We start from the raw sequence: 57,671 nt of genomic DNA, 5'->3' as shown, positions 1-57,671 counted from the left end.
CACAATGGTGCTTCGGAGAAGTAATGCGATGTGACCATTTACCGTCATCCGTCAATAAAACTAAGCCGGTTGTATCCACATCTAAACGTCCTGCGGTATGCAGTTTAGTCATCAGCGGATAATCAAAAAATTGAAAGACGGTCGGATATTCACCGTCATCATGCGAACACACATACCCTTGCGGCTTATACAGCATAAAGTATTGACCTTCATCAACCCATTCTAAACGTTCGCCTTCGTAACAAATTTCATCCGTTTCACTAATTTTTACCGAGCCGCTTTTTTCTATCTTTCCGTTTACGGCGACTAAACCGCTTTTTAATGCTTTTGCTGCTTGAGAACGAGTCAATCCCGTATTTTCCGCAATAAATTTATCTAAACGCATACTTTTCTCTTGAATATATAAAGGAGAGATTTAACTTTCATTGAAATTAAATTAATGGAAAGCGGTCAAAAACGCTTAATTTTTTGCAAATTCTTGTCTAATTTTGACCGCTTATAGAGTGAATATTATAGCATAATTTGTTGCACAAACGGGCTATCCAAATCGACGATAGGCAAGTTCGAACCTTTCCAAGCACGTAACAACTGATATTGCATCAGATCTAGCGTATCTAAACCCGGGGTCGTTTTAGGCGTATATTGTTGTGCCAAGCGAGCCAGTTGAGTTAAGCCTAAACTTGATTCAATACTGGAACTGATAACTGCAATAAGTCCTTGTCGGTGAGCTTGCTCAATTAAACGAATACACTTTTGTAATGATCCGACCAAGGTCGGTTTAATCACAATAGCGGTCACATGCGGTTCGTTTTTTACGACAAAACTCGACTCTCGTACCGTTTCGTCCCAAGCAATCGCAATACCTGAGGCTTGAGCAAATTGACGGGAAAGTTCCGGAGTTTTGCACGGTTCTTCGATAAACTGAATACGGCTTTTGTTTTCCTTTGCAATTTTCTCGGCAAATTTAACCGCTTTCTCAAGCGTCCAGCCTCGATTCGCATCTAAGCGCAATTGTAAATCGGGTAAAGCTTCAAGCAACATATTGGCAATTAAACCGTCACGATTCGCCTCATACAACCCGACTTTCATTTTGCCGATTTTATCTCCTTCCAGTGCATTCAGTTCCGCATATAGCTCGTCCGGATCACCATAGCAAAGCACTGCCGCACGATAATTTCCTTGCTCACCCAATTCTCCATTTAATTCCGCTAATGCGCAACTTAACCCGAATGCGACCGATGGAACATAGTCGTCCAGTGCTTCATTTTGTCCGTTAATCCATTTTTTTACCCAGTTTCTAAGCTGATTTCCCGCCTCATCCAAGGTTTCAAGGCTAAATTCGGGAAGCGGTGCAATCTCACCAAATCCAATCTTGTCCCCGATTTGTAACTTTACGATAAACCCTTCTCGCTGTTTTAAGCGTCTGTTACGTAAAATAACGCCGGTTTCTACCGGAATATGATAACGATAAAGTTGAGCTATGCGCATTTTATTTTCTCTTAATAAAAATTTGTTTAAATTCTACCGCTTATTACGGATAAATTCAGGCAAAACTTGGTAATAACTAGAAAAAAAGCCCTGTTTCCGCTACAATTTACATAATTTCGTAACAAATTCAGAGAGATTATTCATGTCAAACCAAAAACGAAAAATGCTGGTTACCTGCGCCCTCCCCTATGCGAACGGTGCAATCCATTTAGGTCATATGCTTGAACATATTCAAGCGGATATTTGGGTACGCTTCCAGCGTATGCGTGGTAACGAGATTCACTTTGTGTGTGCGGACGATGCGCACGGCACGCCGATTATGCTTAATGCGGCAAAACAAGGTATTACGCCGGAACAATTAATTGAAAAAGCCAAAGCGGATCACGTTGCGGATTTCAAAGGCTTTAATATCAGTTTCGATAACTATCATTCGACGCACAGTGAAGAAAACCGTGAAATTACCACGGAAATGTATAAAAAATTACGCGCTAACGGTTTTATCAAAAGTCGTGTGATTTCTCAGTTATTCGACCCGGAAAAACAAATGTTTCTTCCGGATCGTTTTGTCAAAGGTACTTGCCCGAAATGTAAAGCGGAAGATCAATACGGTGATAACTGTGAAGTGTGCGCTTCAACTTATAGCCCGATGGATTTAATTAATCCTCGCTCCGCCGTATCCGGTGCCACACCAATCGTAAAAGAATCCGAACACTTTTTCTTTGATTTACCAAGCTTTGAAGGGATGTTAAAAGAATGGACACGTTCAGGCTCATTACAATCGGAAATCGCCAATAAAATGCAAGAATGGTTTGAAAGCGGTTTACAGCAATGGGATATCAGCCGTGATGCACCTTACTTCGGTTTTCCGATTCCGGATGCGGAAAATAAATTCTTCTACGTATGGCTTGATGCGCCTATCGGCTATATGGCGTCATTCAAAAATTTATGTGATCGCACCGGTTTAAACTTTGACGAATTCTGGAAAAAAGATTCGGAAACCGAGCTTTATCACTTTATCGGTAAAGACATCGTTTACTTCCATAGCCTTTTCTGGCCGGCGATGTTAGACGGCTGTGAATTACGTAAACCGACCAATGTATTTGCACACGGTTACGTGACGGTGGACGGTGTGAAAATGTCAAAATCACGCGGTACTTTCATTCAAGCAAGCACCTATTTAAAACATATCGATCCGGAATGTTTACGTTATTACTATGCGGCGAAACTGAACGAGCGTATTGAAGATTTGGATTTAAGTCTTGAAGATTTCGTACAACGTGTAAACAGCGATATCGTTAATAAATTAGTGAACCTTGCTTCACGTAATGCAAGTTTTATTGCCAAACGTTTTGAAGGTAAACTGGCTGATAAATTAGAAGATGAAGCACTCTTTGCAGAATTTATTGCACAATCGGAACAGATCGCGACACATTATGAAAATCGTGAGTTTAACAAAGCGATTCGTTTAATTATGGATCTTTGCGATAAAGCGAATAAATATGTCGATGATAAAGCCCCTTGGGTAATTGCAAAACAAGAAGGTCGTGAAGCGGAATTACAAACGGTTTGCTCAATGGGTATTGAATTATTCCGTGTGTTAATGAGTTACTTAAAACCGGTGTTACCGCAGTTAGCGGAACGTGCGGAAGCTTTCTTACAAGCGGAATTAACCTGGGACAATATTCACCAACCATTATTAGGCAAAAATGTCGCACCGTTTAAATCATTGTTCTCTCGTCTTGAGAAAAAACAAATTGATGCGGTGATTGAAGAAACCAAAGCACTGTTTGCAGAGCAAAATAAATCGGAAGATAAAAAAGGAAAACAAAAAGTGGAAAATAGCGAAAATACGGCGGTTGAGCCTATCGCAGCGGAAATCACAATTGATGATTTCGCCAAATTAGATTTACGTGTGGCAAAAGTGATTAGTTGTGAAGCCGTACCGGAATCTAACAAATTATTGAAATTCCAATTGGATTTAGGCGATCACCAACGCCAAGTGTTATCAGGAATTAAAGCGGCTTATAACAATCCGGAAGAATTAATCGGTCGTTTTGTGATTATGGTCGCAAACCTTGCACCACGTAAAATGAAATTCGGCGTATCGGAAGGGATGATCTTATCGGCAGGCACAGGCGGTGCGGACTTATTCCTACTTTCAGCTGATGAAGGTATCCGCCCGGGTATGCAAGTAAAATAATCGCTATAGCAAAAAGGCGGTAAAAATAACCGCTTTTTTGCGAATAAGGAGAAAAAATGATTCAACAAACATTGTGTTTAATTAAACCCGACGCAACCCGACGCAATCTTATCGGTAAAATTCTTAGTTATCTGGAAGAAGCCGGTTTAACCGTCAAAGCACTAAAAAAAGTCCAACTTAACCGAGAACAAGCGGAAGGCTTCTACGCCGAACACCAAGGTAAAGAATTTTTTGATTCGTTGGTGGAATTTATGATTTCCGCACCGATTGTGGCGGTGGTACTTGAAGGCGAAAATGCGATTGCGCACTACCGTGAATTAATGGGTGCAACCAATCCGGAACAACGTAAAGCCGGTACAATTCGTGCGCTGTATGCAATTAACGGGCGTGAGAATTCGGTACATGGTTCGGACTCCGAGCAATCGGCAAAACGTGAAATCGCTTATTTCTTCACGCCGAATGAAATTCTCTAAACGATAGCCAAAAAGAAAGCCGTTTGTCTTACACAAACGGCTTTTTTATCGCTAATACAAGCGGTCCGTTTCTTGCAAAATCTTACGAAAAACAGACCGCTTAAATTTCTGCTATTTACGAGAACCTAACAGTTTATTCGAACTTTCAAGAATGCTTTTGAGATCGGCATTATCTTTAAGCTGTAATTCGTCCATCGGTTCAATATGCCAAATATCACGAGCGTAATCCAGCACCGAACGATCCGATGAGAAATAACCCATATTCGCAATATTGATAATTGCCGAACGCGTCCAAGCTTTCTTATTACGATAAGCCGCCGCTACTTTTTCCTGCGCTTCCACATAGCTGCGGAAATCCGCACAAGCTTGGTAATAGTCTCCCGAATTCAAAATCAAATCTTGATAGCGGTAAGGATCATCCGGTGAGAATTTACCGTTTAAGATTTGTGAAACCGCTTCGTTTAACTCCCCGTCCGTTTCATAGTAATGATACGGCGAATAGCCGTTACGACGTAATTCTTCAACCTGCTCAACAGTATTACCGAAGATAAAGATATTGTCTTTACCCACACAATCGAGAATTTCCACGTTTGCGCCGTCTAACGTGCCGATAGTTAAAGCACCGTTTAAGGCAAATTTCATATTAGACGTACCCGATGCTTCGGTACCCGCCAATGAAATTTGTTCGGAAACGTCCGCCGCCGGAATAATCATTTGCGCCAGTGATACGCCGTAGTTCGGAATAAATACCACCTTAATTAAATCGCGAATACGTTCATCATTATTGATCACATTTGCGACATCATTAATTAAACGAATCACTTTCTTCGCCGCATAATAAGCACTTGCCGCTTTACCGGCAAAGATAAACACTCGAGGCGTCCAATCCGCATTCGGATTTTTTAAGATACGGTTATATAACGTAATAATGTGTAATACGTTTAGCTGTTGGCGTTTATATTTATGAATACGTTTTACTTGTACGTCAAAAATCGCTTCAGGGTTAAGCGTAATCCCTAAGTTTTTCTCAACATACTCCGCTAATTTACGTTTGTTCTCATATTTTACCGCCGCAACTTCGGCTTGGACGTCCGCATCATCAATAAATACGTTGAATTTTTCTAATTCGCTGAGGTTTGTCAGCCAATTCGTACCGATGCGTTTATCCAAGATATTCGCTAAGCCTGGGTTGGCAATTCTTAACCAACGGCGAGGCGTTACCCCGTTTGTTACGTTAGTAAAACGATCCGGATAAATACGCGCGAAGTCGGCAAAAATGGATTCGACCATTAAATCCGAGTGAATTTTCGCTACGCCGTTTACTTTGGTTGAAGCGACTACCGCCACCCAGGCCATACGTACTCTGCGATCACCGTGTTCATCAATTAATGATACGCGTTGCACCAAATCTTCATCGCCCGGGAATTTTTCACGCACTTCATTTAAGAACCATTCGTTAATCTCAAAAATAATGCCTAAATGGCGCGGTAAAATACGCCCCAACATTTCCACCGGCCAAGTTTCTAACGCTTCGCTCATTAAGGTATGGTTGGTATAGTAGAAAATTTTACGCGTCATACTCCACGCTTGCTCCCAGCTATAACCTTTTTCATCAATCAGAATACGCATTAATTCCGGTACGGCAAGAGTCGGGTGAGTATCGTTTAAATGAATCGCCACTTTATCGGCTAAATTAACACAAGAACCGCATTCCGTTTCATGGCGACGGATAATATCCTGCACGGAAGCGGAACAGAGGAAATACTCTTGGCGTAAACGTAATTCACGTCCGTTATAAGTTGAATCGTCCGGATAAAGTACGCGAGAGACATTCTCTGAAAGATTCTGGTGGCTCATTGCAGAGAAATAATCGCCGCGGTTAAAGTCCGCTAAACCGAACCCCTTACCTGAAGCATGCGCAGACCATAAACGTAAACTATTGGTTGCGGTAGTTTCAAAACCCGGAATCAATTGATCGTGTGCTTGGGCAACAATTTCTTCGTCCGGTTGCCATACGACTTTAGAACCTTCATTCCATACTCGTCCGCCAAAACGAATCGGGAAACGTTTACTGGAACGTAAATACGGCCAAGCGAATTCATTTTCTAACCATTGATCCGGTTGTTCCACCTGTTCGCCGTTACGAATTTCTTGGCGGAACATTCCGTATTCGTAGCGAATACCGTAACCGATTGCAGGAATCTTCATGGCAGCAAGGCTATCCATATAACAAGCCGCTAAACGACCTAAACCACCGTTACCTAAACCCGGGTCACCTTCTTCATTAATAATGTCTTCCAAATTTTGGCCGAGTTCTTTTAATGCCGCATCAATTAATTCATACACCCCTTCCGCAATCATTGCATTAGAGAAAGTACGTCCCATTAAAAATTCCATTGAGAGATAATAAACACGACGACTACCGTTAGCCACTTGGCTACGGCGTGTTTGTAACCATGATTCGGTTGAGAGATCTCGCACGACACGTAACGCTGCATTAAGCCAGTTACGTTTGCTTGCCTCACGAGGTTCCACCCCTAACGCAAACACCATTTTATATAAAATAGCGTCTTTAACTTGTTGAATATTCTCCGGACTTAAAACCTTATTGCCCATTTGTCACTCCTAAATAATAAATAAAACCTGTTATACGATTTCTTGATAAATCGCTTGATATGAAGCGGCGGCTCTTGCCCACCCGAAATCTTGTGCCAATGCATTTTGACGAACGCTTGACCATAATTTATTTTTCTTCCATAAATTAACCGCTCGTCGGAAAGCTTCAAGAAAATCGTCACTGCTCGGATAATTAAACACAAATCCCGTTGCAGTACGTTGTTCAATACTTTCTTTATTACTATCCACCACCGTATCGGCTAAGCCGCCCGTACGACGCACTAAAGGAAGCGTGCCGTATTTCAAACCGTAGAGCTGGGTTAAGCCGCAAGGCTCAAAGCGACTCGGTACTAAAATAACGTCACCGCCGGCAATAATTTGATGAGAAAGTACCTCATTATAGCCAATATAAACACCGATTTGTTCCGGATAACGGCTACGCGCTTCATTTAATAAATATTCCAGATGAGGAGAACCGCTTCCTAAAACCACCAATTGAACACGTTCTTCCATTAGTTCATCAATACGATCCAGAATAAAATCCGCCCCTTTCTGCTCGGTTAAACGGGTCACCATCACCATAAGCATCGCATCTTTATCTTCCGGTAAGTGGAACATTTGTTGTAATTCCGCTTTATTCTTCGATTTACCTTGCATATAACTCGGCTTATAAGTTGCGACGATATTCGTGTCGGTTTCCGGATTCCAAACCGTGTCATCCACCCCATTTAGTACACCGTGTAATCTGCCTTGTGCCTTACGGGTTTGTAATAAACCGTGCATACCGCCACCGGCGATTTCTTCGGTAATTTCCAAGGCGTAAGTCGGACTTACCGTTGTAATTTTATCCGCAAAATATAAACCGGCTTTAAGATAAGAAATTTCACCGTAAAACTCTAAACCTTCCGCTTGGAAGAAATGCCAAGGTAAACCGAGTTCATGTAAGTGATAAGAATGGAAACGTCCCGGATAAGCGATATTATGAATAGTAAATACGCTTTTTACCGGACTATTCCAACTCTTAAGGTAAGCACAAGCTAAACCGCCCTGCCAATCATGCGCATGCAAGATATCCGCCTTACCCCACCATTGATCCAATCCTTCCGAAAGCTGCGCACCTAAATAACCTAAAAGTGCAAAACGTTTATAATTATCCGGATAATCCGCATAACCCGAATCATGATAAGGATTCCCGGAACGTTGGAATAAGTGAGGCGCATCAATTACATAAACGCCTAAGCCGTTAAAATAAGTAAAACGAATAGTGACTAAGCCGGCAAAAGTACCGATTGTCGCCACTTCACTGGTTTCACCGATTTTCTCTGCAACTTGAGGATATAATGGAATTAAAACTCGAACATCATTACCCGTTTGCTGTTGAGCGTAAGGAAGTGCGCCCATCACATCGGCCAATCCGCCTGTTTTGATCAGAGGATACATTTCCGAACAGATATGTAAAATTTTCATATAATCGCCGTTTTGTTAATTTGTAAAAAAATAAAGAAATATGACCGCTTATAAAAACGCCTAAAGGACGCACAATGTGCGTCCTCGGCTAAACAGATTAATTAAATGGTATGGTGTAATTTAATATCGGAGGTAAAACCTTGTAATTTATCCAACATACCTTGTGTTACAAGTACAATCCCGCCTTTACTCACTCGGAAATGTTTCGCATCTTCTTCCGGATTTACACCGATTTGTAAACCGTCCGGAATCACACAATGACGATCGATTACCGCTCGTTTGATTACACAATTTTTACCAATAGTTACTTGAGGTAAAATCACGGTATGTTCGATAATCGTCTCTGCATCTACATGTACACGGTTAAACAATACTGAATTACTGATCTCCGCATCGGTAACCACACAACCGCCAGCAATAAGCGAGTTATCTAAAGTACGTTGTCTTTGTTTATGGTAAAAGAATCGAGCCGGTGCAGTTTGTTGCGGACGTCCGTGAATCGGCCATGATTCATCATATAAATCCAGTTGCGGCTCTTCCGATACCAAATCCATATGCGCAGCCCAATAGCTGTCGATCGTACCGACATCACGCCAGTAAATCGCACCGGTTGCATTTCGACCTTTGCATGAACGTTCAAACGGATGCGCATATAATACGCCTTCTTCCACCGCTTTCGGAATAATATCTTTACCGAAGTCATGTGAAGTTCCAGGAACCGCTGCTTCTTGCTCTAACATTTTATAAAGATAATCCGCATCAAACACATAGATACCCATTGAAGCTAACGATGAATTAGGACGTCCTGGCATTGCCGGCGGATCAGCCGGTTTTTCCACAAATTCTTTAACTTTTAATTTGTCATTTACCGCCATTACACCGAATTCAACCGCTTGTTCACGTGGAACTTCAATACATCCTACCGTACATTTCGCGCCGCTTTCTACGTGGTCACGTAACATTTGGGTGTAATCCATTTTATAAATATGGTCGCCGGCTAAAATCACTACGTATTTAGGACGATAGTGCGTCTTCATCATCGACATATTTTGGTAAACCGCATCCGCCGTACCGCGATACCACGTATTTTCATCCAATTGCTGACGAGCCGGAAGCATATCGATATATTGATTACGTTCGTAAGGAAGGAATGACCAACCGCGTTGTAAATGGCGAAGTAGCGAATGTGCCGCATATTGTGTGATTACGCCGATTTTTAATAAGTTGGAATTAATACAATTTGAAAGAGCGAAGTCAATAATACGACGACATCCGCCAAAATATACGGCCGGTTTTGCACGTCTATCTGTTAATTCATAAAGGCGTGAGCCTCGACCACCCGCTAAAATAAGTACTAACGTATCGTTAGTAATATCGAGACCAGATTTATTTAGGTCGTTTTTTTCTTGTGCAAGCATGTGATTTCTCCGGTATTAATATGAACTTAATTTTCTTTGAAGCACGCATACTCCCATCTGTTCAAGCTGAAGAGCAACCGATTGCGTATTCGCTATCAAAGTCGCAACATTCTTACCGATACTGATATGCCATTTACCTGTCGGTAAGAAGAATTGCTGGGTGGTTTTTTTGGCATTTATTAAGATCAGCCAATGATCTTGTAGTAGAACTTGTAACGCTTTCGATTCCGTATTATGCCAATCTTCAATCTCCATCACTTTTCCTTGCGGTGAAAACCATTGAACGTCATTTTCAGTCCACCAATGGTTTTGATGAGAGAGTAAAGAAATACGTTTACGTAACGCTATCCATTTTGCTACATATTCAATTCTCGCTTCATTTGCATTTTGCCAATCAAGCCAAGTTATCTCATTGTCTTGACAATAGCCGTTGTTATTACCTTTTTGCGAATGTCCCAATTCATCTCCGGCGCGTAACATCGGCACACCGTTTGAAAGAAATAAAATCGCTAATAGGCTGCAAGCGGTCTGTTCTCGCAAAATATTTACCAATTCGTTATCGGTTTCTCCTTCAACACCATGGTTATTACTATGATTAGTGTTTTCACCGTCACGATTATTTTCACCGTTTGCTTCATTATGCTTTTTGTTATAACTCACGAGATCTTGTAGAGTAAAACCGTCGTGTGAAGCAAAATAGTTGATACTTTTTGCCGGAGAATATTGCCAATAAAGGTCATCGCTACCGGCTAAACGACGAGCAAACTCGCCTAGATTACCACTCTCGCCTAAAAAGAATTCTCGCATCGTAGTACGGTATTTATCATTCCATTCGGCAAACCGAATCGGAAATCCGCCGACTTGATAACCGTTCGGACCAATGTCCCAAGGCTCGGCGATTAATTTAATATGTTCTAATTCAGGCGTTTGCTTAATTTTTTCAAAAAACGGCGATAATTGATCAAATTCGGGAGTACGTCCTAATGTGGTTGCCAAATCGAAACGGAAACCATCGACGTGACATTCGCTAACCCAATAAACCAAGCTGTCTATCGCCCACTGACACACTTTCGGATGGCTTAAATTTAACGCATTACCGCATCCCGCCCAATTCTCATATTCTCCTTGCTCATTGAGCCAATAATAATTTTGGTTATCAATGCCTCTTTGGCATAGCGTTAAACTGTCCGTACCGCCCTCTGCGGTATGGTTATAGACCAAATCTAAAATGACTTCAAAGCCGTGTTTATGTAATGTTTTGACCAAATACTTAAATTCATTAATCGGATCTTCCTGATCCCACGCAAGCACCGGCTCAACTGCAGAATGCCCGATAACACTGTATCCCCAATAATTGGTTTTACCCATTTTCTGCAAGTGCACTTCATCAATATGATGGCTGACCGGTTGCAATTCTATTGTCGTGACGTCTAAACGCTTCAAATACGCAATAGAAGCCGGATGTGCAAGGCCTGCATAAGTTCCGCGTAACGGTTCGGGAATTTGTGGATTTAACTTACTGAAACCCTTTACATGCAACTCATAAATAATGGTTTCTTTCCACGGATAATGCGGACGCTCATCATCTTCCCAATCGAAATTATCTTGCGCAACGACTACCGATTTGGGTGCTAAATGAGCATTATCACGTTTATCGTCCCACTGAAAATACTTGAGCTCATCTTCCGTATGTGCCGAGACAGTACCGACAATACGTTTTGCATAAGGATCAAGTAATAATTTTTGCGGGTTAAATAGCGCACCTTTTTGTTTATCCGTTATTCCCGCAACACGAAAACCGTATTCAGCTCCTTCCCCTATATTTTCTACGAACAAATGCCACACATCACCGGTACGTTGCATCGCAAAACGCTGCTCTTCCGTTTGGTTAAATAGACACAGTTCGATAGCGGTCGCATTTTCTGAAAAAATTGCAAAATTCGTACCGTTTTCAACCGCTTGCGCACCTAATGGAGAAGGACTTCCCGCTGTCACTTTCATTTTTTACTACTTCTTATTTTTATGATTCTTTTTATGTGTTTTGGCTTTTGCGACTACCGCTTTTTTAGCGGGCTTCAATACCTTTTGCATCGCAACTTCCGCCATTTGTACGATGTCTTGTTCGGTTTCAATCGCTTTTTTAGGCTTAGGCTGACAAGCAATGAAAATGGTCGATAACGGTGGAATGGATAATTCAATAGAGTACGGTTTACCGTGCGATTCGACTGCTTCGCATTTAATCTCACCGTAGTTCCCTACATTACTACCTTCATAATAAGCCGCATCCGAATTTAAAAGTTCAGTATAAGTACCGTCTTGATGTACACCGATACGATAGTTATGACGTACAATCGGCGTAAAGTTACTCACGACAATCACACTCTCACCGTTTTTCGCTTTACGTTCGAAAGCAAAGATAGATTGCTTCCAATCATCCACTACTAACCATTCAAAACCGGCGGGATCGTAATCCAATTGATAAAGTGCCGGATATTTTTGGTAAGTACGATTTAAATCACGCACCCAATTCAGCACGCCTTTATGCCAACCGCCGCCTTGTTCGCCTAATAAGAACCAATCAAGGCTCTCGTTATAATTCCATTCGCGACCTTGGGCAAATTCATTGCCCATAAACAGTAATTTTTTACCCGGGTAACCCCACATATAACCGTAATAAGCTCTTAAATTCGCAAATTTCTGCCAACAATCACCTGACATTTTACCGAGAATAGAACCTTTACCATGCACTACTTCGTCATGTGAAAGCGGTAACACGAATTTTTCGCTATATTGATACATCATGCCGAAAGTCATCCAGTCATGATGATATTGACGGTAAATCGGATCGAGCGACATATAACGTAAGGTATCGTTCATCCAGCCCATATTCCATTTATAGTCGAAGCCGACGCCGTTTTCCGCCGGACTATGCGTAATACCGGCGAATGAAGTGGACTCTTCCGCAATTACAACCGCACCGTTGCCTTCTTTTTCTAACATTTGATTAGTTTTGCGTAGGAAATCGAGTGCTTCTAAATTTTCTCGTCCGCCGTATTGATTCGGAATCCACTCGCCGTCTTTACGGGAATAGTCACGGTAAATCATTGAAGAAACCGCATCGACTCGTAAACCGTCAATACCGAACCTTTCCGTCCAATACAGTGCGTTGCTGGAAAGATAATTAAATACCTCATTACGACCGTAATTAAAAATTAAGGTATTCCAATCTTGATGATAACCTTCTCTCGGATCTTGATGCTCATATAAATGAGAACCGTCAAATTCCATTAAACCGTGCGAATCGGTTGGGAAATGTCCGACGACCCAATCAAGAATCACATTGATTCCCGCTTCATGCGCTTTACGAATCAAGGTACGTAAATCTGCCGGCGAACCGAATCGGCTGGTCGGCGCATAAAGTCCTGTCGGCTGATAACCCCACGAACCGTCAAACGGATATTCGGTAATCGGTAATAACTCAATATGAGTAAAACCCATATCTTTAACATAAGGAATTAGCTCGTTGGCAATCTCTTCATAATTCAGCCAATAATTATTTTCGAGATGACGACGCCACGAACCGAGATGCACTTCATAAATTGAAATCGGTTGATCAGGATTATTTGCATGACGTAATTTAGCATCCACTTCCATTTTTTCCGGTAACCCGGTTACTACGGATGCCGTATCCGGTCTGAATTGCGATGCAAACGCATAAGGGTCCGATTTCAAGCGAATATTGCCGTTACCGTCTAAGATTTCGAATTTATATAATGCACCTTGTTCCACATTAGGTAGGAAAATATCCCAAATACCACTTTCCGAATGAAAACGCATCGGATTTAACCGTCCGTCCCAATAGTTAAAATCGCCCACTACCGACACACGGCGAGCATTCGGTGCCCAAACGGAAAAATGTACCCCGGATACCCCTTGTTGCGTTTTAAAATGCGCGCCTAATGTTTCATAAGGACGAAGATGTGTTCCTTCCGCCAATAGCCAGTTATCCATCGGCAAAAGAGAAGAATTAAAACGGTAAGGATCTTCGAGGTCGATTTCTGCCAAAGAATAGCCGACTCGTAAACGGTAATTTAATACAGTGTATTGTTCCGCTAACGTAGCGACAAACAAACCGCAATCGTCTATTTTCAAAGCTTCGGAAAGAATTTCACCGTTTTCACCGATAATTTTTACCGTTGTCGCTTCCGGTAGAAAAACACGAATCACGCTCACATCATCAACTTGATGTAAACCAAGATAAGAGAAAGGATCTTTACAATAAGCTTGAGAGAGTTGCTCAATAAAAGATAAATCTTGCTTAGAGTACGTATATGTTTTCATTCTACTGCCATCCCCGTTTTTCCAACTTCCAATGATTGTCTTCCTTACTACGAAAACGTTTGCATCATAACATTTTCTAATAACCTTGGTCGAAACATTGTTCATTTTTGTGATTTAAGTCATATTTTTATATTGATATATGAGAAGTAGATCACACTTTCTGATATTTTTTTCAGCGTGCTAGAACGATTTAGCAGAATATGAGTTACAATATCAGACAATATTTTTATTTTGAAAATTAAATCTGATAAGGAGTTACGATGCTAAATTTATCGGCAAAAAATATCTGCTTAAATAGCTCGGTAAACAATAAAGATGAAGCGATCAAACTTGTTGCCGCCGGATTGGTTGCAAACGGTCACGTTGCGGAAGGTTATGAAACCGGAATGCTTGCTCGCGAAACTCAAACCTCAACCTTTTTAGGTAACGGTATTGCGATTCCGCACGGTACATTGGATACCCGTCATTTAGTGAAAGAAACCGGTGTGCAAATTTACCAATTTCCTCAAGGGATTGAATGGGGTGAAGGTAACAAAGCCTATGTTGTTATCGGTATCGCCGCCAAATCTGACGAGCATTTAGCCCTATTACGTCAATTAACCGGCGTATTAAGCGATGAAGCTGCTGCAGAATTATTAGCGAATACTCAGGATATGGATGAGTTTATCAGTGTACTGAGCGGCAAAAAAACCTTACCGAGCTTAACCGAAACACTTATCTCATTAAATATCGACTCGCCGAGCCTTGTGACGCTTTCTGCGATTAATGCTGCAAAACTGCAAGAAAGCGGCTATGTAAATCAAGCGTTCGTCAGCGAAGTTATCTCAAGCCAACCGCTTAATTTAGGCAATGATATTTATCTTGCCGATTCAGCGAAAGGCAATCAATCAAACGGAGTGGCGGTTGCGCGTAATACCTCCGGTCAGACGGTCATTACCGTTGCCGCAACCGACAATAGTTTACAAAGCCAACTTACCTATTTGTTGAATAGTGATATTCGTAGCCGATTTGCAACCGCTTCCGCCGCACAAATCGTGGCACTTTTTAACGGTGAAAATATTGCAAATTCCGTACAGAATCCGACCGCTTCCGAACAACCGGCTTCAGGTCAAGTTATCGGTACATTTACCGTACGTAACGACAACGGCTTACACGCTCGTCCAAGTGCGGTATTAGTGCAAACGTTGAAACCGTTTGCAGCAAAAGTAACCGTTGAAAACTTAGATCGCGGTACTGCACCGGCGAATGCGAAAAGCACGATGAAAGTGGTAGCGTTAGGTGCAAGCCAAGCACACCGCTTACGTTTTGTGGCGGAAGGTGAAGACGCTCAACAAGCGATCGAAGCGTTGGCAAAAGCATTCGTAGAAGGCTTAGGCGAAAGTGTTTCATTCGTGCCTGCAATTGAAGACACTATTGAAGGTGCGGCACAACCGCAAGCGGTTGAATCTGCAAAAAATTCTGCAAATTCGACCGCTTCCGAGCCTGCGGTGGAGGGTCAAGTGGAAGGTACATTCGTGATTCAAAACGAACACGGCTTACACGCTCGCCCAAGTGCGGTGTTAGTCAATGAAGTGAAAAAATATAATGCGACTATCGTTGTACAAAACTTAGATCGTAACACTCAACTAGTCAGTGCGAAAAGCCTAATGAAAATTGTCGCGTTAGGGGTGGTCAAAGGTCACTGCTTACGTTTCGTAGCAACCGGTGATGACGCCCAAAAAGCGATTGACGGTATCGGTGCGGCGATTGCTGCGGGTTTAGGCGAGTAATTAAGGAACCAACGATGACACAACAATTACGTATTGCAACCGTCACCTTAAATCCGGCATTCGATTTAGTCGGTCGTCTCAAACGCATTGAAGTGGGCGAAGTAAATACCGTTGAAACCTTAGGTTTATACCCTGCCGGTAAAGGTATCAACGTAGCGAAAGTATTGGCGGATCTTGGTGTTAAATTAGCAGTTAGCGGTTTTTTAGGTACTGAAAATCAAGGCGATTTCGTTCAATCGTTTAAACAAAACGGTGTGGATGATCAATTCTATCGTATTGATGGTAAAACTCGTATTAACGTAAAAATTACCGAAACCGAAGCGGACGTGACAGACTTAAACTTCTTAGGGTTTGAAATTAGCGCCGAAGATTGGGCAAACTTTACCGCTCAATCACAGCAATGGGCAAAAGAGTTTGATTTGGTGGCGGTATGCGGTTCACTCCCTCGTGGTGTAACGGCACAACAATTCTCACAATGGTTGGAATCACTTCACCAACAATGCTTAAAAGTTGTATTAGACAGCAGCAATGCGGCATTAACTGAAGGTTTAAAAGCCCATCCGTGGTTAGTAAAACCGAATCGTCGTGAGTTAGAAGTTTGGGCGAATCGTCCGTTAAACAGCTTAGAAGAAGTGATTGCAACGGCACAAGAATTACGTGCCGGTGGTATTGAGAACGTGATTATTTCAATGGGCGCAGACGGTTCCGTATGGCTCAACAGCGAAGGCGTGGTTCAAGCGCAGCCGCCTCGTTGCCAAAATGTCGTGAGTACGGTCGGTGCCGGCGATTCGATGGTGGCTGGCCTAATTTATGGGCTTGCTCAAGGTTGGGACAAAGCGAAAACACTTGCCTTCGCAAGCGGTACGTCAGCATTAGCGGTATCACAAAGCAATGTCGGTATCAGCGATCGAAATGCCCTAGATGAGATTGTGGCACAGGTGAAATTAACCCGATTAAGCTAATAATTTGTCATCAAATCTCCCCCTACCCCTCTTTACTAAAGAGGGGGGAATAAATTTTCTCAAACTTATTTATAAGGATCTCAAAATGAATATTTCCTTTGTATTCCCTCAATCACTAGGTAAAGCCCGTGCTTTCCTCGTGAATGAAGTATTATCAGCGGCAGCCAAGCAACAAGGCCATCAAGTTGTAAACGCTGAACAAGCTGATTTTGTCGTGTTATTTAACGATGAAATTCCGACTATTGCTGCCGGTAAACAAGGTGCGGTGGTGAATTTAGACCAAGCCTTCGCTCAACCGGAAACGACTCTTAAACAAGCGGTCGAAAATGCAAAAACTTTTGCAAATGCCACCGTTTCTAGCGTATCAAATTCAGGTGTGAAAAACATCGTAGCGGTCACAGCTTGCCCGACTGGTGTAGCACATACCTTTATGTCTGCGGAAGCTATCGAAAACTACGCTAAAGCGCAAGGTTGGAACGTTAAAGTTGAAACGCGTGGTCAGGTTGGTGCAGGCAATCCGATTTCTGCAGAAGAAATTGCAGCGGCGGACTTAGTCTTTGTGGCGGCGGATATTGACGTGGATTTAGACAAATTCAAAGGTAAACCGATGTACCGTACCTCAACCGGTTTAGCCTTGAAGAAAACAGCACAAGAATTTGAAAAAGCGTTTGCACAAGCAACCGTTTATCAAGGTGGCACAACGGCTGCACAACAAGCTGAAGGTTCGGCAAGCGGTGAGAAAAAAGGTTTATATAAACACTTAATGACCGGCGTTTCGCATATGTTACCGTTAGTGGTTGCCGGTGGTTTATTAATTGCAATTTCATTTATGTTCGGGATTGAAGCGTTCAAAGATGAAACCATCGCAGGCGGCTTACCGAAAGCGTTAATGGATATCGGTGGTGGTGCGGCATTCCACTTAATGATCGCAGTATTTGCCGGTTATGTCGCATTTTCTATCGCAGACCGTCCGGGGTTAGCGGTCGGTTTAATCGGCGGTATGTTAGCAACGACAGCCGGTGCGGGGATTTTAGGCGGTATCGTTGCCGGTTTCCTTGCAGGTTATACCGTGAAATTCTTAAACGGCGTGATTCAATTACCGGCAAGTTTAACTTCGCTTAAACCGATTTTAATTCTACCGTTGTTAGGTTCTGCGATTGTCGGTTTAGCGATGATTTACCTCATCAACCCACCGGTAAAAGGCATCATGGATGCTTTAGTTGAATGGTTAAATTCAATGGGTCAAGCAAATGCGATTATCTTAGGTGCAATCCTTGGTGCAATGATGTGTATCGATATGGGTGGCCCGGTAAATAAAGCGGCATATACGTTCGGTGTCGGTTTAATCGCCTCGCAACAATATACGCCAATGGCAGCAGTTATGGCGGCGGGTATGGTTCCACCTATCGGTATGGCGATTGCAACTTTAATCGCACGTAATAAATTTACGACTAACCAACGTGATGCGGGTAAAGCTTCATTCGTATTAGGTTTATGCTTTATTTCTGAAGGTGCGTTACCGTTTGTTGCGGCAGATCCTGTGCGTGTCATTATCAGTTCTGTGTTAGGCGGTGCAACTGCAGGTGCGATCTCAATGGCATTTGCTATCACACTCCAAGCACCACACGGCGGTTTATTTGTGATTCCGTTCGTTTCACAACCGTTAATGTATTTAGCGGCAATCGCAATCGGCTCAGTGGTAACCGGTGTGATTTACGCAGCAATCAAACAAAAAGCATCAGAATAATTTTCTTGATGATAAAAAAACGGAGCTTTTTAGCTCCGTTTTTTTCTCCAATATATCTCGTTTTTTCTGAAAACTTTTGTAAGTTTGCTAGGAAATTAGACCGCTTGCTTATAAAATCCGCCCGTTTTTTAACCCTAAATAGGACTTTTTAATATGAAAAAAATTTTTTGGATCTTAGTGATTGCCGTAGTTGCGATCGGCGGTTTCTCTTTAACCAAATATAACGACTTAATGCGTGCGGAAGAAGACATCAACTCAGTGTGGGGAAATGTAGAATCCGCTTATCAACGCCGTGCGGACTTAATTCCTAACTTAGTAAATACGGTAAAAGGTCAAGCCAACTTTGAAAAAGAAACTTTAACATCCGTGATTGAAGCGCGAGCTAAAGCGACGGCGGTAACCATTGATCCAAATAATGCAACTGAAGAACAAATGGCAAAATTCCAAGAAGCGCAACAAGGCGTAAATTCAGCGCTTTCTCGCTTATTAGTTTCAGTTGAAAAATATCCCGAATTAAAAGCGCACGAAGGTTTCTTAAATCTTCAAGCACAGTTAGAAGGTACGGAAAACCGTATCAATGTTGAACGTAATAATTTCAACGCAGCAGTAAAAGAATACAATAAACAAGTACGTGAATTCCCGACTAAACTTGCAGCAATGATTATGGGCTTTAAAGCTAAACCGCAATTCAAAGCTGAAGCAGGCTCGGAAAAAGCACCAAGCGTAAACTTTAATTAATCTCTTACACAAAAACACGGAATGCTTAAAAATATTCCGTGTTTTTGTGAATTTAGTGATAACTCTATGAAATTATTTTCTTTTCTTTCAAATAAATTGCCTGTCGATACTCAACGAATCGAACAGGCAATTTCGCATTTAGAGCAGCAAACCTCCGCCGAATTACGTGTCGTGGTCGAACGTAAAGCCAAAGGAAAAGCCGATGCTATGGCACGAGCGAATCAGCTCTTTGATGAATTAAAAATGCGAGAAACGGCGGAACGTAACGGTGTGCTGATTTATCTCTCTTTCAAACCGCATAATTTAGCGATTGTCGGTGATCAAGCGATTCATGAAAAAGTCGGGCAAGTTTTTTGGCAATCGGTCTATGATGCGATGAAACTGCAATGCCAACAAGCGGACTATACCAAAGCACTTTGTCAAGGCATCAAACAAGTTGAAGTTCAACTTGCAACTTATTTCCCTCGTCAGCATGATGATATGAATGAGTTGTCAAATGAGGTGGTGATTAAATGATAAAAGCATTCTTTAAGCCGTTTTGGTTCATCTTATTTAGCTTTTTTGCATTAAAAGCCACTGCTGCGGATAACTACCCTGCTGCACCGAATCCTTTTTATTATGTGACCGATTACACCAAAACCTTAACCCAGCAAGAATGGCGAACCTTAGAAGATGCGCTAATTGCCAACCGTACGAAAACCAGTTCACAAATTATTGTGGTGATTGTGCCGTCCACCAACGGCGAGGATGTCGCAAGCTATTCGCATAATTTATTTAATAAATGGGGAATCGGACGTACTAAAAATAATGAAAATAACGGTATCTTATTGCTGATTGCTAAAAATGATCGGAAATTGTTTATCGCAACCGGTCGAGGCTTAGAAGGCGCATTACCTGATGCGATAGCTTCAACCATTATTCGTCATAATATTACGCCGTACTTCAAACAAAATTTATATGCGGAAGGTATCGCCAGCGGTTTATCTGCGATTATGGCGGCAATTAACGGCGAATACGCCGCTTATAACAGTTATGGTGAAGATGCGGGTAAAGAGTCATTAGACCAAATTGACGGCTTACTGTTCTTCCTTGTTGCCGGTATCGCGATTTTCTTAATCTTTCGTCCGGGCAGAAATGATCAATACATCAGCCCGAGTGCGGCGGATCAATTAGGTAGAATTATCATTAATTCATCTCGCCGTAGAGGCGGTTTCGGCGGTGGATTCGGTGGCGGTTCTTCCGGTGGATTCGGCGGTGGAAGTCGAGGTAGCGGCGATAGCTTCGGTGGCGGTTCTTCCGGCGGTGGCGGCGCAGGCGGCAGCTGGTAAACACATTTAAAATACATCATAAGCGGTTAAATCTTGGAAGAAATTTGCAAAAAACTTCAGAAATTTAACCGCTTATTTTTTTGTTTAAAATAAATGCCATTATTTATTGCGTTTTATCATTATTTTATGAAATTAATTAATTCCTTATTGCTATTTTGACTCGTTTTAGGTATATCTACCCCTAGTTAAATTTATGCAATACATAGGAAAAAATTATGAATCAGCCATACTCCGCTATGCGTAACAACATCCATATGCTTGGTGATTTTTTAGGCGAAACCATTCGAGAAGCCCAAGGCAATGAAATATTGGAATTAATTGAAAGCATCCGAGTGCTTTCAAGAGATTCTCGTGCAGGCAATGAAAAAGCACGTGAACAATTACTGGATAAACTCGCTAATATTTCTACCGAAAACGTACTGCCCGTTGCACGTGCTTTCAGTCAATTCTTAAATCTCACCAATATTGCCGAACAATATCAAACCATTTCCCGACATCATCATGATGATTCTTTAGGTAATCGCTCCTTAAGTGCTTTATTCGCTCGTTTGAAAGCGCAAAATACACCGGTTGAAAACGTGATTAACACAATTGAAAAGTTATTGATTGAGTTAGTCTTAACCGCACACCCGACCGAAGTGACTCGCCGTTCGTTGGTACATAAACACGTCGAAATCAATAAATGTTTAGGTCAGTTAGAACATGATGATTTGACCGATGCGGAACAAACCAAACTTAAACGTCGTTTAATGCAGCTGATTGCACTTGCATGGCATACCAATGAGATCCGTGCTGCTCGCCCGACTCCGGTTGATGAAGCTAAATGGGGTATGGCAATTATTGAAAACAGCTTATGGAAAGCCGTACCCGATTTTTGCCGTGAGCTGAATTTCCAATTAGAAAAACATTTCGGCCTGCAGCATGACGTTGCGCTTTCTCCGGTTCGCTTTTCTTCTTGGATGGGCGGTGACCGTGACGGTAACCCGTTTGTTACCGCTGAAATCACCCAAAAAGTATTACGAATGAATCGCTGGAAAGCGGCGGAATTATTTCTAAATGATGTTAGTGATTTAGCCGAAGAGCTTTCTATTGTACAGTGTACGCCTGAATTCCGTGCAAAATACGGTGATCATGTTGAACCTTATCGTGTTGTAGTGAAAGGGTTACGTACAAAATTACAGAAAACACAAACTTACTTTGGCGAGCTGATTGAAGGTAAAGTAACCACGATTGAGCCAAGTGAAATTATCACTTGTGACAATGATTTATGGGAGCCGCTTTATGATTGCTATAAATCATTACAGGCTTGCGGTATGCGTATTATTGCAAACGGCGGTTTATTAGACTGCTTACGCCGTATTCGTTGCTTCGGTTTAGGCTTATCTCGTTTAGATATTCGTCAAGAAAGCACCCGCCACGAAACGGCGATTGCCGAAATCACTCGCTATATCGGTTTAGGCGATTACTCACAATGGACGGAAGACGACAAACAAGCGTTCTTAGTACGTGAATTAAGCTCTCGCCGTCCTTTAGTGCCGACTAATTGGACGCCAAGCCCTGAAACGCAAGAAATTTTAGATACCTGTAAAGTGGTCGCTCAGCAGCCGGAAGGCACGATTTCCGCTTATGTCATATCGATGGCGCGCGAAGCTTCCGATGTATTGGCGGTACATTTATTATTGAAAGAAGCGGGTTGTAACTATACCTTACCGGTTGCTCCGCTGTTCGAAACATTAGACGACTTAGATCATAGTGAAAAAGTGATGACCGATTTATTTAATATCGGTTGGTATCGCGGTGTGATCAATAATTATCAAATGGTAATGATCGGCTATTCGGATTCGGCGAAAGACGCCGGAATGTTAGCGGCAAGTTGGGCGCAATATCGAGCTCAGGAAGCCTTAGTCAATTTAGCGGAAAAATACCATATCGAATTAGTGTTATTCCACGGTCGCGGCGGTACTGTCGGTCGTGGTGGTGCGCCGGCACACGCGGCATTATTATCGCAACCGCCTCGCTCATTAAAATCCGGTTTACGTGTCACCGAACAAGGTGAAATGATTCGTTTCAAACTCGGTTTGCCTGCGGTTGCGGTCGAAACGTTAAATCTCTATGCCAGTGCAATATTGGAAGCTAACCTACTGCCGCCGCCGGAACCTAAACGGACGTGGCGTGAGATTATGGATAAAGGCGCAGATATTTCCTGTGAAATTTATCGAGGTATTGTACGCGGCGAACCGGATTTCGTACCTTATTTCCGTAGTGCGACACCGGAGCAAGAATTAGGAAAATTACCGCTTGGCTCCCGTCCGGCAAAACGTAATCCGAACGGTGGGGTAGAAAGCTTACGTGCAATTCCATGGATTTTCGCTTGGATGCAAAACCGTCTTATGTTACCGGCTTGGCTCGGTGCCGGTGCAGCACTTCGCCAAATGATTGAACAAGGCGAGGAAAACACACTTAAAGAAATGTGTAATGAGTGGCCTTTCTTCTCTACTCGGATCGGTATGCTGGAAATGGTGTTCTCTAAAGCGGATTTGTGGCTTGCCGAACATTACGATCAACGTTTAGTCGCCAAAGAATTACATCATTTAGGTCAAGCATTACGTGCCCAATTGTCTGCGGATATTCAAACCGTGCTGACATTGGCACATGACGGTCAATTGATGGCGGATTTACCTTGGATTGCAGAATCTATCGCTTTACGTAACGTTTATACCGACCCGCTCAACTTATTACAAGTCGAATTATTACAACGTTTACGTAATCAAGGAGAAGTAAGAGATCCACAATTAGAACAGGCGTTAATGATCACGATTACAGGTATTGCGGCGGGTATGCGTAATACCGGTTAGCTTGTAAAATTACGCAAAAATCAGACCGCTTGTGTTAAATAAGCGGTCTGATTTCTATGAAAGTTTACTCACTCTTACGTGATTTCCCGCTTCCCATTGCTATATCCCTTCTAAAAATTATGTTAGTATTACCAATCCTTTTTTACTCTATTTAGATTTTTATGAATATCCGCCTAAATATCATTTTATTAATTATTGTAGCGGCTTTGGGCGGCTGGTACGTCAGCCAACAAAAACCGGAAAATGACGGCTTGGATCAATTAATTAAGAAAGAAGGTAATCCCGATTATACCGGGAATAAAATAACCACTTCTGTTTATGATCTAAAAGGTAAGCCGCAATATTTTGCCGAAGCGGAAGAAATAAAACGCTACGAAACGACCGAGCGAACCGAATTTATTAAACCCTTAGTGGAATTATTTGATAGTGAGACTTCCCTTAAACAATGGAAAGTCAGTGCGGATCACGCAGAAATTACAAAAGAAAAAATACTGAATTTAGACGGTAACGTCAAACTGCAAGCATTGGATATGAATGCTCGTTTACAAAAAATTGAAACGGACAAACTTAGTATTGATCTGAATACGCAAGATATTGCTACCGAGAGTGTAGTAAAATCCGTCGGATTAGGTATCAGCACGACCGGTATGGGATTGAAGGGTAATTTAAAACGGCAGGTGGCTACCATTACCAAAGATGTAAAAACCTATCTTGAACCCACTGTTATTCAGCAATCTAACGACGAAAAGAAAAATTAGCGAATTATCTCTAAAGGATACATCATGAAATTTGCAATAAAATCTATGGTTTTTATGGCTTTATTAAGTACAAGCCTCTCATCTTATGCGCTTAAAGGCGATACCGATCAACCGATCAATATTGATTCGGGTAGCCAATCGCTTGATATGAATAGTAATGTGGTAACATTTAGTGATAATGTCGTCATTACCCAAGGTTCGATTAAAGTGACCGCAGATAAAGTAACCATTATTCGCCAAGAAGGTAAAAAAGAAACGCTTGAAGCAAGCGGTTCACCGGTTACTTTCCAGCAAACGCTGGATAACGGTAAGCCGGTAAACGGAAAAGGTAATAGCGTTCACTATGATTTAAATTCCGAATTTTTAACCTTGGTCGGTAATGCGGAATTAAAACAACAAGGTAGTTTTATCAAAGCCAGTAAAATTACTTATGATGTGAAAAAACAACAACTTAAAGCTAACAGCGGAAATAAATCTCGTGTAAAAACGATACTTATTCCGAATGAATTAAACGATAACAAAAAATAGGTAATGCCAATGCCAACGCTTTATGCCGAACATTTAGCGAAAAGCTATAAAAATCGCCAAGTGGTTAAAGATGTCAGCTTAAATGTAAAAGCCGGTGAAATCGTGGGACTTCTCGGTCCTAACGGTGCCGGTAAAACGACAACCTTTTATATGGTGGTCGGCTTAGTACGTCACGATCAAGGTCAAATTCGTATTGATGATCAAGATATCAGCCTTCTACCAATGCACGATCGCGCAAAACAAGGAATCGGCTATTTACCGCAAGAAGCTTCTATTTTCCGCCGTTTAAGCGTTTATGATAATTTAATGGCGGTGCTTCAAGTACGTAAAGACTTGACTAGCCAACAGCGCAAAGCCCGAGCCGATGAATTAATCAGCGAATTTCATATTGAGCATATCCGTAATAGCCTCGGTCAATCGCTTTCCGGTGGGGAACGCCGTCGCGTTGAAATCGCTCGTGCTCTTGCCGCAAATCCGCAGTTTATTTTATTGGATGAGCCGTTTGCCGGTGTCGATCCCATTTCGGTTATCGATATTAAAAAGATTATCGTAAATTTAAAAGAACGAGGGTTGGGGGTGTTAATTACCGACCATAATGTACGTGAAACGCTCGATGTGTGTGAACGAGCTTATATCGTAGGTAGCGGGCAAATGATTGCAAGCGGAACCCCGGAAGAAGTTTTAAATAACACTGACGTAAAACGAGTTTACTTAGGCGATCAATTTAAGCTTTAATCTCCATTAAGCGGATAATTTGATCAATATCCGCTTGAGTGTGAATAATATGAAATTAACCGAATTTCTTAGCCCCGAAAATATTCGTCAAGGGGTACTGGTTTCAAGTAAAAAAAGAGTGCTTGAATTAGCCGGAAAAATCATTGCCGAATCCGCCAATAAATCGACCGCTTGTTCCGACGATGACGGACTTTGTCCGATAGAATGTTTCGGAACTCTATTTAAACGGGAAAAGCTAGGCTCAACCAGTATTAATAACGGTATCGCTTTACCACACGCGAAATTACCAGAGTCGGCAACGGTATCTATCGATAAACCGATAGCGGCTTTTATTCAATTGGAAAAACCGATTGATTATGAAGCCCTTGATAATAAGGAAGTTGATCTCGTTTATGCGATCATGATCCCAAGCAGTTGCTGTGAACAATATAAAAACGGGTTACAAGAAATAGCCCAACGTTTAAATGATAAAACATTAACGAAGCAGCTGCGTTCCGCAAATAATGCCGAAGAAATTTGGCAATTATTATCTTATGCGGATACTCAAATGCTTGAGCAATAATAATTTTTGAGGAAACCTATGGAATTAATCATTATAAGCGGGCGTTCCGGTTCCGGTAAATCCGTTGCGCTTAGAGCCTTAGAAGACGTGGGTTATTATTGTGTTGATAACCTTCCGCTTCCGTTAATTCCGGAATTAGCCGGATTTTTATCTAATTCCGGTCGTTCTGCGGTAGTTAGCCTTGATATTCGTAATATTCCCGAAAACCCGGAAAGTATCGAAGAATTATTGGATCAATTATCAAAACTGACAATTCAAACTAAAATCATCTTTTTAGATTGCGAGCGTAATACGTTAATTCGGCGCTACAGCGATACACGACGTTTACATCCTTTATCGACAAAAGATCTCTCGTTAGAAAGTGCGATTGATTTGGAAGCTACGTTACTTGAACCGCTTTATCAACAAGCCAATTATATCATCGATACCACAAATATTTCCTCACACGAATTAGCGGAAAATTTACGTGGCATTTTGCGCGGCTCTACGGATAAGGCACTAAAAATCGTCTTTGAATCTTTCGGTTTTAAATACGGTTTACCTGCCGACGCCGATTACGTATTTGACGTGCGTTTCTTGCCTAATCCTCATTGGAATCCGGAATTACGCCCAATGACAGGCTTGGAACAACCGGTTATTGACTTCCTTGAACGTCAAACCGAAGTGCATAATTTTATCTATCAAACACGCAATTATTTAGAAATGTGGTTGCCGATGTTAGAAAAAAATAACCGTAGCTATCTGACAATTGCTATCGGTTGTACCGGTGGAAAACATCGTTCCGTCTTTATTGCCGAACAATTAGCGAAATATTTCCAAAGTCGAGATAAAGACGTGCAAATTCGCCATCGTAGTCTGGAAAAACACCACAAAAAATAAGTTAATCCGTAAAGCGGTCAAATTTAGATAAATTTTTACAAATTTATCGGAAAATCTGACCGCTTCTCATTTATAAACGATATTGATATGAAATCAGCAGATATTATCATTATTGGCGGCGGTATGGTCGGGCTTGCATTCGCGGCACTACTGAAAAATACCGAGAGTCAAATTAAGATTATTGAAAAACAAGTGCCGCAAACCACGAAAACTTTTTCAAATCGAGTAAGTGCGATTAATGCAACCAGTGAAAAAATGCTTGAGCAAGTCGGTGCATTACAGCTTATTCAGACGGAACGCTTATCGCCCTACCAAAAAATGTCGGTATGGGAGCAAGATAGCTTTGCCCAAATTGAGTTTGATAATAGCGATACAAGTATTCAACAATTAGGTTTGGATAAACTTGGATATATCATTGAAAATAATCAAATTCAATCGGCATTATGGCAACAAGTCAGCCGGCAAGATAACGTAGAAATCATCCTAAGCGAACCCAATACCGTCGGAGTTAGCGAAAACGGAGCCTTCCTTACCTTAGCAAGCGGCGAAATGATTTCAGCCAAATTAGTTGTCGGAGCGGATGGAGCCAATTCTTGGCTTCGCCGACAAATGTATATTCCGCTTATAAGCAAAGATTATGAGCAAACCGCATTGGTATGTAATGTAAAAACCGCTGAACCTCATACTCATACCGCTCGCCAAAATTTTTCCGCCGATAGTATTCTGGCATTTTTACCATTAGCGGATGAACATTTATGCTCTATCGTCTGGTCTTTACCTACGGAGAAAGCAAAACAGTTACAACATTGTGAAGTACAACAATTTAATCGGGAGCTGACCATTGCTTTTGATAACCGACTAGGCTTAGTCGAATTACAAAGCGAACGAGCGACCTATCCGCTAACCGCACGTTATGCAAGAGACTTCGCTCAATCTCGTATTGCTTTAATCGGCGATGCGGCACATACGATTCACCCGCTTGCCGGTTTAGGCGTTAATTTAGGTTTTGCCGATGCAATCACTCTTGCGCAAGAAGTCCGACAACATTTAATGCTAGGTCATGATATCGGCGAATACCGTCATTTACGTCGTTTCGAACGAACACGTAAAGCGGAAGCCGTAAAACTACTTACCGCAATGGAAGGCTTAAAACAATTGTTCCAAGGGGATCATCCGGTCAAAAAATTAATCCGCGGAATTGGCTTATCCGCAACTAACCAATTACCGATTTTAAAAAAATTATTGATTGAACAGGCCATTGGCGTTTGACTTGCTTGTTTTTTAGTCAGATAATATAAACAGGTAAATTTTTACTGAACTATCCTTTTCAGCAACAGTCTATTGTCGGTACAATAGATTACACCCTATAAAGGGAATTGTTCATCTTATTTTTTAAGGAAAACGAATGAAAAAACTAGCAACAATCGGTGCAGTCGCACTTTTAGCGTTTAGCGTAACGGCATGTAACAAAGCGGATCCAGCGGCGGATTACAAAAAATTCCAAGAATGGTATCAAGTTCAGGAGCAAACTCAAGCAACCGCTCAAGCTGAATTACAAAAACAATTAACCGAAGTAATGAGCCAAGCTCAAAAAGATCCTAAAGCATTAGAAACAGTATTAAATACGTTTGCAGGTAAAGTTCAAGAAACCTTAAAAAGCTTAGATGCGGTTGATGTGAAAAGCGAAGAAATCAAAGCATTAAAAGATAAAACTAAAGCGGTTTTAGGTTTATCAAACGAAGTTATTTCCGAACAAGTAAAAGTAATGGCTGCGCCTACCGCAGAAGCTCAACAAGCTATCCAAGCTAAAGCGCAACAATTAAATCAAGCGGCACAAGAGCTTCAAAAATTACAATCTGACTTAAAAGCAAAATTTGAAAAATAATTCAGATATAGCGTTAAAATATACAAAGGTTAGAGCAGAAACGTTCTAACCTTTTTCCACATAAACAGGTAAGAAAATGACTAAATTCACAAAAATCAGTGCAACCGCATTATTCGCTTTATTTTTAACCGCTTGTGATAAACCGGCAAATAAACCGACTACAGAACAAGCAGCACCTGCCGCAACACCAACAACCCAAACGCCGGCTGAAACGGCAAAACCGGCTGAACAGGTTGTAAATACCGGTGCGGAAGATTACAAAAAATTCCAAGAATGGCAACAAGTACAAGAAAAATCTATCGGTGAGGCTATTAACAGCGAAATTGAAAAATTAGGTGAAAAATCTAAAGATCCGGCAGTGGTTCAAGATACGATGAACAAAGCGATTCTCTCTCAAATTGAAAATATTCAAAAAAGTGCGGCTACACTGGATCTTAAAGACGCACAGGTAAATGCACTTAAAGATAAAGCACTTGAAGCAATGGCATTAGGTGCAAAAATGATCAGTGAAAATGATAAACTGGCAAAAAACCCTACACCCGATGCACATAAAGCGTTCGGTGAATTACAAGCTCAATTAGATAAAATTGCGGCGGAAGGCCAAAAAATTGAAGCTGAATTAGCGACGAAATATGGTCCAGCTCCAGCTCCAGCTCCAGCTCCAGCTCCAGCTCCAGCTCCAGCTCCAGCTCCAGCTCAAAAATAATATAATTCGACGGCTAGTCTTTGCTAGCCGTTTTCTATTCTAAAAACGACATCATAATGTTTAAAATTATAAAAATTCCCCTTTCTTTTTCTTTTATTTTAGGTCTTATCGGTTGTGTAAATTTGGGAGAAAATCATTCTCCTCAAGCAGATTTCCAACGTTTTTATCATTGGGATGAAGTGTATGGCAACGACTATGTTCAAGCAACTTTACTGACAATGCACAGCTTAGAAGTTGCCCAGAATACGCCTTCAAGAATTGATGCAATGCAAAACTACTTAGAAGAAGTCGATACCATTGAAGCTTCACTAAGTTATTTGGATATTCAAAACGATGAGATTCTTCCTATCAAAAATATCGGATTAAGGGCATTACAATTAAGCCAAGAAACCTTTAGGGATATGATTAAATTAGAATCGCAACCTGATGATGCATTGGCTCAATCGGTACAAGATAAAGGAAAAATCATCTCTCAATTAGGCAATGAAATCTCCAATGAGAAATTGAAATTGATGAAGAAATATCAGCTATAAACAAAAGGACGCTAATGCGTCCTTTCACTTTATTGCCAACCCAATGCCTTATTCGCAATATTTTCTCGCAATAACTTACTATGCGAAATTGCAAATAAACCTAAATTTCTGACCGCTTGTAGCGGTAAGAAATCGCAAGAAAACAGCGAAATCAGACCGCTTGTTAATCCGATAATTTGTGCTTGATCTTGCTTTCTTGATTGTTCAAATTGATTTAATAGCGCAAATTCACCTAAATCTTTCCCTTCTGCAAAGGCTTTTGCCAACAGCTGTGCAAGGGTAAACAGATCTCGCATGCCAAGATTAAAGCCCTGCCCCGCAACCGGATGCAATAATTGCGCTGCATTGCCGACTATCGCCAAACGATGATGAATATGCGATTGTGCTTTTTGCGAAGTGAGCGGATAAACAAACCGCTTACTGACTCTCTCAAACCTCCCTAATTTCCAACCGAATTGCTGCTGTAATTGCGAAAGAAATGCTTCATCGGAAAGATCTGTCAAATCCTCTGCTTGCTTCACACACCACACTAATGACATTCGATTATCGCTTAACGGCAACAACGCTAACGGGCCTTGCGTCGTAAATCGCTCAAAAGCCTGCCCTTGATGCGGTTCACTAATTTCAACATTTGCAATTAAAGCCGATTGTTGATAATCCTTTAATATCTCAGTTTCAATACCACACTGCCGAGCGATTTGGGATTGAATCCCGTCTGCCGCTACCATTAATTGTGTGCGAATCTGTTCGCCGTTTTGTAACGTAAGCAAAACATCAGTTTGTGAACGTTCGAAATGAACAATTTGATTCGGACAAAAACAACGGATATTCGGCTGTCGCTCAATACAAGCGGTCAAATTTTTACCTAATTTGGCAAGCTCAACCACAACACCTAATTGTGCTAAATTCAGTTCACTCGCTTTTAATGTCGTTTTACCGAAATGCCCGAGATCCGACACTTGAATCTGCTGAATCGGTGTCGAAATTTGCTGAATTTGTTCGGCAAGTGCGCTGCCGACAAGCGGTCGAATTTGGGCAATTTTTTGCAAACTGCCTTGCGCTAAAGCGATACTACGAGCGTCGAAACCGCCTTGTTGCGCATAATCAGGCAACTGTTTTTCAACGATTGCAATCCGCATTTTATGCTGTGACAAGCTACTTAACGCCAATGCCAATACCGAACCGGTTACCGCTCCGCCAACAATGACCACATCAAATTGCTCTGCCATTTCCACCTCTTATTCAAACACACGTAACACATCAAGCGGATAACTTTCGCCACTCAAATAATCTGCAATAGACTGGCTGACTAACGGATTACGTTCGCACTGTCCCTCTTGCTGAATAAAATGCTTAAATTCCTCTAAACTCAGCCAAAAACCTTGAGTAATATCGCTATCCTGTGGCGCAATCAGCGCAAAATCTTCTAACTCGACCGCAAATACAAAACGTAAATAATCGGTTTGTGAACGAGGTGCGTGCCATTGATAAATTTTGATCACCCTTTGCATTTGTGCACGAATACCGGTTTCCTCAAATAACTCTCTACTCGCTCCTTCCAACAATGTTTCATTTGCTTCCAAATGCCCTGCCGGTTGGTTTAAGGTTCGTTTACCATATTCAATTTCTTCCACAAACAAAAATTTACCTTTGCAATGCACCACACAGGCTAAAGTGATATTAGGCTTATGCATATCCGCTCCTCGCTTTTCCGCTTAAATGACTTCAATTAACGGCTTCGCATCGTCCGCTTCAAGCAAACGACCAACCCTAAATAAAGGCACATTGGCTTGGTTTGCAATTTGTTGCACTTTTTCGACCGCTTGCGGACGTACTGCAATTAACAAACCGCCGGAAGTTTGCGGATCGCATAAAATCGCCTTTTGCTCATCGGTCATGGCTGAAATCAGATGGCCATAGCTGTCAAAGTTACGATTTGTCCCACCCGGTACAGCACCCTGCGCTATATAGTCTTTTACACCGTCTAACGTATGAATTTCAGCAAAATTCACTTCGGCACGCAGATTAGAGCCTTGGCAAATTTCACTTAAATGCCCTAACAAACCGAAACCGGTTACATCCGTCATTGCCGTCACATCCGCTAACTGTGAGAATTGCGCACCAATTAAATTAATTTGACACATCACGTCACGTGCAAGATTCTGATGTTCCGCTTTCAATAAACCTTTTTTCTCAGCGGTTGTTAATACGCCGATACCAAGCGGTTTAGTCAAAAACAGTTCGCAACCGACTTCTGCCGAAGCATTCTTTTTCACCTGTTCGGTGCTAACCATACCGGTTACCGCCAGCCCGAAAATCGGCTCAGGCGAATCAATCGAATGACCGCCAGCTAAGGCAATACCGGCTTGCTGACAAGCAAAACGCCCGCCTTCCACAATTTTTTGCGCCACTTCCGCCGGCAACTTGTTTACCGGAAAGCCTAAAATGGCAATCGCCATAATCGGCTTACCGCCCATCGCAAACACATCACTTAACGCATTTGCCGCCGCAATGCGCCCAAAATCAAACGGATCGTCCACAATCGGCATAAAAAAGTCCGTCGTGCTGATAATGCCAACGCCATTACCGATATCATACACAGCGGCATCATCGGCGGTCTCATTACCCACTAATAAATTCGGATCAACAAATTTTTCCAGCTGACTTTGTAAAATTGTCCCTAACACCTTAGGAGAAATTTTACAGCCTCAACCCGCACCGTGACTGTATTGCGTCAAACGAATCGGTTCTTCCGCCATTTTATACCTCATAATCTATCTCTGAATTTTGTTATTGTACGCCAACAAGCGGTCAGATTTGAGTGATTTTTTATAAAAATAATCGCAGTAATTCAAAACGACACGAAATGTCGTATTAATCATTTACGATAACGGCTGATAAATTACATTTTGTTTATATAGGTCACTGAATATGTTTCGTAAAATTTGTTCACTTTTCAAAAGTTTAACTAGAAAGTGCTACAAACTAAAATCGTTTTACAACCGTAGGGCAGTCAATCGCCCAAAATCCCCCTATTCAACGTATTAAGCATTATCACTAAAAGCCCCCGTTTCACATCAATTTCTATAAACCATAACTCACTATGGAGGAAATATGTTTGTTCCAATACAAGAACCAAATAATCTAATTATTCGCCTTATCGGTATTGGCGAATCAGGCGGTAAACTTATTCAGAAAATGATAAAAAAGCCAGCTGAAAATGTGTTTTATATTGCCATTGATCACAATGAACAGCGTTTAAGTAAAGTGATGGCACATCATAAATTACTTGTAACCTCGGCAGAACAGCAACAAAAAGCGATAGAATTACTCAAAGGTGTCGATTTCTTACTGATCTATGTTGATATTGATAATGAAGAAGACTTTAATATTGCTCAAGCATTGATTCAAACAAGTAACAACACGCTTGTAGTGATTGCTGCCCAATATTTACAAGAAAATGCTCAAATTATTGAACGTACGAAAAAACTCTATACTGATCACAGTTGCATAGTACATTTTGACTTACAGAAAGAGTGTGAAATTTATCAATTAGCTGAGCAAGAAGCGAAAAATCATCTTGAACAAAGATTAATTCAATTTTCACACCTACCGAATATAATGTCCTGTCCGGGGTTAATTAATATTGATATTCAAGATGTTTGCTCAATCCTTTCGGGAGCGGCTAACGCATTTTTCATAATCGAATCTGCGTCTGGAAAAAATAGAGTAGAATTAATTATAAATAAATTTATCGAACAGGCTAAATTTAGATATTCCAGTCAAGTTAATGCTGTCCTTCTCAATATACAATCAGGCTTAAATCTCGAACTTGACGAAATTAATCTAATTCTGGATGGAATTCATTCGATAAGCAATGAAGCCGGCACGATAATTTTCGGTACATCAATATCCGAACACGATTCAAAAACTATGACTGTTATGGGGATTTTTGCTTGTGAAACAAGCGGTTAAAAATACTAAATTTTTTGTAAAACAAAGCCCTCAAAAGAGGGATTATCTTCTACATACAATCACTGAGAAATCATCATTAAATCTTTGTCGTTTTGCATACTTTCTATAAGCGGTAATTTTTTCTTCAATATTTTCATACTGTTGCCAAATCTGTTCTCGAACCTTCTCTGGGATAAAATCAGTCAGCCCATCAGAACAAAGCAAAATAACTTCATCTTGTTGTAAATAAAAGGTATGTGAAAAAATTTGAAAATCCGTTTCTTCAAAGTCTGCAATTAAGCAAGACTCCAATCCATTATATAGACCGGAATACTCCACATCCTCTATTGCGATTCCATCTGCTTTTAATCTTGAAATTAAAGTATGATCTTGGCTTATCTGTTGCCATTTTCCATTCTCTGAGATTTTATATGCTCGACTATTACCAACATTAATTAAATTAACTAATCCATCATTATCTATTTGGCAAGCTACGAATGTAGTCGCATTACCTAAATATTTCTCTGAATAAGTTTCGCAAAATAATTTATGTTGATAACCTAACCAAGAAGCGGAAAGACTTTCGCAAGTTTTTAATTGATTCATAAAAAATCGGCTTGCTAGCTGGGAGTTTGGGCTATGAGAAACCCCATCAGCAATACCGATAATTACAGATTCTTTCTGCAACATGACCTTTTCTGCTAATTTCAAAATATTTTGGTAAACCTCAATGCCATTAAATAACGCATCTTGGTTTACTCTTTTATGTTTAGCCGATTGTTGAGTAAAATAAATATTAAACATATTTACCCAATAATTCTTTCACAAATTTTGGCACAATTTCAGTTGCTTTTCCCTGCTGGCTACTATGAAATGAGGAATGTTTTTCACTCGGTTCTAAATTCAGCTCCACCGTCACAGCACCGGCTCGATCCGCAATATTCACAAAGCCTGCTGCCGGATAAACATTACCAGAAGTACCAATCGAGATAAAGTAATCACATTCCCATAAAGCATCTTCAATACGATTCATTTGTAGTGGCATTTCCCCAAACCAAACGATATGTGGGCGTAATTTTTGAGGAGGCTGGCAGCATTGGCACAGGCTCTCATCCGTAATATCTTCTTGCCAGTCATATACCGTTCCCTTTCTTACACAACGTACTTTAAGCAGTTCTCCGTGCATATGTACAACACGTTTACTGCCCGCACGTTCGTGTAAATTATCCACATTTTGTGTGACTAATAAGAAATTATCGCCTAGCTTTTCTTCTAATTCTGCTAAAGCTAAATGTGCTGCATTAGGTTGCACATCTGCATCAAATAACCTTGCCCGGCGTGCATTATAAAAACGTTGTACTAATTCAGGATTACGCATAAATCCTTCAGGGGTTGCAACATCATCGACTTTATGATTTTCCCATAATCCGGTGCTAGCTCGGAAAGTTTCAATCCCTGATTCCGCAGAAATCCCCGCCCCAGTTAAAACCACCACTTTTGGTAAATTTTTATTCATTATTTACTCCCAAGCTTTAATTTAAAAATGTAGTACAACATTTTTATAAATCTTACTAACAATTTTTATTCAGCAAGTGCTTAACCAAACTGTCCCTAGCATAACTATCTTTTTTATATCTTGAGCTAGGATGTCTAATTCGATAACCGTCTATGGTTGAATAAATTTCATTATGTTCTGCTTGCTCGGAAAATTTAAAAAATTCTACATATTTTTTAGGTAAAAGATTCCCCGACTTATCATAAAACTCATCTTTGCCTGAAAAATCTAAATTAAACGTACGTTTTCTGGAATCTACTCCACCGTTACCTGTAGCAAAAATAATAATACGAGGTTTTAAAATTTCAATTTGAGCCTTTAATAATTCAGCTGACAGCATTTCTAATTCTAAAATAGAAATCCCCTCATTATTCTTTTTAGGATCACCTTTTTTAAAATCAAAAGCGTATAAATTCCCCCATAAAATACCTTTCTCATTAAAATTTCTCGTTAATTTACGGATAAAATGAAAAAACGTCTTTCCTTTTCCTGTTTTCTTCGGATTAGCTGTCTTATCAAAATACTCCTTACTCTTATCAACCATATATTTAACTTCCGCTAAACCATATTTTTGATAGTTTTTTTCAGAAAACCAACCTCTTGTTTCTCTTCCAATAACTAAAATACGACGATTTTCTGGCACGTTAGAGTACCCATCCGGTACAAAACCTAAATGAATATTAGACCAATTCCCTGAAGAACGGATCTTTTCCACCAAAGAAACGTGATTTTCTAAAATCGTAGCATAACGATTTTCTAACTTTTCTCTAAGAGATAAATCTTCTTCGTATTTCATAAAAATACCCTTAACTAAATACCTACCATAAAAAAATATTAAAATTATTATACTCATCGCTACGACACATTGTGTCGCAATAAATCATATTCTATTCAAGAATAATATAAATTCTAATCTCTTACAACAAGGGAATCAATTTTACTCATTTTTTGTAAATCCTCGATCTACATTGCAAAACTACTCAAATATATTTCTGCATATTCCACTAAGGTAATGATGTCAATAAAAGGAGAGAAATATGACAAACCCAATCGAAATCTATCAAGCTGAAGACGGATCAACTCAAGTTGAAGTTCGCTTTGAAAATGAAAACGTTTGGCTTTCACAAGCCCAAATGGCGAAGATTTTTGAAACCTCAACGGATAATATCAGTTTACATTTAAAGAATATTTTTAATGAGAAAGAACTAGAAGAAAATCGAACTACCAAGGATTTCTCGGTAGTTCGATTGGAGGGTAATCGTAAAGTTACCAGACAAGTCAAACACTATAATCTTGATGCCATCATTTCTGTTGGCTATCGTGTAAAATCCAAATCCGCCACTCAATTTCGTATTTGGGCGACCACTCGTTTAAAAGATTATTTAACAAAAGGTTATGCTATTAATCAAAAACGTTTGCAACAAAATGCCTATGAATTAGAGCAAGCATTAGCCTTAATTCAAAAAACGGCAAACTCTTCGGAACTAACGATTGAAAGCGGGCGAGGTTTAGTGGATATTGTTAGCCGTTATACCCATACGTTTTTATGGTTGCAACAATATGATGAAGGATTGCTAATCGAACCTAAAGTTCAAGTCGGAGGAAAATTACCGACCATTGAACAGGCTAAACAAGCATTACACGAATTAAAGCAACAATTAATGGTTCGAGGAGAAGCCTCCGAGTTATTCGGGCTTGAGAGAGATAACGGACTTTCCGCTATTTTAGGTAATCTTGAACAAACCGTATTCGGTGAGCCTGCTTATCCAAGTATTGAGGCAAAAGCAGCACATTTACTCTACTTTGTCGTCAAAAATCACCCGTTTGCTGATGGAAATAAACGAAGTGGCGCTTTCTTATTTGTCGATTTTCTACATAGAAATCAACGCTTATTTAATCAAAACAATATTCCAATTATTAACGATACTGGGCTTGCTGCACTCACATTATTAGTTGCTGAATCCGATCCAAAGCAGAAAGAAACTTTAATTAGATTAATAATGCATATGTTAAAACGTTAAAGTTAAGCGGTAAGATTTATTGTAAATCTTACCGCTTGATTTATTCTTAATTACTCTGAAATTGCTTCTCTTTTAATATCCCAAATATCCTCCCCAAATTTACGAATCCACCAAGTTAGCATTTCATTATCGGGAACAGTAGCTTGGATTCGGTAAAACGCTTCGGTTTCTTCTAAAATTTGCTGATCTTTTGAAAGCGGTGTTTCAGTTAAGTGAAAACCTGCAGAATGAGAAATAGAGAAAGTCAATTTAACCATACTGCCATCACCAAAACCGAAATTCCCCTGTTCTTGATAATGTTTAAGATTAAAATCTTTCGGATATTCAAAACTAAAAGTCGAAACTGTTGCTTTTTTAATACGATGTAAAGCAAGATGACGATAATTTTCAAACCCCTCATATTGCACAACCAAATACATTGCCCCCCCTTGTTGAACCAAAGCAAGTGGCATCACTTGTGCTTTATTTTTCTTACCGTGCTGATTCTGATATTCGACATTCAGCAATTTATTTTCAAATAATGCAGAACTGACTGCTTCAAAAATATCAGGAGAAACTTTCGCAGGAAGTAATGGCTGGCTGGTCGGTACGCTGCTGACTTTATCCAACCATTTATATTCAAGCGTTTCTTTACCAAATTGTTTTTGATAACGTGCTTCATCAAAAAACGGTTTGAGTGATTTCATTAAATTCGCCGGCAACAAATTCTTTAAATGTTCCTCCGCCAACATTAATAATAAAGATTCGTGAGCAGTTAATGTAGAAATTGCCAGTCCTTTCGCTTGTTCTTTCCAACGGTAAGCGTGCTGAATATCACGATCATCTTTTTCAATATCAAAATGTTCACACAAAATATTTAATGTTCTCTGTACGGTACGAATATCTTTATCGAAACCAAGTTCTTCTAATTGGGAATGTAATTGCTTTGCAGTAATGTAACGCCCTTTTCCCTTTGGAATACGACGTAAGATTTCCAATTGGAAAAGGGTATTATGAATATTTTGGGGACGTTTAGGCATAATTTATTCCTTTGTTTTTTTATTTATTATAGCAATGGCAAGCGGTTAAATTTGAGCAATTTTTTGCAAAAATCCCCAAAAAAATGACCGCTTGAGCTATAATTCTCGGTCAATTTTAAAAGAGGGAAAAATAATGTTTGAACTGAATCCAATTAAAACTCAATTAGCCGATTTAACCGAGCGTACTAATGTACTTCGGGGGTATCTTTGACTTTGATGCCAAAGTCGAGCGTTTAGAAGAAGTTAATGCCGAATTAGAACAGCCGGAAATTTGGAATACGCCGGAAAAAGCACAAGCGTTAGGTAAAGAACGCTCTGCGTTAGAAATGGTGGTCAATACGATCCGTACACTAGATCAAGGTGTGGAAGATGTTGAAGGCTTAATCGAATTAGCCGTAGAAGCGGAAGATGAAGATACGTTTAATGAAGCACAAGTAGAAGCCAACGAATTAGAAGAAAAATTAGCGAAACTTGAATTCCAACGTATGTTTAGCGGTCAGCACGATGCGGCGGATTGTTATGTCGATTTACAAGCCGGATCAGGCGGTACGGAAGCGCAAGACTGGACGGAAATGTTACTACGTATGTATTTACGTTGGGCGGAAAGCAAAGGCTTTAAAACCGAATTAATTGAGGTTTCAGACGGTGATGTAGCCGGTTTAAAATCGGCAACCGTTAAAATCACCGGCGAATATGCGTTCGGCTGGTTGCGTACCGAAACCGGTATTCACCGTTTGGTGCGTAAATCGCCATTTGATTCGAATAACCGCCGCCATACTTCATTTGCGGCTGCTTTCGTGTATCCGGAAATTGATGATGATATTGATATCGAAATCAATCCGGCGGATTTACGTATTGATGTGTACCGAGCGTCCGGTGCGGGAGGTCAGCACGTTAATAAAACCGAATCGGCGGTGCGTATTACCCATATTCCATCCGGTATTGTGGTGCAATGCCAGAATGGTCGTTCACAACATCAGAACAAAGATCAATGTATGAAGCAGCTTAAAGCAAAATTATACGAGATGGAAATGATGAAAAAGAATGCGGAAAAACAAGCGATGGAAGAAAGTAAATCGGATATCGGCTGGGGCAGCCAAATTCGTTCATACGTATTAGATGATTCACGCATTAAAGATTTGCGTACCGGTGTTGAAAACCGTAATACCCAAGCGGTACTTGACGGTGATTTAGACAAATTTATTGAAGCCAGCCTTAAAGCGGGGCTTTAATTGCAAGCGGTTGGATTTGTAAAAAATTTTGCAAATTTGACCGCTTATTTTTTTACTCGGGAGCTAGATTATGTTTTTCGAATCTTTGCAATTTAGTATAGGGGTAATGCTACCGACTATTCTTTTAATGTTATTGGGTATTTTTTTACGTCGTCGCAAATTTGTAGATGATGCCTTTTGTAACACCGCATCAAAAGTGATGTTTAATTTCGCTTTACCGACAATGCTATTTTTAAATGTAGTAAAAAGTCCGTTAGATTATTCAAAAGATCTTAATTTAATTTTTGCAGGCCTAAGCGGTACGTTAATTATTTATCTGATAGCGGAATGGTGGGCGGCTAAATATATCCGTGAGCGTGGTTATCGTTGTATTTTTACTCAAGGCGTTTTTCGTACGAATGCGGCAATTTTAGGGCTTGCTCTCACTATTAATGCCTATGGAGAAGCAGGACTTGCCACCGTTTCAATTTATACCGCTTCATTAGTGATTTTATTTAATGTATTGAGTGTTATTACTATTTTAAATTCGTTAAGTGATCAGAAACCGAATGCAAGCAAACTTGCTTCGGCGGTTGCGAAGAACCCGTTGATTCAAGCGATCGTACTTGGAATAGTGGTAAATTACTTACAGATTCAGATTCCTAAGCCCCTTATGCAAACGGCGCAATCACTCGCTAATATCACCTTGCCGATGGCGTTAATCTGTATTGGTGCGACTTTAGATTTCAAAGCATTAAGCCAATTCCGCCAACAAACGGAAGAAAGTGAATTAACTCGCGTGGTACTCTATGCATCATTTTCACGCTTGATATTGGCTCCGCTTTTCTTATTTATCTTAGGTAAGTGGGTATTTGTACTGAACCCGATGCAACTCGGCATTTTGTTTCTGACGGCTACGGCTCCGGTTGCCGCGGCAACTTATGCGATGGTACGAGCTTATGGTGGGAATGGAAAAGGTGCGGCAAATTTAATCGGTATAACCACTATCGGCTCAATATTTACCGCCAGCTTAGGCTTATTTATCTTACGTCAATTAGCTTGGATTTAAAGTAAAAAAGCAGCGTATAAAAACGCTGCTTTTTTCAATCTTTAAAGTTGTTCCGCTTGTTCTAAAATTTTCTGTTGTTCCAAAGCGAGTTTTTCCAAACGACGTTGCTCGCGACGCTGTTCGTCTTCCGCTTCCCAAACATCATAGGCTTGTACAATTTTAGCCACCACCGGATGACGCACAATATCATGGCTGTCAAAATAATTAAAACTGAGATCAGGCACATCTTTCAGCACTTCCATCGCGTGTTTTAAACCTGATTTTTGACTACGAGGCAAATCGACTTGGGTAATATCGCCTGTAATAACCGCCTTTGAATTAAAGCCGATACGTGTTAAGAACATTTTCATTTGTTCCGTCGTAGTATTTTGGCTTTCGTCTAAAATAATAAACGCATCGTTTAAAGTGCGCCCGCGCATATAAGCAAGCGGTGCGATTTCAATTACATTGCGTTCCATAAGTTTTTGCGCTTTCTCAAAACCTAACATTTCAAATAACGCATCATACAACGGTCTTAAATAGGGCTCGATTTTCTGCCCGAGATCGCCGGGTAAAAAACCTAATTTTTCGCCCGCTTCAACGGCAGGACGAGTAAGTAAAATACGGCGAATTTCTTGTCGTTCTAATGATTCTACCGCCGCCGCTACCGCAAGAAAGGTTTTCCCCGTTCCCGCAGGTCCGATACCGAAACTAATATCGTGACTTAGAATATTTCTTAAATAGGCTTGCTGATGCTCGCCTCGAGGTTTAATAACTCCCCGTTTCGTTTTAATTGAAATCTCGCCTTGAGAACCGGATACCCATTGATTTTGCAATAACATTCGACTTTCTTGAATCGCCAAATGAATGTCTTCCAAATCAAGTTCTTTAATTTTACCTTTAATCGGCGCGGTATCGTTATAAAGTTGTTTCAATAACTTTGCCGCATTTTGAATCAAAGTCGCCGAATAATGATTATCCTCAGCGGATTGAATCGAAAAAGAGAAACCGTTACGAGCAATGACCAGATTAAAGCTCTTTTCAATTAAAGTTAAATGCTCATCGAACGCACCGCAAAGCGATTGTAAACGAGCATTATCCTGTGGTTCTAAAGTTAAGAGAATTTCGTTCAAAACATATCCTATTTTAGTTCACCGAAATTTTCCGGAATACTTTGTAAAAGTTTTCCCCAAATTTCGCTGCTTGATTGGCGATTTTGCGCCATAACCGCTGCCGCTCTTTCATGATCTTTCTCTCGACAAGCCGTGAGCAAATCACGATAGAATTTTAACGTCAATTGGCGACAAACCGGATCTGCAAAGAAAATACTCGCAACTTGATGATACATACCTTTGAAGCTATTTAAAATCAAGGCATATACCGGTTTGTTCGCCGTAAAAGTAAACTGCCTAAATAGACTATAATCAAAAGTTGCGAATGCTTCCGCCGTATCTTGCAAGTCATCCAATTGATTAAAAAATACGGTACACGCTTCCGCATTTAATTTTACCGCTTCCGGAATATAAGATTCCGCCATACGGGTTCTCAATGACACCACGTTTGCAATAATTACCGGAAGATATGATTTATCTAATTTAATAATCGTACCGATAATATTCGGCCCGGCCGTTTCCCACACATCATTGACTCGAGTTGGCTTACCATGTTGAATATGTAACCAGCCGTCACGCGCCAGTCTCTGCAAAACCTCTCGTAATGTTGTTCTCGTTACGCCGATTTTATCCGCCAACTCACGTTCGGCAGGTAAATCCGTTCCTGCCGGAAATTTATTATTCCAAATACTTCTGACAATATATTCTTCTGCAAGTGCTGCAGGACTTTGAGCTTTTAAAATATAAGAATTGTCCATGATATAAAATCCCCTGCTCCGCAAAAGTGATCAAAAAATTAAAAAAAGAAACGATTTTTATCTAAAATCAAAAAAAAACTCATAAAAAATGAGTTAAAAGCTATTATCCTTTAATCTAAACTGGATTACAATTAACAAAACTTATTATTTTAATGGAGGTTCTTAATGGATAGCTCAAACGCTATATTTAAAAGCTTTTTAGGTAAAGCTCCCGAATGGTATAAAATCTGTATTATTGCTTTTTTAATCATTAATCCTTTGATTTACTTTTTCATTAGTCCTTTCGTTGCCGGCTGGTTACTCGTTGCCGAATTTATTTTCACATTATCTATGGCATTAAAATGCTATCCGTTACAACCGGGCGGTTTATTAGCTATCGAAGCGGTTGTTATCGGTATGACTTCCGCTCATCATGTTAAAGAAGAAATCATGGCAAACTTTGAAGTAATTTTATTATTAATGTTCATGGTTGCCGGTATCTACTTTATGAAGCAATTGCTTTTATATGTATTCACAAAATTGCTTATCGCTATCCATTCAAAGAAAATTCTTTCTCTCGCATTCTGTTTAAGTGCCGCTTTCCTATCCGCATTCTTAGATGCCTTAACCGTGATTGCCGTTATTATTAGTGTCGGTACCGGTTTCTACGGTGTGTACCATAAAGTTGCTTCAGGTAACAGCTTCGAAGACTCTACGGATATTAGTAATGATGAAAAGATCATTACGAATAAAGAGATTCTTGAGCAATTCCGTGCGTTTTTACGTAGTCTTTTAATGCACGCAGCCGTAGGTAGTGCTTTAGGCGGTGTAATGACCATGGTTGGCGAACCGCAAAACTTAATTATCGCAGGTCAAGCGGAATGGGGATTCTTGGAATTCTTATTACGTGTTCTCCCAGTCAGTTTACCGGTATTAATTTGCGGTATTCTTACTTGTCTATTGCTCGAACATTTCAAACTCTTCGGTTACGGTGCGCGCTTACCTCGCCGCGTATGGGGTGTACTTGCACGTTATAACTTGTTAAAAGAACAACGTATGACACAACAAGATCACGTAAAAATGGCAATTCAAGCGTTAGCAGGCGTTTGGTTGATTGTCGGTTTGGCACTCCATCTTGCCGATGTCGGTATTATCGGTTTAACCATCATTATTATCTGCACGGCATTCTGCGGTATTACCGACGAACATGCAATCGGTCGTTCATTCCAAGAACCGATGCCGTTTACCGCTTTAATCGTAGTGTTCTTTACCGTTGTAGCGGTTATTGTTGATTTGAAACTATTTGAACCGATTATCAGTTTCGTACTGTCTGCCGATCCTCATTCTCAATTGGCATTGTTCTATGTATTTAACGGTTTATTATCAATGATTTCCGATAACGTATTCGTCGGTACGGTATATATTAATGAAGCGAAAACCGCGCTTGAATCGGCAATCATTAGTCGCGAACAATTCGATTTAATTGCGGTGGCAATCAATACCGGTACGAACTTACCGTCTGTCGCGACACCAAACGGACAAGCGGCATTCCTATTCTTGCTTACTTCACCGTTTGCACCGCTAATTCGTCTTTCATACGGAAAAATGTTATATATGGCATTACCTTATACGATAGTGCTTTCAGGTATCGGATTCTTATCATTAGAATTTTTACTGCCGCCACTTACCGAGTTAATGACTAGCTGGGGTTGGCTAATTACTCGATAATTAAAAAATCTCCTCTGAAAAATGGGGAGATTTTTTTTACGAAAACCGCATAAAATCGGGTACAATGGCAAAATGATTCAGACTAAAGGTACCTATTATGCTCAGTTACTTTAAAGAACTCTCATTAAATCGAACTGCATGGTTACTGCTTGCTTTTATTGCTTTCGCACTTGAAGCAAGCGGTATTTATTTCCAATACGGAATGGGATTAGTTCCTTGCGTAATGTGTGTTTATGAGCGTCTTGCTATTTTGGGATTGCTTATCGCCGGGCTAATCGGTGCAATTTCACCTCGCTTTTTCCTTACCCGTTGGTTAGGATTGCTATTATGGGGCTTTAGCGTATATAAAGGACTTGCGCTCGCCATTAAACATCACGATTATCAAGCAAATCCTTCTCCTTGGAATCAATGTGAGTTTAAACCGGAATTTCCACAAACAATGCCGTTTGATCAATGGTTTCCAAGCATTTTTGCACCCGGTCCGGTCAATTGTAGTGACAAACAATGGGAAATGTTCGGACTTGGTATGCCCGAATGGCTTATTGTGGCATTTTCTATTTTTGCACTGTTCTTTGTAATCGTTTTGCTCAGTCAGTTTAAACGAGCAAAACCGCAGTACCGTAGCGTATTTAGATAATCTTTACAAGCGGTCGAATTTTTGCAAAATTTTGCGGAGATCCGACCGCTTTTTTATAACTATAATAAGGAAATACAATGTCAAAATTCTCTCAGTTAGAAACGAAGTTAGTCCATGCCGGACGTAAATCTCGTTATACCCAAGGTTCTGTGAATCCTGTCGTTCAACGAGCCTCTTCTTTAGTGTTTGACTCGGTTGCACAAAAAAAGAATGCCACTCGCAATCGCTATAAAGGCGAATTATTTTACGGCAGACGTGGTACGCTTACTCATTTTGCCCTACAAGATGCAATGTGTGAATTAGAAGGCGGAGCCGGCTGTTATCTTTATCCGTGCGGTGCAGCAGCCGTAACCAATTCCATTTTAGCTTTTGTCTCGCAAGGCGATCACATATTAATGACCGGTGCGGCTTATGAGCCAACCCAGGATTTCTGCAACGTCATCTTAAAAAATATCGGAGTAAGTACCACTTATTATGACCCGCTCATTGGTGAAGGCATTCGCGCATTAATTCAACCGAATACCAAAGTGCTATTTTTAGAATCACCAAGCTCACTGACAATGGAAGTGCCGGATATCCCAACTTTGGTTCGAATTGCTCGTGACGTCAATCCGGATATCGTGATTATGATCGATAACACTTGGGCAGGCGGCGTATTATTCCCTGCACTTGAATTCGGCATTGATATTTCGATTCAAGCCGGTACTAAATATTTGGTCGGTCACTCTGATGTGATGATTGGCACGGCGGTAGCTAATGCGCGTTGTTGGGATCAGCTGCGCGAACGTTCATATTTAATGGGACAAATGGTCGATGCGGATTCAGCTTATACCACGGCACGAGGCTTACGTACGCTCGGTATTCGTTTAAAAGAGCATCAAGAACGTTCGATTCAGGTGGCACAATGGCTGGCACAACGCCCGGAAGTAAAAGCGGTATTCCACCCTGCTTTACCAAGCTGCCCGGGACACGAATTTTTCAAACGAGATTTTAAAGGGGCAAGCGGTCTGTTTTCATTTGAACTTAACCAAAAGTTAAACGATGAACAATTAGCTAACTTTTTAGATCATTTTGAACTATTTACCATGGCATATTCTTGGGGCGGCTTTGAATCCCTCATCTTAGCTAACCAACCGGAAGAAATTGCTCGCATCCGTCCGGCAATCGAAAGAAAATTAAACGGTACATTGATTCGAATTCATGTAGGCTTAGAAGCGGTTGAAGATCTGATCGCAGATTTAGAAAAAGGCTTCGAGCGTTTAAAATAACTTCTCTTATACGATAAAAAAGTGAATTAGGATTACGCCTAATTCACTTTTTTCTCACTATCTATGCAAAGTTATGCGAAGTCGAAATTAATCTTCGCCCCACACTTCTTTCGCAATTTCTTCCACGTGACGTACTTTCGCCCATTGCTGTGCTTCGGTCATCACATTGCCTTCTTCGGTGGAAGCAAAGCCACATTGCGGACTTAAGCAAAGCTGTTCAAGCGGTACATATTTCGCCGCTTCGGCAATACGTGCTTTGATCGCATCTTTATCTTCCAATTCAGGGAATTTTGAGCTCACTAAACCTAACACTACACGACCTTTATTATTCGCAAAGTGTTTTAACGGCTCAAAACCGCCGGAACGTTCATCATCATATTCTAAGAAGTAACCGTCATAATTGGTTTGACCGAACAAACCGTCTGCGATTGGATCGTAAGCGCCTTCTAACAAATAAGAAGATTTATAGTTACCACGACAAACGTGGGTAGTAATGGTTAAATCTGCCGGTTTGTCCGCTAAAATCGCTTGAATATTCGCAACCGCTTGCGCTTTATCCACTTCAAAGGTCGGTTGTTGATAGTTGTTGCAGAGCGATCCCCAATATACATCATCAATTTGTAAGTAACGACAACCTGCGTCATAGAATGCTTTAATCGCATCTTTATAAGCCTGCTGAACATCTTTAGCAAATTCTTCACGAGTCGCATAAACACCGTGATCCCATTGCACCGGATACATTAATTGGTTCGGGCTTGGAATAGTAAATTTTGCTACCGCTCTGCCTGCAACGATTGCGTTGAATTTTTTGAAATGTTCAAGGAAAGGGTGATTTGGATTCCAAGACACTTTACCGCAACAACGAGTGTTATACGGACGTACCGCTACGCCTTTAAACGCATAAGCTTTTTCAGGCACATAACCTTCGATACCGTTTAAATTTTCTAAGAAATCGATATGCCACCAAGAACGATGGAACTCACCGTCAGTTACCACTTGAATACCGGCTTCTAACTGTGCTTCAACTAATTTTTTAACTTCTTCTTCAACAATCGCATCTCGTGCTTCGAGAGAAATCAAACCTGCTTTGTAGTCTGCATGCGCTTTTTTCCAAGCATCGGTTCTTAAATATGAACCCACCGTATCCGCATGAAAAGGTAATGTTTTATGTGCCATTTTTACTCCGTATATTCGTATTTGTTATCACTGAGATTAATTTAAGGGAAATTTCAATTTCGAACAAGCCCGCTTCAGGCTTTTTCAGATGAAAGTTATCTGTATTTATGATGAATAAAATTCATAATAATTAAACGCCGTATTGTTCACGGTATGCTTTCATTGCAGCCAAATGCGGTGCATATTGCTCGGATTTTTCGATAAATGAAAGTAAATCGTCAAAATCAACGATTGAGAAAACTTGGCAGCCGTAATCACGTTCCACTTCTTGAATCGCAGAAAGCTCGCCTTTGCCCTTTTCTTTGCGGTTTAACGCAATCAATACACCGGCTAATTCCGCTTGGTTTGCATTGATAATTTCCATTGATTCACGAATTGCCGTGCCGGCGGTAATTACGTCATCAACCAATAAAATACGCCCTTTTAAAGGTGAACCGATAAGATTACCGCCTTCTCCGTGATCTTTCGCTTCTTTACGGTTAAAACAGCAAGGTTTGTCCACATCAAATTGATTGACTAACGCAACGGCAACCGTAGTCGCAATCGGGATACCTTTATAAGCCGGCCCGAAAAGGACATCAAAATTTAGACCGCATGCTTGAATCGCTTGCGCATAAAACTCGCCGAGTTTGGCAAGATCTCTACCGGTATTGAATAAGCCCGCATTAAAAAAGTAAGGGCTTTTTCTACCCGACTTTAGGGTAAATTCACCGAATTTTAAAACATTACGGCTTAATGCAAATTCAATAAAATCGTGTTTATATTGTTCCATTTTGTTTCCTTATATAAAAAAACCACAGATAACACGGCTTTTCACGGAAACTTCCGTTTATTTGTGTTATCTGCGGCTAATCAAATTATTCCGGCGTGATCCAACTCACTGTCCAAGATGCCGTTCCTTCCGGAACCAGCACTTCCGCAAGATATGGAAGTACTTTTTTCATCTGGCTTTCCAATTGCCAAGGCGGGTTAATCACAATCATACCGCTTGCGGTCATACCTCGTTGATCCGAATCCGGACGTACCGCAAATTCAATTTTTAGAATCTTACGGATTCCGGTATCCACTAAACCGCGCACAATACGTTTAGTATGCTGACGTAACACCACCGGATACCAAATCGCATAAATCCCCGTAGCAAAACGTTTATAGCCTTCCTCAATTGCTTTTACCACCAACTCATAATCTTCTTTTAATTCATACGGCGGATCGATTAACACAAAGCCACGACGCTCTTGCGGCGGTAATGCGGATTTTAATTGCTGAAAACCGTTTTCACGCTTAGTCACCACATTTGGTTTCTTGGCAAACTCTTGGCGTAATAACGGGAAATCGTTCGGATGTAACTCGGTTAAAATCGCACGATCCTGCGGGCGTAACTGATTTACCGCCAATAACGGCGAACCGGCGTAATAACGTAATTTCTCACCTTTATTAATTTTTTTCAGTTCATCAATATATAATGCGACTTCTTCCGGTAAATCCGTACGTTCCCATAAACGAGCAACGCCTTCTAAATATTCACCGGTTTTCTCCGATTCCGCACTAAAGAGACTGTATCTGCCGACACCGGAGTGGGTATCAAGATAAAGAAAGCCCTTATCTTTCTGTTTTAATGATTGTAAAATCAACAGCTGAACAATATGTTTCACAACATCGGCGTGGTTGCCTGCATGGAAGCTATGGCGGTAACTAAGCATAATTCTCTCTTTTTTCAATACGTTAATTCGTTAATTTTAACACGGAATAGCACGGAAAACACAGAAATGTCATCGTAATTTCAGCGAACATTATCCGGCATCTTATAAGGCATAATATGAATCTTACTATTCAAAACGGTAAATTAATTTACCAACGACAAGTTCCATCTCCACACTTTAATCCGCGACCTCGAGAAAATGACATTTCATTACTGGTTATTCATTATATTAGCCTACCGCCGGAACAATTCGGTGAGAATTTTATCGATGATTTTTTTCAAGGACAGTTAGATCCGACCATTCATCCTTATTTTGCAGAAATTAAAGATTTGCGTGTTTCGGCACATTGCTTAATTAATCGAGAAGGCAAAATTACTCAATACGTAAATTTCAACGATATGGCATGGCACGCCGGGCTTTCCGAGTTTGATGGACGTGATAAATGTAACGAATATTCGATAGGGATTGAATTGGAAGGCAGTAATAACCAACCCTTTACCGAAGCGCAATATCAATCATTAGCGCAATTAACCAAAGCATTGATGAATGAATATCCGCAAATTAACTTACAGCGGATTGCCGGGCATTGTGATATCGCTCCGGAACGTAAAATCGATCCGGGACAATATTTTGATTGGACTTATTACAAGACATTAATTGCTTAAAACATCATTATCAGCAACTATTAGTATAAAAAAACGGCTAGGAGTAAATCCTAGCCCAATATATTAGGAATGAATAAAATTTTCTAAGTCATTTGGATAATGACCCGTTCTATAATAAGGGTGGATTATTATAGAACGAAAATATTGTAAGTAATTATTCAACATATGTAAATATTATTTACAAAATAATTTGAATTACGCTTATTAAAATTCCGCTTGAGCGGTAAAAGTCATCGGCTCGCCGGTTATCGGATGGGTAATCGATAATGATTCTGCATGCAAGCACAAACGAGGCGATAAACTTTTGGCTAACGGATTAGCATAAAACTTATCCCCAAGAATTGGATGTCCTAATGCAAGCGAATGTACTCTTAGCTGATGTGAGCGACCGGTAATCGGGGTGAGTTTTACTCGAGTAGTATTATTCGGTAAATGCGCTAATACTTCGTAATGCGTAATCGCCTTTTTACCTCGTTCATAGCAAATTTTCTGACGAGGGCGATTTTCCCAGTCACAAATCAGTGGAAAATTCATCTCGCCGGTATCGCCAACCTTTTCGCCTAATTTGCCCCAAAGCAAAGCAATATAATGCTTTTTCGGCTCTCTCTCACGAAATTGACGCTTTAACTCTTTCTCCGCCGCTTTACTGAGGGCAAATAACAGAATACCGCTGGTTGCCATATCCAAACGGTGGGCCGGTTCGGTAAAGCCGTATTTCTGCTGTACACGGGTCATTGCACTGTCATAATACTCCGGACGATTGCCCGGTACGGAAAGCAACCCACTCGGTTTATTAATCACTAAAATATGATTATCACGATAAACTTCCGTTAAAAACGGTTCAAGCGGAGGATGATATTCAATTAATGCCATTTTTGTTACCATAAAAAACACGGAATGGACGAATATAAGAAACAAGCGGTGAATTTTGAACTTTTTTCTGTAAATTCACGCTTGCCTTGTTTCCGTCTATTCCGTGATAAATACGCTATTCTCTATTACTTACAATGACACGTAAGCTGTCTAAACGCCAATTCGCTAATGCAATTTGATTCAGCGATTCGACACGTTGTTGTTCCAATACTTCAATTTCATCGGCACGGATATTTTTATTCACCGCTTGTAACGAGGTCAAACGGTGCAATTCCGCACTTAATGTACTATCCGCATCTTGGCTGGCTTTTTCGATTAATTCCGGTAATTTGGCTGCGATTTTTTGCTCGCTGATACTAATTAATTTCTTAATATCCGCTTGCGCCATCTTCGCAATTTTATTTGCCATTTGTTTATTCACCGGTTTTAACTGCTTTTCAAGCCCTGCAAACGACACCTGAGCCGCCATATCGTTACCTTTATTATCTAATAGGACACGTACCGGTGTCGGCGGTAAGAAACGGGTCAGATTCAAGCCTTTCGGTGCTTGTGTTTCCACCATATAAATCGCTTCAAGCAATAAAGTACCTGCCGGTAAGTTTTTATTAATCAGTAACGAAATTGCCGATTTACCGATGTCGCCGGAAGTAATCAAATCAATACCGTTACGAATCATTGGGTGATCCCAAGTTAAGAACTCGACATCTTCTCGCATTAAGGCAAGCTGACGATCAAAGGTGACCGTCGTACCGTCTTCCGCAATGCCCGGGAAATCAGGTACAAGCATATGACCGGTCGGGCTAATCACGATAGATTGCTCGCCTAAATCTTCCTGCTCTAAGCCGATAACATCAAATAAACTCAAAGCAAAATTGACTAAATGCGGGTTATTATCTTCTTTTGCGATCGCTTCAGCCAGTTCCTGTGCCGCTTCACCGCCATTTGAATTGAGCTCAAGTAAACGATCTCGACCTTGCTCCAATTCCGCTTTCAACTGTTGTTGGCGTTTAAAGGTTTTTGCAAGAAATTCGTCAAATCCGACCGCTTGCGGGTTCTTCAGGAAGATATCCAACTCTTCGCCGAATTCACGGAATAACGCAGCACCCATCGGGCAAGTTTCTTCAAACGCATTTAGACCTTGATGATACCAAGTCGCTAATATCATCTGCATTGAATTTTCAAAACATGGTACATGAATCTGAATATCATTTTTCTGACCGATACGGTCTAAACGTCCAATACTTTGTTCCAACAAGTCCGGATTATCCGGTAAATTGAACAACACTAAATTGCTGGCGAATTGGAAGTTACGACCTTCCGATCCGATACTTGAACTAATCAAGACCTGAGCCCCCTCTTCCATTTGTGCAAAATAAGCGGAAGCTCTGTCTCGTTCTACAATCGACATTTTTTCATGGAACACCGCCGAACGAATAGCTTCACGTTCACGTAGAATTTGCTCAAGCGCAATTGCCGTATCCGCTTGCTTACAAATGACTAAGATTTTCTCGTCACGGTGATTTTTCAGGGAAGTAATCAACCATTCGATACGAGGGTCAAAATCCGCCCATTTTGCCGCCGGATTCATACGTTGGAATAAACGTTCCGGATAAAGCTGATCATCTTTGGTTACACCGCCCATCATCCCCATCACTTTTAACGCATTGGTATATTGACTCGGCATTTCCAAGGTAATTTGATGATAAACACGATGAGGGAAACCCTTCACGCCCTGGCGCGTATTACGGAATAACACTCGGCTGGTACCGTGTCGGTCAATCAGCTCACGAATCAATTCTTGACGCACTTGCAAGCGGTCATTTTCTTTCGATTTTTCGCTATTGATCACTTTAAACATCGGTTCGGTATCTTTCTCACTGAGTAATTCCGCAATGCTATTTTGCTCTTCATTGCTTAACGGTTTGTCATTCAGTAAGCTTGCTACCGCATCCGCCACCGGTTTGTAATCTTTTTGTTCGGCAACAAAGCTGTTGTAATCATAGAAACGATCCGCATCCAATAATGCTAAACGGGCAAAATGGCTTTCTTGCCCTAATTGCTCAGGCGTTGCAGTGAGAAGCAATACTGCCGGGGTTTGTTTGGATAAACGCTCAACAAATTGATAGCCGACACTCGGCTCGTTTTCCGACCATGCTAAGTGATGCGCTTCATCCACGATGAGCATATCCCAATTGCTTGCCAAGACTTGTTTAGCTCGATTCTGCGAACTTTCCAACCAGTCGATTGAAGCGATGACTAACGATTCGCTATCAAACGGGTTTTCGCTGACGTCATTACCGTCTTCATCCGCTTTATCAAAATCGCTACAACGCTCTTCATCAAATAATGAGAATTTCAAGTTGAAACGACGTAACATTTCAACTAACCATTGATGTTGCAAGCTTTCCGGCACAAGCACTAATACACGTTCTACTCTGCCGGAGAAAAGTTGTTGCTGTAAAATCATCCCCGCTTCAATGGTTTTACCTAAACCGACTTCATCCGCTAATAACACACGAGGCGCAACACGCTGACCGACTTCTTTAGCAATATGTAATTGGTGCGGAATTAAGCTCGCACGAATACCTCGCATACCACGTAACGGCGATTGAAATTGTGCTTGTTGGTGCTGTAATGCTCGATAACGTAAAGCAAAACGGTCAGAACGGTCAATTTGTGCTGAAAATAAACGGTCTTGCGGCTTGCTGAAGCTTACTTTATGGTCTAACTGCATTTCAGGCAATACCGCTTCTTCACCGGAATCCGCTCGCTTACCTAAATAGATAATAAAGCCTTGGTTTTCAACAACCTCTTCAACATCTAACTGCCACCCCTCTACACTATTGATTCGATCGCCTTTTTGAAATTGTACTCTTGTTAAAGGGGCGACCGAAAGTGCATAAATACGCTCTTCTTCTGCTGCCGGGAATTGAATGGTAACGGTACGATTATCACTTGCTGTTACGATACCTAAGCCTAAATTATTTTCTGATTCGCTAATCCAGCGCTGACCTACTACGAACATTTTGGGGTTATTTCTCCTATTTATAAATTATTATCTATTCTAGCAAATTTCACACTTCAAGCGGTCGGATTCTTACGTGATTTTGCAAATTTTCAGCGAAAAGAAACCGCTTTATAAATAAAGCGGCTATCGAATAAACAATTCGGATTTTCGAGCCGATAAATTACCGGCTTATAAACTTTGATAAAGCTTAAATGCCTGTCCGTCCGACATACCTGCCAGATAATCGCAAATTATCCGAGGGCGTTTTGACGGTGTCGATTGTTGCCAACGTAATGCGACATTTTGTGGTAATAAACGCTCCGGATCGGTGCTTAACATATCAAACAACGCCATTAAAATTCGCTGCCCTTTATATTCCACTCTCTGCGTTTTCACATCGCAAATCACATATTGGTAAACAAAGCGTTTTAAAATTTCCAGCACACATTTCACATCGTCCGGCAAATAAGCGTTAAAACGTAATAACGGCTCATCGAAACCCGCCTGCTCTCGCCATTTTACGTTGGTCACAAAATAATTAACCAACGCCCCGATGACATCTTTACGTTCATAGCGATGTTGGGAAAATAATTTTTGGCTAAGGGTCAGTAAAATCGCTTTAATCCAGCCGGAAGAACATTTCGCTAATTGTTGCTCCGCCTGTTGCCACGATTGCGGCGTGACCATTCCGCCGGCAATCGCATCTTCCAAATCGTGTACGCCGTAGGCAATGTCATCGGCAAGTTCCATAATGCTGCAATCCAGCGATTTATATTGCGTTTTATGCGGTTCAAGCGGATCTTCGCTGAAACTTATCGTACGTAGCAACTTACGATCTTGCTCGCTTAACGGCGCCAATACCCAATCAAAAAAGGTTTGATCATCGCTAAATATGCCTTTACAGGTTTTGAATTGGTGCAGGTTGATATAAGGCGACTCGGCAAATTGCGGGCGTATTTGCGGCTCGGTTTCCTCAAGCAATGCCGGATATTTAATAATGCCCAACAAGGTTCTGCGCGTGAGGTTCATACCGTGTTGCGGCGTATAAGGCTCGAGTTGGGTAACGATCCGAAACGACTGGGCATTGCCTTCAAAACCGCCATACTCTCGCATTTTATAATTAAGCGCCATCTCGCCGCCGTGTCCGAACGGCGGATGCCCGATGTCGTGAGCGAAACAAAGCGATTCAATCAAACTGCGAGACGGCAATAAAGCGGTCAGATTTTCAGCAAAATTTGCAAATTTTTGCTCGGAAACGACCGCTTGAAAACCTTGTGTGTCTTGCAATAATTTGGCACGGATACTACTGCCAATCTGTGCCACTTCGAGCGAATGAGTCAAACGCGTACGATAAAAATCGTCTTCGCCAACCGCATGAATTTGTGTTTTAGCTTGTAGGCAACGAAAGGCTTCGGAATGTAAAATTCTCGCGCGATCTCGCTGAAACGGCGAGCGGTGGTCTTGTTCCCGCTGTTTATCCGCCAAAAAACGTTCGGTCCAAACATTCGAAATCATCTTTTCCCCTTTTTCATATATAATAACTGACTTTACGAATTTGATTTTACACTAAAAATGGCACTGTTCTACTCTGAAAAAACTGCAAAACAGCAAGCAAAAAAATCGGCAAAAACGACCGCTTGTCCGCCAGTTACCATTCAATCTTTGGACTACCAAGGTTTAGGCGTGGCAAAAATTAACGGTAAAACGTGGTTTATCGAAAACGCCTTACCTAACGAACAAGTTGAAATCCGTATATTGGAAGAAAAACGCCAATACGGGCGGGCTAAAGCGGTTAAAATTTTAAAGCCATCCGCCGAACGCCAACAGCCGAGCTGCGCGCTCTACGGCAAATGCGGCGGCTGCCAAATGCAACATATTCCGCTGGATTTACAGCGAGAAGCCAAACAGCGTGCACTTTTTCAACGTTTACAAAAACTGCAATCACAGCCGATTGAGTTTCAGCCGATGATTGTCGGCCACGATAAAAACTATCGCCGCCGAGCAAAACTCAGCATCGCGTTACAAAATAATCAGTTAGCGATTGGTTTTAGAATGCAAAATTCAAACCAAATCATACCGCTTGAACATTGTGAAGTGTTGGCCGAGCCGCTTTCTCAGCTTATCAAACCGCTACAAAGCCTATTTAACACTTGGCAGAACAAAAAGACGCTTGGGCATATTGAACTGGTTCAAGCGGATAATACGATTGCGATGTTGGTGCGTAACGTCGGGCAATTCCATCCGCAAGACAGCCGAAACTTGCAACAATTTGCCGAACGGCATTCACTTTCATTGTATGTGATGACCGCTGAAAACGACATCGTTCAATTAAGTGGTGAAGTGCCCTACTATCAAATGCACGGTATTAAGCTGGGCTTTTCGATTCGTGATTTCATTCAAGTGAATGGCAACTTAAATGAAAAAATGGTGGATAAAGCGTTGGAATGGCTTAATCTTTCCGCCCAAGACCGAGTACTGGATTTATTCTGCGGTATGGGCAACTTCACCTTGCCGATTGCCAAGCAAGCCGGCTTTGTTGTGGGTGTAGAAGGTGTTGAGCCGATGGTTTCACAAGCCAAGCAGAATCGTGATACAAGCGGTCTAAAAAACGTAGCATTTTACCAAACCAACCTAGACGAACCTTTTGCCGATAAAACGTGGGCAAGCGAACCGTTTAACAAAGTTTTATTAGATCCGGCACGTAACGGTGCATTTTTCTGTTTGGATCACTTAGCCGCACTGAATCCCGAAACAATCGTCTATGTGTCCTGTAATCCTGCCACATTAGTGAGAGATGCGGAAAAACTGATTCAAGCCGGTTATAAACTGCAAAAAGCGGCAATGATCGATATGTTTCCGCATACCGGACATTTGGAATCTATATCACTGTTTAGCAGTCATTAAACTGTCATAAGTTTTTGTCAGAATAATGTCCTCAAAAAATGAATATATTTAATGAGGACACTTAATGTTAGTTTTCAAAAATAAACATAAAGAAGCAAGATATACAGCAAAAGAATTAAGCTGGTTGGCATTTAATGAGCGTGTTTTGCAAGAAGCGGCGGATGAAAGCAATCCGCTATTGGAACGTATTCGTTTTTTAGGAATCTTCGCCTCTAATCTGGATGAATTTTATCAAGTTCGCTTTGCCAATTTAAAACACCAATTACTGATCATTCGTAAACAAGAGTCTTTACCCGCCAAGCAGATTCGATCTCATTTAAAGAAAATCCAAAAGCGTACGGAACAGTTAAACGAAAAATTCGAGGAATTATATAATCGTTTAATGTTACGCCTGGCAAAACATCAAATCTTCTTAATTAATGAAAGCCAACTTTCTACTTTTCACCAAGATTGGTTGAAAGACTATTTTCGAAAAGAAATTAAGCAACAAATTTTTCCGATTATTTTAAATGAAGAAATTGATTTATCCGCATCTTTAAACGCACACAATTCAAACCTGATTGTCGAACTTAAGAAAAACAAAAAAACCTCCCAATTAGCTGTGCTGCCGATTCCCTCATATAAACTGTCCCGTTTTGTCGTATTGCCGAAAGAACGTTACAAACGCCATCAGCGCATTATTTTATTAGATAATATTATTCGTTTTTGTGTGGATGAAATCTTCTCAAATTCCGCTTTTGACTATGATGAAATTACCGTCTATTCCATTCGTATGACGCGCGATGCGGAATATGATTTGGTTACCGAGGTGGAATATAGTTTATTGGAGTTAATGTCTTCCAGCTTGAAACAACGTATTGCCGCCCAACCGGTTCGATTTTTATACGAAAAAACAATGCCGAAAGATTTGTTAAAACTCCTCAAAGAACGCTTGAATATGAGTAATTTAGACTCTATCGAGGCCGGTGAACGTTATTTGAGTTTCAAACATCTACTGCAATTTCCGGATCTCGGCAAAAAAGAACTACTCAATACGCCGTTACCGCCGATTCGTCATCCGCAAATTAA

General features: G+C 40.8%; 50 protein-coding genes (2 of these 50 cut by a window edge). 28 read left to right on the top strand and 22 right to left on the bottom strand.

Annotated elements, in window-relative coordinates:
* Both rsuA and menC read right to left on the bottom strand, forming a co-directional pair.
* Nucleotides 1-385, bottom strand: the 5' portion of a protein-coding gene (gene rsuA, locus NYR63_RS01950; protein ID WP_279457934.1) for a 16S rRNA pseudouridine(516) synthase RsuA. Its footprint begins 308 nt before the window's first position; the window shows 385 of its 693 coding nt (coding positions 1-385); the start codon lies at nt 383-385; the stop codon falls past the left edge of the window.
* A 125-nt stretch (nt 386-510) separates the two neighbouring features.
* A complete protein-coding gene (menC, locus tag NYR63_RS01945; RefSeq protein WP_279457933.1) occupies nt 511-1,488 on the bottom strand; it encodes an o-succinylbenzoate synthase in 978 nt (325 codons plus the stop codon).
* Between the two features lie 142 nt (nt 1,489-1,630).
* Between menC and metG the strand changes: the two genes are divergently transcribed.
* On the top strand, nt 1,631-3,688 hold the full coding sequence (metG, locus tag NYR63_RS01940) for a methionine--tRNA ligase (protein ID WP_279457932.1): 2,058 nt from the start codon (nt 1,631-1,633) through the stop codon (nt 3,686-3,688).
* 56 nt (nt 3,689-3,744) lie between these two features.
* Nucleotides 3,745-4,161: a nucleoside-diphosphate kinase gene (ndk, locus tag NYR63_RS01935; RefSeq protein WP_279457931.1), complete on the top strand. Its 417-nt coding sequence runs from the start codon at nt 3,745-3,747 to the stop codon at nt 4,159-4,161.
* A gap of 111 nt (nt 4,162-4,272) precedes the next feature.
* Here the strand turns inward: ndk and NYR63_RS01930 are convergent, their stop codons facing one another.
* From NYR63_RS01930 to glgB, 5 genes are all read right to left on the bottom strand, one after another.
* Nucleotides 4,273-6,777 (bottom strand): glycogen/starch/alpha-glucan phosphorylase, encoded by a 2,505-nt coding sequence (locus NYR63_RS01930; RefSeq protein WP_279457930.1) that lies wholly within the window; start codon nt 6,775-6,777, stop codon nt 4,273-4,275.
* A gap of 30 nt (nt 6,778-6,807) precedes the next feature.
* Nucleotides 6,808-8,244 carry a glycogen synthase GlgA gene (gene glgA, locus NYR63_RS01925; protein ID WP_279457929.1) on the bottom strand — a complete coding sequence of 479 codons (1,437 nt, stop codon included), beginning with the start codon at nt 8,242-8,244 and terminating at the stop codon, nt 6,808-6,810.
* Between the two features lie 101 nt (nt 8,245-8,345).
* On the bottom strand, nt 8,346-9,662 hold the full coding sequence (gene glgC / locus NYR63_RS01920; RefSeq protein WP_279457928.1) for a glucose-1-phosphate adenylyltransferase: 1,317 nt from the start codon (nt 9,660-9,662) through the stop codon (nt 8,346-8,348).
* Nucleotides 9,663-9,677: 15 nt separating this feature from the next.
* Nucleotides 9,678-11,663 (bottom strand): glycogen debranching protein GlgX, encoded by a 1,986-nt coding sequence (gene glgX / locus NYR63_RS01915; protein WP_279457927.1) that lies wholly within the window; start codon nt 11,661-11,663, stop codon nt 9,678-9,680.
* A gap of 6 nt (nt 11,664-11,669) precedes the next feature.
* Nucleotides 11,670-14,003 (bottom strand): 1,4-alpha-glucan branching protein GlgB, encoded by a 2,334-nt coding sequence (glgB, locus tag NYR63_RS01910; protein WP_279457926.1) that lies wholly within the window; start codon nt 14,001-14,003, stop codon nt 11,670-11,672.
* A gap of 260 nt (nt 14,004-14,263) precedes the next feature.
* Between glgB and fruB the strand changes: the two genes are divergently transcribed.
* The 16 genes from fruB (at nt 14,264) to NYR63_RS01830 (ending at nt 29,988) form a co-directional block, all read left to right on the top strand.
* Nucleotides 14,264-15,772, top strand: a complete 1,509-nt coding sequence (fruB, locus tag NYR63_RS01905; RefSeq protein WP_279457925.1) for a fused PTS fructose transporter subunit IIA/HPr protein — start codon at nt 14,264-14,266, stop codon at nt 15,770-15,772.
* Between the two features lie 14 nt (nt 15,773-15,786).
* Nucleotides 15,787-16,734 carry a 1-phosphofructokinase gene (gene fruK / locus NYR63_RS01900; protein ID WP_279457924.1) on the top strand — a complete coding sequence of 316 codons (948 nt, stop codon included), beginning with the start codon at nt 15,787-15,789 and terminating at the stop codon, nt 16,732-16,734.
* Nucleotides 16,735-16,819: 85 nt separating this feature from the next.
* Entirely contained in the window at nt 16,820-18,481 is a 1,662-nt protein-coding gene (locus NYR63_RS01895; protein WP_279457923.1) for a fructose-specific PTS transporter subunit EIIC, read from the top strand.
* Between the two features lie 153 nt (nt 18,482-18,634).
* Entirely contained in the window at nt 18,635-19,219 is a 585-nt protein-coding gene (locus tag NYR63_RS01890; RefSeq protein ID WP_005600442.1) for a LemA family protein, read from the top strand.
* Nucleotides 19,220-19,285: 66 nt separating this feature from the next.
* Nucleotides 19,286-19,735, top strand: a complete 450-nt coding sequence (locus tag NYR63_RS01885) for a TPM domain-containing protein (protein ID WP_279457922.1) — start codon at nt 19,286-19,288, stop codon at nt 19,733-19,735.
* Nucleotides 19,732-20,547 carry a TPM domain-containing protein gene (locus tag NYR63_RS01880; protein WP_279457921.1) on the top strand — a complete coding sequence of 272 codons (816 nt, stop codon included), beginning with the start codon at nt 19,732-19,734 and terminating at the stop codon, nt 20,545-20,547. Before NYR63_RS01885 ends, NYR63_RS01880 begins: the two co-directional genes overlap by 4 nt.
* Before the next feature lie 215 nt (nt 20,548-20,762).
* Nucleotides 20,763-23,402 (top strand): phosphoenolpyruvate carboxylase, encoded by a 2,640-nt coding sequence (gene ppc, locus NYR63_RS01875; protein ID WP_279457920.1) that lies wholly within the window; start codon nt 20,763-20,765, stop codon nt 23,400-23,402.
* A gap of 161 nt (nt 23,403-23,563) precedes the next feature.
* Entirely contained in the window at nt 23,564-24,160 is a 597-nt protein-coding gene (gene lptC / locus NYR63_RS01870) for an LPS export ABC transporter periplasmic protein LptC (protein WP_279457918.1), read from the top strand.
* Nucleotides 24,161-24,184: 24 nt separating this feature from the next.
* Nucleotides 24,185-24,688, top strand: a complete 504-nt coding sequence (gene lptA, locus NYR63_RS01865) for a lipopolysaccharide transport periplasmic protein LptA (protein WP_279457917.1) — start codon at nt 24,185-24,187, stop codon at nt 24,686-24,688.
* Between the two features lie 9 nt (nt 24,689-24,697).
* Nucleotides 24,698-25,423 carry an LPS export ABC transporter ATP-binding protein gene (gene lptB / locus NYR63_RS01860; protein WP_279457916.1) on the top strand — a complete coding sequence of 242 codons (726 nt, stop codon included), beginning with the start codon at nt 24,698-24,700 and terminating at the stop codon, nt 25,421-25,423.
* A gap of 49 nt (nt 25,424-25,472) precedes the next feature.
* Nucleotides 25,473-25,985: a PTS sugar transporter subunit IIA gene (locus tag NYR63_RS01855; RefSeq protein ID WP_279457915.1), complete on the top strand. Its 513-nt coding sequence runs from the start codon at nt 25,473-25,475 to the stop codon at nt 25,983-25,985.
* Between the two features lie 18 nt (nt 25,986-26,003).
* Nucleotides 26,004-26,864, top strand: a complete 861-nt coding sequence (rapZ, locus tag NYR63_RS01850; RefSeq protein ID WP_279457914.1) for an RNase adapter RapZ — start codon at nt 26,004-26,006, stop codon at nt 26,862-26,864.
* 87 nt (nt 26,865-26,951) lie between these two features.
* Nucleotides 26,952-28,133: an FAD-dependent monooxygenase gene (locus NYR63_RS01845; RefSeq protein WP_279457913.1), complete on the top strand. Its 1,182-nt coding sequence runs from the start codon at nt 26,952-26,954 to the stop codon at nt 28,131-28,133.
* Between the two features lie 136 nt (nt 28,134-28,269).
* Nucleotides 28,270-28,749, top strand: a complete 480-nt coding sequence (locus tag NYR63_RS01840; RefSeq protein WP_279457912.1) for a hypothetical protein — start codon at nt 28,270-28,272, stop codon at nt 28,747-28,749.
* A gap of 76 nt (nt 28,750-28,825) precedes the next feature.
* Nucleotides 28,826-29,455, top strand: a complete 630-nt coding sequence (locus tag NYR63_RS01835; RefSeq protein ID WP_279457911.1) for a lipoprotein Hlp — start codon at nt 28,826-28,828, stop codon at nt 29,453-29,455.
* 56 nt (nt 29,456-29,511) lie between these two features.
* Nucleotides 29,512-29,988 (top strand): hypothetical protein, encoded by a 477-nt coding sequence (locus tag NYR63_RS01830; RefSeq protein WP_005611477.1) that lies wholly within the window; start codon nt 29,512-29,514, stop codon nt 29,986-29,988.
* Between the two features lie 29 nt (nt 29,989-30,017).
* Here the strand turns inward: NYR63_RS01830 and ubiH are convergent, their stop codons facing one another.
* The 3 genes from ubiH to selD are packed head-to-tail and all read right to left on the bottom strand — an operon-like array spanning nt 30,018 to nt 32,747.
* Nucleotides 30,018-31,217, bottom strand: a complete 1,200-nt coding sequence (gene ubiH / locus NYR63_RS01825; RefSeq protein WP_279457910.1) for a 2-octaprenyl-6-methoxyphenyl hydroxylase — start codon at nt 31,215-31,217, stop codon at nt 30,018-30,020.
* A 9-nt stretch (nt 31,218-31,226) separates the two neighbouring features.
* A complete protein-coding gene (locus NYR63_RS01820; protein WP_279457909.1) occupies nt 31,227-31,682 on the bottom strand; it encodes an NUDIX hydrolase in 456 nt (151 codons plus the stop codon).
* Between the two features lie 21 nt (nt 31,683-31,703).
* Nucleotides 31,704-32,747 carry a selenide, water dikinase SelD gene (selD, locus tag NYR63_RS01815; protein WP_279457908.1) on the bottom strand — a complete coding sequence of 348 codons (1,044 nt, stop codon included), beginning with the start codon at nt 32,745-32,747 and terminating at the stop codon, nt 31,704-31,706.
* Nucleotides 32,748-33,102: 355 nt separating this feature from the next.
* Between selD and NYR63_RS01810 the strand changes: the two genes are divergently transcribed.
* Nucleotides 33,103-33,963, top strand: a complete 861-nt coding sequence (locus NYR63_RS01810; protein WP_279457907.1) for a cell division protein FtsZ — start codon at nt 33,103-33,105, stop codon at nt 33,961-33,963.
* A gap of 42 nt (nt 33,964-34,005) precedes the next feature.
* Here NYR63_RS01810 and NYR63_RS01805 read toward each other — a convergent pair whose 3' ends face one another.
* From NYR63_RS01805 to NYR63_RS01795, 3 genes are read right to left on the bottom strand one after another with little or no spacing between them, the layout of a single operon-like run.
* Complete coding sequence (locus tag NYR63_RS01805; protein ID WP_279457906.1) at nt 34,006-34,746, bottom strand: PP2C family protein-serine/threonine phosphatase; 741 nt, start codon at nt 34,744-34,746, stop codon at nt 34,006-34,008.
* The gene (gene cobB / locus NYR63_RS01800) at nt 34,739-35,458 is read right to left on the bottom strand and encodes a Sir2 family NAD+-dependent deacetylase (protein WP_279457905.1); all 720 of its coding nucleotides are present in this window, start codon (nt 35,456-35,458) and stop codon (nt 34,739-34,741) included. Before cobB ends, NYR63_RS01805 begins: the two co-directional genes overlap by 8 nt.
* Before the next feature lie 55 nt (nt 35,459-35,513).
* On the bottom strand, nt 35,514-36,293 hold the full coding sequence (locus tag NYR63_RS01795; protein WP_279457903.1) for a glucose-6-phosphate dehydrogenase: 780 nt from the start codon (nt 36,291-36,293) through the stop codon (nt 35,514-35,516).
* 241 nt (nt 36,294-36,534) lie between these two features.
* Here NYR63_RS01795 and NYR63_RS01790 point away from each other — a divergent pair, with 241 nt between their 5' ends.
* Nucleotides 36,535-37,518 (top strand): virulence protein RhuM/Fic/DOC family protein, encoded by a 984-nt coding sequence (locus NYR63_RS01790; RefSeq protein ID WP_279457901.1) that lies wholly within the window; start codon nt 36,535-36,537, stop codon nt 37,516-37,518.
* A 50-nt stretch (nt 37,519-37,568) separates the two neighbouring features.
* On the opposite strand, the gene NYR63_RS01785 is transcribed toward NYR63_RS01790, so the two are convergent.
* Nucleotides 37,569-38,537 (bottom strand): helix-turn-helix transcriptional regulator, encoded by a 969-nt coding sequence (locus NYR63_RS01785; RefSeq protein WP_279457900.1) that lies wholly within the window; start codon nt 38,535-38,537, stop codon nt 37,569-37,571.
* A gap of 133 nt (nt 38,538-38,670) precedes the next feature.
* On the opposite strand from NYR63_RS01785, the gene prfB reads away from it, so the two are divergent.
* Nucleotides 38,671-39,769 (top strand): peptide chain release factor 2 gene (gene prfB, locus NYR63_RS01780; RefSeq protein ID WP_279457899.1). Its coding sequence is split into 2 segments (ribosomal slippage): nt 38,671-38,745 and nt 38,747-39,769, totalling 1,098 coding nucleotides; the frame shifts between segments, so codons are not numbered across the junction.
* Between the two features lie 70 nt (nt 39,770-39,839).
* Nucleotides 39,840-40,817, top strand: a complete 978-nt coding sequence (locus NYR63_RS01775) for an AEC family transporter (RefSeq protein WP_279457898.1) — start codon at nt 39,840-39,842, stop codon at nt 40,815-40,817.
* Between the two features lie 41 nt (nt 40,818-40,858).
* On the opposite strand, the gene NYR63_RS01770 is transcribed toward NYR63_RS01775, so the two are convergent.
* On the bottom strand, nt 40,859-41,929 hold the full coding sequence (locus tag NYR63_RS01770) for a PhoH family protein (RefSeq protein WP_279457897.1): 1,071 nt from the start codon (nt 41,927-41,929) through the stop codon (nt 40,859-40,861).
* Nucleotides 41,930-41,937: 8 nt separating this feature from the next.
* Entirely contained in the window at nt 41,938-42,666 is a 729-nt protein-coding gene (fadR, locus tag NYR63_RS01765) for a fatty acid metabolism transcriptional regulator FadR (protein ID WP_279457896.1), read from the bottom strand.
* A gap of 165 nt (nt 42,667-42,831) precedes the next feature.
* Between fadR and nhaB the strand changes: the two genes are divergently transcribed.
* From nhaB to metC, 3 genes are all read left to right on the top strand, one after another.
* Complete coding sequence (gene nhaB / locus NYR63_RS01760) at nt 42,832-44,373, top strand: sodium/proton antiporter NhaB (RefSeq protein WP_279457895.1); 1,542 nt, start codon at nt 42,832-42,834, stop codon at nt 44,371-44,373.
* A 97-nt stretch (nt 44,374-44,470) separates the two neighbouring features.
* Nucleotides 44,471-45,010, top strand: coding sequence for a disulfide bond formation protein DsbB (dsbB, locus tag NYR63_RS01755; protein ID WP_279457894.1), 540 nt, complete (start codon nt 44,471-44,473; stop codon nt 45,008-45,010).
* A 77-nt stretch (nt 45,011-45,087) separates the two neighbouring features.
* Complete coding sequence (gene metC, locus NYR63_RS01750; RefSeq protein ID WP_279457893.1) at nt 45,088-46,278, top strand: cystathionine beta-lyase; 1,191 nt, start codon at nt 45,088-45,090, stop codon at nt 46,276-46,278.
* An 87-nt stretch (nt 46,279-46,365) separates the two neighbouring features.
* On the opposite strand, the gene NYR63_RS01745 is transcribed toward metC, so the two are convergent.
* From NYR63_RS01745 to NYR63_RS01735, 3 genes are all read right to left on the bottom strand, one after another.
* Entirely contained in the window at nt 46,366-47,454 is a 1,089-nt protein-coding gene (locus NYR63_RS01745) for a 5-methyltetrahydropteroyltriglutamate--homocysteine S-methyltransferase (RefSeq protein WP_279457892.1), read from the bottom strand.
* Between the two features lie 130 nt (nt 47,455-47,584).
* Complete coding sequence (pyrE, locus tag NYR63_RS01740; RefSeq protein ID WP_279457891.1) at nt 47,585-48,226, bottom strand: orotate phosphoribosyltransferase; 642 nt, start codon at nt 48,224-48,226, stop codon at nt 47,585-47,587.
* An 85-nt stretch (nt 48,227-48,311) separates the two neighbouring features.
* On the bottom strand, nt 48,312-49,154 hold the full coding sequence (locus NYR63_RS01735; protein ID WP_279457890.1) for a 23S rRNA (adenine(2030)-N(6))-methyltransferase RlmJ: 843 nt from the start codon (nt 49,152-49,154) through the stop codon (nt 48,312-48,314).
* Between the two features lie 116 nt (nt 49,155-49,270).
* Here NYR63_RS01735 and ampD point away from each other — a divergent pair, with 116 nt between their 5' ends.
* The gene (gene ampD, locus NYR63_RS01730; RefSeq protein WP_279457889.1) at nt 49,271-49,819 is read left to right on the top strand and encodes a 1,6-anhydro-N-acetylmuramyl-L-alanine amidase AmpD; all 549 of its coding nucleotides are present in this window, start codon (nt 49,271-49,273) and stop codon (nt 49,817-49,819) included.
* A 204-nt stretch (nt 49,820-50,023) separates the two neighbouring features.
* Here the strand turns inward: ampD and rluA are convergent, their stop codons facing one another.
* The 3 genes from rluA to NYR63_RS01715 all read right to left on the bottom strand — a co-directional run bounded on the left by rluA (nt 50,024) and on the right by NYR63_RS01715 (nt 55,214).
* Entirely contained in the window at nt 50,024-50,692 is a 669-nt protein-coding gene (gene rluA / locus NYR63_RS01725) for a bifunctional tRNA pseudouridine(32) synthase/23S rRNA pseudouridine(746) synthase RluA (protein ID WP_279457888.1), read from the bottom strand.
* A gap of 115 nt (nt 50,693-50,807) precedes the next feature.
* Nucleotides 50,808-53,717 carry an RNA polymerase-associated protein RapA gene (rapA, locus tag NYR63_RS01720; protein ID WP_279457887.1) on the bottom strand — a complete coding sequence of 970 codons (2,910 nt, stop codon included), beginning with the start codon at nt 53,715-53,717 and terminating at the stop codon, nt 50,808-50,810.
* A 171-nt stretch (nt 53,718-53,888) separates the two neighbouring features.
* Nucleotides 53,889-55,214 (bottom strand): anti-phage deoxyguanosine triphosphatase, encoded by a 1,326-nt coding sequence (locus NYR63_RS01715; RefSeq protein WP_279457886.1) that lies wholly within the window; start codon nt 55,212-55,214, stop codon nt 53,889-53,891.
* 57 nt (nt 55,215-55,271) lie between these two features.
* On the opposite strand from NYR63_RS01715, the gene rlmD reads away from it, so the two are divergent.
* Nucleotides 55,272-56,603, top strand: coding sequence for a 23S rRNA (uracil(1939)-C(5))-methyltransferase RlmD (gene rlmD / locus NYR63_RS01710; RefSeq protein WP_279457884.1), 1,332 nt, complete (start codon nt 55,272-55,274; stop codon nt 56,601-56,603).
* A 64-nt stretch (nt 56,604-56,667) separates the two neighbouring features.
* Nucleotides 56,668-57,671: the 5' portion of a polyphosphate kinase 1 gene (gene ppk1 / locus NYR63_RS01705; protein WP_279457883.1), read on the top strand. The gene runs 1,087 nt beyond the window's last position; the window shows 1,004 of its 2,091 coding nt (coding positions 1-1,004); it begins with the start codon at nt 56,668-56,670; its stop codon lies off the right edge, out of view.

The sequence above is a fragment of the Actinobacillus genomosp. 1 genome (assembly GCF_029774175.1).
In the GTDB taxonomy this organism is placed as follows: Bacteria; Pseudomonadota; Gammaproteobacteria; order Enterobacterales; family Pasteurellaceae; genus Actinobacillus.
The sequence above is the reverse complement of the archived record's forward strand: the minus strand, read 5'-3'. Positions and strand labels throughout refer to the sequence as shown.

Coding starts and splice junctions, on each gene's coding strand:
- menC (WP_279457933.1), bottom strand. CDS start 1,488: ATGCGCATAGCTCAACTTTATCGTTATCATATTCCGGTAGAAACCGGC.
- metG (WP_279457932.1), top strand. CDS start 1,631: ATGTCAAACCAAAAACGAAAAATGCTGGTTACCTGCGCCCTCCCCTAT.
- ndk (WP_279457931.1), top strand. CDS start 3,745: ATGATTCAACAAACATTGTGTTTAATTAAACCCGACGCAACCCGACGC.
- NYR63_RS01930 (WP_279457930.1), bottom strand. CDS start 6,777: ATGGGCAATAAGGTTTTAAGTCCGGAGAATATTCAACAAGTTAAAGAC.
- glgA (WP_279457929.1), bottom strand. CDS start 8,244: ATGAAAATTTTACATATCTGTTCGGAAATGTATCCTCTGATCAAAACA.
- glgC (WP_279457928.1), bottom strand. CDS start 9,662: ATGCTTGCACAAGAAAAAAACGACCTAAATAAATCTGGTCTCGATATT.
- glgX (WP_279457927.1), bottom strand. CDS start 11,663: ATGAAAGTGACAGCGGGAAGTCCTTCTCCATTAGGTGCGCAAGCGGTT.
- glgB (WP_279457926.1), bottom strand. CDS start 14,003: ATGAAAACATATACGTACTCTAAGCAAGATTTATCTTTTATTGAGCAA.
- fruB (WP_279457925.1), top strand. CDS start 14,264: ATGCTAAATTTATCGGCAAAAAATATCTGCTTAAATAGCTCGGTAAAC.
- fruK (WP_279457924.1), top strand. CDS start 15,787: ATGACACAACAATTACGTATTGCAACCGTCACCTTAAATCCGGCATTC.
- NYR63_RS01895 (WP_279457923.1), top strand. CDS start 16,820: ATGAATATTTCCTTTGTATTCCCTCAATCACTAGGTAAAGCCCGTGCT.
- NYR63_RS01890 (WP_005600442.1), top strand. CDS start 18,635: ATGAAAAAAATTTTTTGGATCTTAGTGATTGCCGTAGTTGCGATCGGC.
- NYR63_RS01885 (WP_279457922.1), top strand. CDS start 19,286: ATGAAATTATTTTCTTTTCTTTCAAATAAATTGCCTGTCGATACTCAA.
- NYR63_RS01880 (WP_279457921.1), top strand. CDS start 19,732: ATGATAAAAGCATTCTTTAAGCCGTTTTGGTTCATCTTATTTAGCTTT.
- ppc (WP_279457920.1), top strand. CDS start 20,763: ATGAATCAGCCATACTCCGCTATGCGTAACAACATCCATATGCTTGGT.
- lptC (WP_279457918.1), top strand. CDS start 23,564: ATGAATATCCGCCTAAATATCATTTTATTAATTATTGTAGCGGCTTTG.
- lptA (WP_279457917.1), top strand. CDS start 24,185: ATGAAATTTGCAATAAAATCTATGGTTTTTATGGCTTTATTAAGTACA.
- lptB (WP_279457916.1), top strand. CDS start 24,698: ATGCCAACGCTTTATGCCGAACATTTAGCGAAAAGCTATAAAAATCGC.
- NYR63_RS01855 (WP_279457915.1), top strand. CDS start 25,473: ATGAAATTAACCGAATTTCTTAGCCCCGAAAATATTCGTCAAGGGGTA.
- rapZ (WP_279457914.1), top strand. CDS start 26,004: ATGGAATTAATCATTATAAGCGGGCGTTCCGGTTCCGGTAAATCCGTT.
- NYR63_RS01845 (WP_279457913.1), top strand. CDS start 26,952: ATGAAATCAGCAGATATTATCATTATTGGCGGCGGTATGGTCGGGCTT.
- NYR63_RS01840 (WP_279457912.1), top strand. CDS start 28,270: ATGAAAAAACTAGCAACAATCGGTGCAGTCGCACTTTTAGCGTTTAGC.
- NYR63_RS01835 (WP_279457911.1), top strand. CDS start 28,826: ATGACTAAATTCACAAAAATCAGTGCAACCGCATTATTCGCTTTATTT.
- NYR63_RS01830 (WP_005611477.1), top strand. CDS start 29,512: ATGTTTAAAATTATAAAAATTCCCCTTTCTTTTTCTTTTATTTTAGGT.
- ubiH (WP_279457910.1), bottom strand. CDS start 31,217: ATGGCAGAGCAATTTGATGTGGTCATTGTTGGCGGAGCGGTAACCGGT.
- NYR63_RS01820 (WP_279457909.1), bottom strand. CDS start 31,682: ATGCATAAGCCTAATATCACTTTAGCCTGTGTGGTGCATTGCAAAGGT.
- NYR63_RS01810 (WP_279457907.1), top strand. CDS start 33,103: ATGTTTGTTCCAATACAAGAACCAAATAATCTAATTATTCGCCTTATC.
- NYR63_RS01805 (WP_279457906.1), bottom strand. CDS start 34,746: ATGTTTAATATTTATTTTACTCAACAATCGGCTAAACATAAAAGAGTA.
- cobB (WP_279457905.1), bottom strand. CDS start 35,458: ATGAATAAAAATTTACCAAAAGTGGTGGTTTTAACTGGGGCGGGGATT.
- NYR63_RS01795 (WP_279457903.1), bottom strand. CDS start 36,293: ATGAAATACGAAGAAGATTTATCTCTTAGAGAAAAGTTAGAAAATCGT.
- NYR63_RS01790 (WP_279457901.1), top strand. CDS start 36,535: ATGACAAACCCAATCGAAATCTATCAAGCTGAAGACGGATCAACTCAA.
- NYR63_RS01785 (WP_279457900.1), bottom strand. CDS start 38,537: ATGCCTAAACGTCCCCAAAATATTCATAATACCCTTTTCCAATTGGAA.
- NYR63_RS01775 (WP_279457898.1), top strand. CDS start 39,840: ATGTTTTTCGAATCTTTGCAATTTAGTATAGGGGTAATGCTACCGACT.
- fadR (WP_279457896.1), bottom strand. CDS start 42,666: ATGGACAATTCTTATATTTTAAAAGCTCAAAGTCCTGCAGCACTTGCA.
- nhaB (WP_279457895.1), top strand. CDS start 42,832: ATGGATAGCTCAAACGCTATATTTAAAAGCTTTTTAGGTAAAGCTCCC.
- dsbB (WP_279457894.1), top strand. CDS start 44,471: ATGCTCAGTTACTTTAAAGAACTCTCATTAAATCGAACTGCATGGTTA.
- metC (WP_279457893.1), top strand. CDS start 45,088: ATGTCAAAATTCTCTCAGTTAGAAACGAAGTTAGTCCATGCCGGACGT.
- NYR63_RS01745 (WP_279457892.1), bottom strand. CDS start 47,454: ATGGCACATAAAACATTACCTTTTCATGCGGATACGGTGGGTTCATAT.
- pyrE (WP_279457891.1), bottom strand. CDS start 48,226: ATGGAACAATATAAACACGATTTTATTGAATTTGCATTAAGCCGTAAT.
- NYR63_RS01735 (WP_279457890.1), bottom strand. CDS start 49,154: ATGCTTAGTTACCGCCATAGCTTCCATGCAGGCAACCACGCCGATGTT.
- ampD (WP_279457889.1), top strand. CDS start 49,271: ATGAATCTTACTATTCAAAACGGTAAATTAATTTACCAACGACAAGTT.
- rluA (WP_279457888.1), bottom strand. CDS start 50,692: ATGGCATTAATTGAATATCATCCTCCGCTTGAACCGTTTTTAACGGAA.
- rapA (WP_279457887.1), bottom strand. CDS start 53,717: ATGTTCGTAGTAGGTCAGCGCTGGATTAGCGAATCAGAAAATAATTTA.
- NYR63_RS01715 (WP_279457886.1), bottom strand. CDS start 55,214: ATGATTTCGAATGTTTGGACCGAACGTTTTTTGGCGGATAAACAGCGG.
- rlmD (WP_279457884.1), top strand. CDS start 55,272: ATGGCACTGTTCTACTCTGAAAAAACTGCAAAACAGCAAGCAAAAAAA.